We start from the raw sequence: 57,671 nt of genomic DNA, 5'->3' as shown, positions 1-57,671 counted from the left end.
ATAGGATAAAAGTTATATTTTTTTTGGAAAATTGCCACAATTTTTATGTGTATCAATAATTTAAAATTATATACTCTTTATATGTTTAATCAAATATAAGATTGTACATCTTTTAGGGAGGAAAAAATGGAGAATTTATTACTAGCAGTAATATCTTTAGTTATTCTAGTCCCTATTATTTATTTTTTGCCGCTCGGTCTTTCATCGAAAGGAAAAATACTCGTTATTATCATTTCCTTTTTTCTGGCAAATTTAGGGCTACTAGCTCAATTATCCTTTCCTTTATGGCAGACTAGTTTAATATTGCTGCTTCTAGTTTTTTTGTCATCAATTGTGATTGATTCAAGACTGAGAAAGATTATTTATCCACTTTCTATGAAAAAAATTTTTCATTCACATGACGAGATGACTCTAGATTTGATAGAACGTGAAGTAGATTTGGAGAATGAATTACCTGCTTTGCAAAATGCAATAGAGGTTTCCAGCAGGAAAACATCGAACCTTGTTAAAATAATAGCTTCTCTTTCTGAAATGAGAACAGATGATTATCGAGAAGATGTATTAATAGATGAAATTACACCTGAAGTAAAAATAGAATCTCTAAAAAAAGAAGTTTTTCAAAAGCAATTATCATTCGAAAAAGATAATTTACCAGAAGAAGTAAAGTTAATTGAAGATAGTGGCGAAGACTTTGAAGAGGATATCTCCTTCTTATTTAATAGAGAGGAGCTATTTAAAGAAAGTTTTAATGGGTATACCCATCAAACTCAAGTGAAGGAAGAAGATTTAGGGTATATGTCGGAGATTGAAAGAATGATAGCAGAAACCGATAGCAGTGGACAAACTGAAAATATTGAACTTAATCTATTAAATTATCAGCTCGAGGAAGTTGCAGCAACAAAAGAAATTAATAATGAAACTAGTAATATAACATCACTTGATAATGACGAAATCCAAGTGTTAAAGCTCGAAAAAATAGAACCAAGACTGGAGACAGCAGATTCTATAGAAGATGATGAACCGGTTATTTGGGAAGATGTAATTGAACCAATTAAGATATTTAAAATAAATAACAGCAATCAGGGAGGGTAGTTCATATGGGAAATAAGCAGACAGTTAGATTGTTTCTTGTTATGATCTTCTCTACCGCCTATATTTTCAGTTTCTCCCATTTTGGTGTCTCAGCTTACGATGCCATAATGAATAAAAGCAATTCATTTGATAATGGTACGTTTATTGGAACGGTAGATGTCTCAGGGAAAACAAAGTCTGAAGCGATGAGAATGGTTGATGAACAATTAACGAAGTGGCTAAATGGGACCACTATTTTTCTTCATTTTAAAGAAAAGATGATTGAGTTTAACGTTCACGATATCAGCTTTGATATTGAGAAAACTGTCAATAATGCTCAGCAAGGGAAAAAAAATAAGCTAATGGTTACTACCGATGAAGTAGGGGTATTATTAGAAGAACTTTCACCAACCATTACAGCTGATGAATATAATATTGAAAAAATTAATAGTGAAATTTTAAATATAGCTAGTTCATTACAAATAGAGCAATTTAATTTTAAAATAGAAGATTTTCTCTTGGATACAGCCTCTCAAAATAAACAAGTAATTAATCAGGTAACATTGGACTTGAATACGATTGATTTTGATGAGAAATTTATGGAGCAACTGAAAGATTTTGATATTGAACCATCTTCTCAATTTTCCCTTCTTTCTCAAATGGATGAATTAGGATTAGGCGATGCCTCAATTGAAACGATGAATATCTTAGCTTCAAGTATTTATGAACTGATATTGCCAACAAACTTCTTAGTTATTGAAAGACATATCAGTGAAAACCTGCCAGCATATGCAAAACTGGGATATGAAGCTAAGGTGAATCCTGAAATGGATATGGATTTCATTTTTATGAATGAGAATGCTGGACCCTATAAAGTCTATTTTGAAAAGACGAACTCAAATTTAGTTATTTCGTTAATAGGTCCTAGTTTTTTAAATCAGTATAAAATCTTTGAGAAGGATGAGAAAACCTTTAAGCCAAAAACGATTGTTCAATTTAATCCACAACTAAGCCCAATTGAAAAGAGTGTCAAAACCAAAGGGAAAGAGGGGCGTTTCGTACGGATATATCGCGAGACATATGATGAAAAGGGCGAAAGGTTAAAGGAAGAGAAGGTATCTGAAGATTTCTATCCGCCAGTCCATCAGGTTGAGGTTCGCGGATTAATAAAAGATGAGAATACTTCCAGTACCGATAACAGTGATACAAATGGTGAATTAGAAAACCAGACAAGTCAAGCAACGAATGATGATGCGGATTTAAATCAAACAAATAATGAGGAGGAATCTGCTCATCAAGGAACACAAGAAATAAATTCTAATGATGATAATGATCTTTGGGGAAAGCCTAATGAGACATTTAAATAATGATCGTCGAAAAGCGTGGTGATAGCATGCAGCAAACCCGAAAACGGCTTGGAGATTTACTTGTTGAATCCGGCCTGTTGACCGAAAATCAATTGCAAACAACATTAAAAGAAAAAAGCCAGGGACAAAAACTTGGAGATGCATTGTTACAAAGAGGCTATATTACAGAGCAGCAATTAATTGAGGTATTAGAGTTTCAGCTCGGTATCCCTCATATTAGCTTATATCGCTATCCGTTCGATACGAAACTTTTCAATCTGGTACCAAAGGAAATAGCAAAAAGAAATCAATTAATTCCATTAAAAAAAGAAGGGGACAAGCTTTTTGTTGCAATGGCTGACCCGATGGACTTTTTTGCTATTGATGATTTACGTCTTTCGACAGGATTTCAAATTGAGACAGCGATTGCCACAAAGGATGATATTTTAAGGGCAATCAATAAGTATTACGATATTGATGAGGGCTTTGAAGAATTAATGGGAACCCTTCCTGAAACAAGATCTACTCAGGAAGAAAAAATCAACGATCAGGACTCTCCGATTGTTCGTCTAGTCAATCAGCTTCTATCTAATGCTGTAGTATTGAAAGCAAGTGATGTGCATATTGATCCGCAGGAAACTAAAGTCGTCATTCGCTATCGTATTGATGGGATTCTTAGAACGGAAAGGGTATTGCCAAAGCATATGCAAAGTTTGCTTATTGCTAGAATAAAAATTATGTCCAATCTTGACATAACAGAGCACCGGATCCCACAGGATGGCAGAATTAAGGTTAATCTAGATTTCCACCCCATTGATCTCCGTGTATCTTCTTTACCGACTGTTTTCGGTGAAAAAATAGTTATGCGGATACTAGATTTAGGAAGCTCCTTAAATGATATAAACAAACTAGGATTTAATAAATTGAATTTAAATCGATTTATGAAAATGATCGAAAAACCAACAGGGATCGTCCTCATTACTGGTCCAACAGGGTCAGGGAAATCTTCTACCTTGTATGCTGCTTTAAATAAGCTTAATAGTGAAGAAGTAAATATTATTACTGTTGAAGATCCAGTCGAATACCAAGTAGAAGGGGTTAATCAAATCCAAGTAAGTCCTAATGTCGGGATGACATTTGCAACAGGGCTTCGCTCCATTCTCCGCCAAGACCCCAATATTATTATGGTCGGGGAAATTCGCGATAAAGAAACGGTGGAAGTAGCCATCCGCGCATCACTGACTGGGCATTTAGTGTTGAGTACAATTCATACAAACGACTCATTAAGTACAGTGACAAGACTCGTTGATATGGGAGTAGAACCATTCCTAGTTGCTTCCTCGTTAAGTGGGATTGTCGCACAGCGGTTAATACGGAGAGTGTGCAGAGACTGTGCTGAAGAACAGGTTCCTTCAAAGCGTGAGGTTGAAATATTTGCAAAACGTGGAATGAGAATTGATAAAATCATTCGTGGCAGAGGGTGTTCTTCCTGCAGTATGACTGGTTATAAAGGTCGAATTGCCATCCATGAGGTACTTGTCATTAATGATGAAATGAAACAAGTAATTATGAATGGAGAATCCTTTACGAAACTTCGAGAGTTAGCCATCAAAAATAAAATGATTTTTCTTATTGATGATGGTTTATTAAAGGTAAAACAAGGATTAACAACTACTGAAGAAGTATTAAGAGTGGCAATACCTGAATAGAGGTGCAAATGATGAAAGAAATGATTGACCATTTGCTTCATGCAGCCTTTGAGCTGAAAGCATCAGATATTCATTTAACGGTGGGGGTACCGCCGATTATGAGGATAAATGGGGATTTGAAGAAATATGGGAAGGAATCGCTGAAGCCGGAAGATACGGAAGGAATGGCAAGAGCGATCATTCCTGATCATATGTGGGAGCAATTTAAAGAAAAAGGTGAATTAGATTTTTCCTATGGGATTCCGAAAGTATCCAGATTTCGCGTGAATACGTATTTCCAGCGGTCATGTATTGCCCTGGCAATTAGAATCGTTCCGACAAGAATACCGACAATAGAGGAATTGGAATTGCCGAATGTATTAAAGCGAATTGCTGAAAAACCACAAGGGCTTGTGTTGGTAACAGGCCCAACCGGGAGCGGAAAATCAACAACCTTGGCATCTATGATTCAATATATGAACCATCATATGAGAAAGCATATTATTACGCTGGAAGATCCAATTGAGTATCTTCATAAACATGGAAATTCAATTATCGATCAGCGAGAAGTTGGTTTTGATACGAATAATTTTGCCAATGGACTTAGAGCATCCTTAAGACAAGATCCTGATGTCATACTTGTTGGGGAAATGAGAGATTTAGAGACGATCCAGACGGCGATCACTGCAGCCGAAACGGGGCATTTAGTTTTTGGAACCTTGCATACGTCAAGTGCGCCAGCAACAATCAACCGAATTATTGATGTTTTTCCGCCGTCTCAGCAGGCACAGGTTAGAATTCAATTGGCTTCTGTACTTGTATCCGTTATTTCGCAGCGCTTATTTCCAACGATTGATAAAAAAGGGCGGAGAGCTGCAACTGAGATTTTGATTAACAACTCGGCTGTTGCTAATTTGATTCGCAATGAAAAAATCTATCAGATTGTTAATATTATGCAGACTTCAAGGGCATCTGGCATGCATACGCTTGAAACAAGCATCAAAGAACTTGTTCAATTAGGAGTTATTTCAAAAGAAGCAGCAGAACCATTCATACAGGAGATGCTGAGTTAAAATGGCAAGATTTAAATATACTGGACGGGACAGGAAAGGAAAGCTACAAGGGGTAATAACAGCTTCTTCGAAGAGAGATGCCATGCAAAAGCTTGGGAAAAACGGGATTAAAGTATTGGAAATGGTTGAAGTTCAAGAGTCTATTTTGACAAAGGAAATTTCTATCGGTTCTCCAGTGAAGCTTGAGCATATGGTCATTTACTTGCGACAGTTTTCTACCCTTCTTAAAGCAGGTGTTTCTGTTGTTGATTCAACCAATATTCTTGCAGCACAAACGGAAAGTAAAGGCTTAAAGAAAGCACTTCTCGATATTGAGCTAGAATTACGTGAAGGGAAGCCGTTATCAGATTCTGCAGCCAAGCATAGAAAAATATTTTCTTCGATGTTTGTTAATATGGTACGTGCCGGTGAAGCGGGAGGAAGTATGGATGAAACACTTGAACGTTTAGCCATTCACTACGAAAAGCAGCATACGACAAGGTCGAAAATTAAATCGGCACTTGCCTATCCGATAGTAGTCGGGATAATCGCAATAGCCGTTGTTATTTTTCTTCTTGTATCGGTTGTTCCGACATTTGTGGACATGTTTGCTGATTTCGGCGGAGAGCTCCCAGCTATTACTCAATTTGTCTTAAATGCCAGCGAATTTATGCAGCGCTTTTGGTGGCTGGTCATACTCTTGGTTGGCGGCTTAATTGGAGGGATAATTTTTATTCAACAGAATAAAAAGACAAAATATTATCTCGATTATTTCGTCCTGCGAATTCCAATATTCGGGAAAATGATGCAAAAAGCAGTATTGGCTCGGATGACGAGAACATTAAGTTCGTTGTTTACAAGTTCTGTCCCCATCCTTCAAGCGATGTCCATAGTTGAAAATGTCGTCGGAAACGAAGTCATTTCCCGAGTAATCCGTGCGTCACGGGATTCATTGGAAAGAGGAGAGTCCTTAACAGATCCAATGAGAAAGCACTGGGCATTTCCTCCACTTGTTACACAAATGATAGCGATTGGAGAAGAAACAGGCTCCTTAGATGCCATGCTTGGAAAAGTAGCTGATTTCTATGAAAGAGAAGTAGACACGAGCACAGATCGGATAAAATCTCTAATAGAACCATTAATGATTGTTGTATTAGCTGGCGTGGTTGGTGTAATTGTCTTGGCGATCATGGTACCGATGTTTGAAATTTTCAATCAAGTAGGATAGTAGATTTAGTAAATGAAAAATGCCAAAAAAAAGTAATAATTTTACTGGGGATAATGTGATATTCTTCATAGAAATATGATACAGTAAAATTGAAATAGTAAAATATAACTAGTAAAAGGGAGAGGAAAGTATGTTAAAGAATCTGAAGAAACGTTTAAAAGATCAGCGTGGATTAACATTAGTAGAATTACTTGCAGTTATTGTTATTTTGGGGATTATTGCGGCAATTGCGGTGCCAAGTATTGGGAATATTATTGCTAAATCAAAATATGATGCAGCAAAGGCGGATGCAATTCAAGTTTTAAATGCCACTAATTTGTACATTGCTTCTAGTGGCGTTAAAACAGATACAATAAAATCAACAGATTCTGTTGACACTCATAAATTAGCTGATTATCTAGAGAACGTAACACCTGATGGTCTTGAATCTTATACCGTAACTATTACTAATGGAAAAGCAACCATATCAGCAATATCTAAACATCCTGCAAAGAAGGTAGATGCCCCTACATTTAACGGTGGAATTTCCGATATTAATAAGTTAACATATGATAGCCCAGGGACTACACCAGATCCTGATTCTAACCCAAGTTCATAATAGAATATAAGATTGAATTGGATTTACTTAATTGAGTAACTTATATATTTGGGAGTGTTAGACTTGAATATCTTATTAATATTAATCCTAATTTATGGTCTGGCACTCGGCTCCTTCTACAACGTAGTCGGCCTTCGAGTCCCTGTCAAAAAATCAATCGTCAAACCACGCTCATCCTGTCCAAACTGCAATCATCAGTTAACAGTAATTGAGCTCATCCCTGTGCTATCCTATATGATTCAAAGGGGAAAATGCCGCCAATGCAAGGCGCGCATTTCTCCTATTTATCCAATGATGGAACTGATAACAGGGCTACTATTTGTTTCAGCACCGCTCGTGATAGGCTGGACTGCAGAGCTAGTTGTGGCATGGACGCTCATTTCATTATTGATTATTATTTTTGTTACTGATATTACTTATATGTTGATCCCTGATAAAATTTTAGCAGTGTTTGCAGGGATTTTTTTAATAGAGAGACTGCTGATTCCTCTCTCCCCGTGGTGGGATTCCCTTTTAGGTGCAGCAATTGGTTTTACCCTGCTGCTTGTCATAGCCATCATTAGTAAAGGTGGCATGGGTGGAGGGGATATTAAACTATTTGCTCTTATTGGTTTTATTATCGGTACAAAGGCGATGTTGCTAACTTTTTTTCTTGCTACTTTATATGGTGCCCTTTTTGGAATTGTAGGGTTATTATTGAAGAAAGTAAAAAGAGGAAAGCCAATTCCTTTTGGCCCATTTATTGCTGCAGGTACTTTAACAGCTTATTACTATTACGATGCGATAATTGAAGCGTATCTGCAATATTTATCATCAGGATTTTAATGAGGGGTTTTACTATGTCTCCTAACTTCTTTTCTCCCAAAAAACGTGTTATAAATATCATCATTAACGATCATTCCATTCGTTTTTTAGAGCTAAAGCAAGCAAATCCCCCGATTCCTTCTAAATGGGGAGAACGCTACCTACCGGCTGGGATTATTAACAATGGGAAAATTAATGATTATGAAACTCTTTCCACGATTTTAGAAGAGTGTATAAATGATTGGAAGCTTCGGAATCGACAAGTCCGTTTTTTAATCCCTGAATCATTTGTTATCATTCGAAAAGTCACCATCCCTGCTGATGTGAAGGATGACGAAATCAAAGGCCATCTATATTTAGAGCTAGGTACGAGCATCCATCTTCCATTTGATGAGCCTGTTTTCGATGCAGTTGTTTTATCTGAGGACAAAGAGAAAAAGGAAATACTAATTTTTGCTGCTCAAGAGGAAAGTGTTAAAGAATATTCTAATCTACTATCAGACAACAAATTAAAGCCAATCGAAGCTGAAATTTCACCGCTTTCGATCTATCGTCTTTTCTATCATCTAAACCAAGCAAAGAAGAATGAAGATTTACTTGTTGTTCAATTTGATTTAAACAACGTCAATATTTCTATATTTGAAAATCAATTTCCAATTTTTATGCATCATATGCCAATTGAATTTAATGATTCAAAATGGGAAAAACAGCTGAATCGGAGCGGAACATATGAAATGACTTATAATGGTGAACCGGACGATTTGGTTTATCAATTTGATGATATCTACAAAGAAATTAGCCGTCTGATGGATTTTTACCGTTATTCCTTACACAAAGGACAAAAACAAGTTTCAAGGATTTTATTAAATGGGGATTATCCATTGCTAGCAAAGATAAAAATGGACTTGGAAAATCGTTTTGAAGTTCCATTAGAAACTTTTGCTTATGATGAACTTGTACCTTTGGAACAAAAACTGCCTCCAACACATTACCTAGCACTGGGGCTCGCATTAAAAGGGGTGTAAACATGTTAGTAGAAATTAACTTATTGCCTCAAAAAGAGGAGAAAAATAAATCCCTTTTACTGCTTGTTATTATTTCCGTCATCCTCCTCCTTATTGGCGGATTTTTTGCATACTGGGTCAATCGTTCCAATAACATCAAATTAAATACATTAGATCAGCAAATTGCTGCAAATGAAGAGTTAGTAGCATATGAACAGGAAAAGAGTAAGTCCGATGAGTCTTCTACCTCTTATACAAAGCTAGAAAATACTGTAAAATGGGCGGAGGAATATCCGGCCAAAACGGTTCCGGTGCTGCAAAAATTGACTGCACTTTTACCAGAACGAGGATTTATTCAAACTTTTAATTATGTAGAGACTGGGATCATTCAAGTAGGTATTCAATTTGAATCAAGCCGAGAAGCCGCATACTATTTAAATTCCTTACAGGAATCTAATTGGGTAGAGGATTCAAAACTCCTTTCAGTGGATGCAATTACTAGTTTCTATGATAAAAAGTTTGGTGAGTCTGAAGATGAAATCGATAAAAGTAAATTGAAAAATGAAACATACCTCCCGCGATATTTAAGTCAATTTGAAATTAGCTTGGACAGAGATGTAATGAAGAACGAAGCAAATAATCATTCCTCCAATGAATTAGGAGGAGATGAATAATGAATAGACCCTTGCAAAAAAATAATATTTTGTTGATTATCTTATCGATTTTTCTATTAACTGCTTTTTTTGTAGGTATATACTTTTTCTTACTTTATCCTAAAATGGAAAAAATCAAGCTGAAGGAAATGGAATTACAATCACAGGAACAGCTTTTAGCAACTCTCAAAAATAAAGGGGAAAATACGGAAAAACATCCTGTTGAAAGCACAATCCACCTGCAAGAGCAGGTTCCTGTTAAACCAATGGCACAGCAGTTGTTGCTGGATATAGAAAAAGCTGAAGTTGTTTCAGGAAGCTTTGTAGCCAATATGACCTTCCAAGATGGCGGAGTAATTGAATTGGATGACAATAAAAACGTGGACGCTGAGAATTCTGAGGAAGCTGAAACGGATGGGACAGCAGAAGAGGAAAGTTCAACTCCACTTCCGGAAGGCGTTGAAAAGACTACTGTGAATCTAACAATAGAATCACCAAGTTATTTTGACTTCGAATCCTTTTTGCAGATACTAGAAAACTTAAATCGGATAGTTGTAGTAGAAGCTATTGATTTTACTGCAAACGAGGAAATTATCGAAGAAAGTCAAGAGAATACACCTATAACCTATCAGGTGACACTTTCCGCTTTTTATATGCCAACATTATCAGATTTAATTGATCAACTGCCAAAGATTGAGACACCAAAGCCAGCAAATAAGAAAAATCCTTTTAGCAGCTTTGGAGAATATACAAATGAAAAAGTGCAAAACAATCAATCGAAATCAATAAACTCATCGAACAATTCAAATGTTGAAATTGAAAATGGAGAAGTAGAAATAACAGATTCAAATGGTGAAAACGATATTGTAAATGATCGCGAAAATACAACTAATCATGTTGTAAAGCCTGGAGACACAATTTATAAACTAGCAATAAAATATTATAATTCAAACAATGGGATAGAGATTATTAGAGAAGCGAATCATTTAAAGGATAATAAAATTATCACTGGCCAAGTTTTAATCATTCCTCTTGCCAAAAATGAATAACCCAATATCCTTAATCTCACTAGTAAAAAATTTGACGAAAATCCCAAGTAACAAGACGACAAAAGTCTTGTTATTTTTTTTTGCCATTATGATAGGATGGAACAAAATTAGCAATTGATAGGAAAGAGAGGAGGAGGAAATGGTGGACAGACGAGAGAAGGGAAAAACCATTACAATTAAAATAAATGGCAAAAACCATACGTTCCTTGAAACGGCGAGAAAAGAGAATGAAAGATTGAAAATGGAAGATAAAAGTGAGAGATTGATAGAAGAGACTATTCAAAACAACAAGTATGACTATTCCTCTGCGATTGAAGCGGCTGCCTCAAAAGAAGCAGCGGATGAAGAAAATTTTGACTGGATTTTGCCGGATGAATCATCGGATGTAGATATGGATGTGCAGGAATACAAAATTGCCAAACAGCCAAAAAAGCAAAATCAAAAAGGCATCGGGGCGATTAGTAAAAATTTCAAGAAGAATAATCGCAATGGTTTGCTTTCTTCTGTGTTTTTGACGGTGTTTTTTGCTATTCTCTTAGGGACAAGTTTTGGCTTGCTTTTGTTAAAGCTAGTGATTACTGAAAATGAAATTCCTGTTGATCAGCCAGTGATTGCCGAACCAACCCCAGAAAAAACGGAGGATACATCTGCTAGAGAGACAGGGTCAATCGCTCTTGACCCATTATCTACATTTATTGTACAAGGCGGTGTGTTCTCGAATAAAGAGGCAGCAGATCAAATGAAGGAAGGGGCCATTCAATTGGGAGCTCCTGCACAAGTAGTAGAAATGAACGGACAAGCTATTTTATATGTAAGTGCAGCAGACAGTATCGAACATGCGAAGGAAATCGGTGCACAGTTAAAAACCAAAGGAATAGAAGTATTTGCAAAACCAATTACTCTTGAGGGCAAAACGATTAAAGACCTTCAAAAAGAAGAGAAAAAGGTAATGGAGGCAGCTGGAGTAATTTATCAATCATTAGCTGCTGGTGCTTCAGAAGCTGCTGTAAGTCAAACGATTTCTGCATCAACAATTGAAGATATTGAAAAACAAGGTTCGATCCTGAAGGATATTACTGAAGATAAGCTTAAACATGAAGGGGTTATTGCAATAAAAGCAGAGCTTGATCAAGCAATTGAGCAGCTTAGCGCGTATAAACAAAAACCAGAACCATCTATCCAAACAAAGCTTCAACAGCATTTGCTTGGTTTTCTTGCTGTTTATCAATCTCTATAGATCATTTTTTCTATAAATGACAAATCCTTTCATTTTTCGAATATTTTCTGGGAAATAACACATGTTATTGAAGTCTGTTCGATGATTTTCGACAGGCTTCTTTTCGATTGGCTAACATATTAGGGTAAGGGGAACGTTAACCAAATGAGTATTCGATGATTGCAGGCATATTCTGGCAGTATGTAAGAACTTTTTCGCTATTTGTCGGTTTAAAAATTGTTTGTCCTGCTGAATTTTGGTACGATGATGATGTATCTCCCAAATCGATACAAAAATTAAGGTAAGGTGATGAAATGCAAAACCTCATTTTAGCCTCTTCTTCTCCACGACGAAAAGAACTTCTTGAAAACCTTCATTTAACATTTGAAGTTTCCAGCAGTGATGTTGATGAAAGCTTTAATCCCGAACTAGCACCGGGAGAGATTGTCATGGAGCTTAGCAGTAGAAAAGCAAAAGCGGTGAGCAAGAAATACCCAGGCTCATATGTAATTGGAGCCGATACCGTTGTAGTTTTAGATGGGACGATATTAGGCAAGCCGCAAGATAAAGCAGAAGCATTCTCAATGCTGAGAGCTTTAGCCGGAAGAACACATGCAGTTTATACAGGGGTATCAATTATCGCTCCTGGAAAGGATAATAATTTTTACGTGAAAACGGATGTGGTGTTTTGGGAGCTTACAGATGATGAAATCAATGCTTACATTAACACCGGTGAACCGTTTGACAAAGCAGGCGCATATGGCATTCAAGGCCAAGGCAGTGTACTCGTCAAAGAAATAACAGGAGATTATTTTTCTGTTGTTGGTCTGCCTGTTTCAAGAACTGTTCGAGAATTAAGGAATTTAGAGTTTGAGATTCCTATCTGATTTTTTCTTATCTTCAGATCCCTTACGCCCGGAATAGGGAGGAATACTCTTCATGCAAACTGAATCCTTGATGATTAAGAATTTTCCACAGGATGAGCGTCCAAGGGAACGCTTTATCCAAAATGGTCCACAAAGTTTATCCACTCATGAACTTGTGGCGATTCTGCTTAGGACAGGAACGAAGGATGAATCTGTGCTGCAATTATCTAACAGGCTTATCAATCATTTTGAAGGCCTTAGGTTATTAAAGGATGCATCCTTAGATGAAATAACAGCGATAAAAGGAATTGGGAAAGCTAAGGCTATTCAGCTACTTGCTGCAGTTGAAATTGGCAGAAGAATCTCGAATCTTTCTTTTGATGATCGCTATGTCATCCGCTCACCAGAGGATGGAGCGAAATATGTAATGAATGACATGAGATTTCTTTCGCAGGAGCATTTCGTATGCCTATATTTAAATACGAAAAACCAAGTCCTGCACAAACAGACCATTTTTATTGGCAGTCTAAATTCCTCCATTGTACATCCGAGAGAGGTATTCAAAGAGGCATTTAGACGCTCAGCAGCATCAATTATTTGCCTTCATAACCACCCGAGCGGAGACCCAACACCGAGCAGAGAGGATATTGACGTAACGAAACGACTTTCTGAGTGTGGGAAAATTATTGGAATTGAAGTGCTCGATCATCTGATTATCGGGGATAATAAATTTGTGAGCCTGAAGGAAAAAGGGTATTTATAACACTTTAGTTTTGTCCGCTGATAAGCTATAATATTATCTATGCTTTTTTACGTTTAATTAAATAAAGTTAGCGTTTTTAGCTTAAAAAAAAATGGCATTTTATCTTAATTTATTGCATTTCGTATCAGAAAGGGAGATACACTTATGTTTGGAACAAAGGACCTAGGAATCGATTTGGGGACTGCTAATACACTCGTTTATATTAAAGGAAAAGGTATCGTAGTAAGGGAACCATCAGTAGTTGCTTTACAAACAGATACGAAAAATATTGTTGCTGTCGGTAATGATGCCAAAAATATGATCGGCCGAACACCAGGGAATATTGTTGCGCTTCGTCCGATGAAAGATGGCGTTATCGCTGATTATGAAACAACAGCTGTGATGATGAAATATTATATTAATCAAGCGATAAAAAATAAAGGATTATTCTCTGGAAAGCCATATGTAATGGTTTGTGTTCCTTCGGGGATTACTGCTGTTGAGCAGCGTGCAGTTATCGATGCAACACGCCAAGCTGGGGCAAGAGATGCTTATCCGATTGAAGAGCCATTTGCTGCAGCAATTGGAGCGAACCTTCCTGTGTGGGAGCCAACTGGCAGTATGGTCGTTGATATTGGCGGCGGAACGACTGAGGTTGCCATTATTTCATTAGGAGGAATTGTAACAAGTCAATCTGTCAGAGTTGCAGGGAATGAAATGGATGACGCGATTATTAATTATATTAGAAAGCACTATAACCTTTTAATCGGGGATAGAACAGCAGAAATTATTAAAATGGAGATCGGTTCTGCTGGGGAGCCTGAAGGAATTGATAATTTCGAAATCCGCGGGCGTGACCTTTTAACTGGACTTCCGAAGACGATTGAAATCACGGCAGAAGAAATTTCTCGTGCCTTACATGATACAGTGTACTCCATTGTAGAGGCGGTTAAAGTAACACTTGAAAAAACACCGCCAGAATTAGCGGCAGACATTATGGATCGAGGAATTGTACTTACTGGCGGCGGTGCATTGCTCCGTAACTTAGATCGAGTGATCAGTGAAGAAACAAGTATGCCTGTTCTGATTGCAGAAAATCCGTTAGATTGTGTTGCGATCGGTACAGGAAAGGCGCTAGATCATATTGATTTATTTAAAAACAAAGCGAAAGACTCTCGTTAATTTAAAAAATACAAATGTATGAACAAGAAGAGTATGCTCGTCCACGCAGATTTTGTGGCGAGCGCCTTTCTTGTGAATTGATATACTTAAGAGAGAAAAAATATATCGAGGTGTAGGGAATGCCACAGTTCTTTTTGAATAAACGCCTGATTATTTTGCTTGTCAGTATCATTATTCTAGTGGCATTGATTGGGTTTTCTTTAAGTGGGCGTTCAAAATTAAGCTGGCCTGAACAATTTATTAAAGATACAACCGGCTGGGTTCAAACAGCCGTTTCACGCCCAACTCATTATGTTGCGAACTTTTTTGAAAATCTGAAAGACTTGCAAAATACATATACGGAAAATAAAGAATTGAAATCAAGGTTAGATGAGCTCGCGCGGCTTGAATCAGAGGTACAAAAATTAAAGAAAGACAATGCTGAGCTTCAAGAGATTCTAGATATAAAGGATTCATTAAGTGCTTTTGAGCCAAAACAAGCAACTGTTATTGGGAGAAATCCAGATAAATGGACGGAATTGCTTATTATTAATAAAGGAACAAATGACGGAATCGAGAAAAATATGCCTGTTATTACGGCGAATGGCTTAATTGGAAAAGTGAAAAGTAGCCAGTCCTTTACTTCAACTGTTCAGTTGCTTAGTTCAATGGACCCTACGAACCGGATATCTGCAGAAATTCAAGCGGGTGGAGAAAGTATTTTTGGGTTTATTGAGGGATATGACGATGAAAAAGGTCTTCTCATGATGAAACGAATCCCATCGGATGCAAAGGTTAAGAAGGGTCAGACTGTCATTAGTTCTGGTAAAGGAGGCGTATTCCCGAAAGGTCTTCTTATTGGGAAAGTAGTGGAGGTTGCGCCGGCAGAGTATGGCCTTACACAGACAGCCTACATTGAACCAGGTGCAAATTTCGATGATATCGAGCATGTCATGGTGGCAAAAAGAGGTTCGATACAGCCTGAATTAGAAGATATGATTGATGATAAGGAGGAGGAACTGTGAGAAAATTCCTTCTTCCTATTCTATTAATGGTTTTTTTCATTGTTGAAAGTATCTTTGTCGAGTTAATGCCTCCTAAGGTGTTTGGAAATGAGTATATCCTTGTTCCGCATTTTTTAATGATTGCGATTATTTTGCTTACAGTGTATGGGCCGAAAAACTATGGAGTTCTCTATGGTTTTCTTTTTGGATTATTGTTCGATATTGTCTACACAGAAATTATGGGTATTTATTTATGTCTGTTTCCATTAGTGGCGTATATATGTTACAAATTAATGAAAATCTTACAAACGAATATTGTAATGGTGACGTTCATTTCAATTGTAGGTGTCGCTCTATTAGAGCTTGGAGCATATGAAATGAATGTATTAATTAATCGTACAGATATGACCTTTGTTTCTTATAGTATGGATCGCTTAATACCAACACTTACCCTCAATTTAATTTTTATTATTCTTACTGTTTATCCGTTTAAAAGGCATTATGAGAAGTTAGCTTTGAGCTTGGATGCATAAAAATAGTTACTAAACATTGTATTAGAGTAAACTTGCAAAAGATTCATTGATTTTATTTACGATTGGCCAAATTTTTTTGTGCAAAAAAGGATTTTTTAACGTCCATGTCGAATTGTAGTAAAATAAAGTTTAGGAGCAAGGTTATATTTAGAAACGGCTCACTGCAGCTGATTTCTATAACGAACGTTAGCCTCCTCCTTCTGAAAAAACGCGCTGCGTTTTTTCTTAGTGTTTAGCTAAAGCGTCCCACTCCTTTAAATGGGTGGCAAGACGTTTACGCATTTGCTCTGAGGTGAACAGCTTGTTATGAAGAAATTCCAAAATGTAACGATTAAAGGGACAAAAGATGGGTTGACTCTTCATCTTGACGACTCCTGTTCCTATGTAGAATTAAAGGAAGAATTAGATCGAAAGCTTTCGGAAAGCTCTCAGTCTCGTGAGGACCGGTTAATCTCTGTCCATGTTCAGGTTGGTAATAGATATTTAACAGCTGAGCAGGAAGAGGAAGTAAAAGACTTAGTGCGGCAAAAGAAAAATCTTGTCGTCGATTCAATTAGCTCCAACGTAATGACGAAAGATGAAGCAGAGAAGATAAAGAGAGAAAATGAAATTGTACCTGTTGCTAGAATCGTTCGATCGGGACAGGTTCTTCAAGTGCCTGGTGATTTGCTCCTTGTTGGAGACGTGAATCCGGGAGGTACGGTTATTGCAGGCGGAAACATTTTTATAATGGGGGCATTAAAAGGAACTGCTCATGCAGGTTTTAACGGAGATAAGCAAGCGATTATCGCAGCATCCATTATGAAGCCTTCTCAAATCCGAATTAGTGATTGTATTACAAGAGCTCCTGACCATTATCAGGATGATGAAAAAAGAGAAATGGAATGTGCTTACATAAATGATTTGGATCAAATAACTGTTGATAGATTACAAGTTTTAATGCATATTAGACCGAATATTACTAGATTGGAAGGGGGATTCTAGAATGGGAGAAGCCATTGTGATTACATCCGGTAAGGGAGGGGTCGGTAAAACGACGACAAGTGCGAATGTAGGAACGGCCCTTGCTTTACAAGGGAAAAAAGTTTGCCTTGTAGATACAGATATCGGCCTTCGTAATTTAGATGTTGTCATGGGACTTGAAAATCGGATTATTTATGATCTTGTCGATGTTTTGGAAGGTCGATGCAAAATTCACCAGGCACTTGTAAAAGATAAGAGATTTGAAGATCTTTTATATCTATTGCCTGCCGCACAAACAAGTGATAAAACAGCCGTCACACCGGAGCAAATGAAGATACTAATCGATGAATTGAAGCAAGATTATGATTATGTCATCATTGATTGCCCTGCAGGGATTGAACACGGTTACAGAAATGCAGTGGCTGGTGCTGATAAAGCCATTGTTGTGACGACCCCAGAAGTTTCAGCTGTTAGAGATGCGGACCGTATTATTGGTTTGCTGGAAAAAGAGGAAAATGTAGAGTCGCCTAGACTCATAATCAACCGCATTCGTAACCAAATGATGAAAAATGGGGATATGCTTGACGTAGATGAAATTGCTACCCACTTATCGATAGATTTAATCGGTATCGTAGCTGATGATGATGAAGTCATTAGAGCTTCTAATCACGGCGAGCCAATAGCGTTAAATCCGAACAGCAAGGCATCCATTGCTTACCGAAATATTGCCCGCCGAATTTTAGGCGAGTCCATTCCCCTACAGTCGCTTGAAGAGGATAATCCAGGTGTCTTTTCAAAGCTGAAAAAGTTTTTTGGTGTGAAATAGAAAAATCAAAAAGTCAGGGATCCCCTGGCTTTTTTTCTATCCAGCCCGTCTTATGCTTGTCGGGGCTGAACAGTCGCCTCCGCTTTTCAGTGATGTCTAGCTGCAGCGGCTAGGGGCTCGAGGTCTTAAGCCATTCCGGCAAAAAGGTAAAGATCAACCTTTCTGCCGGCCTGTCTTAAGCTTGTCGCCCCTGTGCAAGCCACCTCCGCTTTTCTTTGTTGTCATACTCTTTTCGGACATGTCATAGACTTGTACAAAAGATAAGTAGGGGAATGGTGAGGGATGAGCAATAGAGCGGAGGATATTCGGAAACGGGTTGCACGAAGAAAACGTGAACGTGAAAGAATGACAAAAAATATTGATAATCGTGTTCTTTGGGCAGAAGATGAAGAACGCTATGGCTTTGATAAGCTATCTTCCTATGATGGAGGCAGTGGAGAAGGAAATCATCCTTTATTTCGAAAGGAATGGTTTTTATTTAAGCTGCTAGCTTCAGCCTGTTTATTTTTGATCGTAGCAATTATGTTTAAAAATAATGCCGTAACCTTTGATTCTGCTAGAAATTTTGTTAAAACATCGATGGAAAAGGACTTTCAGTTTGTTGCAGTTTCCAACTGGTATGAGGAGCAATTCGGAAAGCCGTTAGCTTTATTGCCTTTTAAAGAGCAAAAAAATGATGAAGGCAAAAAGAGTACCGCTTCAAATACAGAATATGCCTTACCAGCTTCTGCAAAAATTCTTGAGGAATTTAGTGTGAATGGTCAAAGAATAACGATTGAAACAGGAAAAGGCACTGCCGTTCAAGCGATGAGTGAAGGGCTAGTCAGTTTTGCTGGGAAAAAGGATGGCTTTGGAAAAACAGTGATCATCAAGCATGCGGATAATAGTGAATCATGGTATGGAAATTTGGAGGAAATAAGTGTGGAATTCATGGAATATATCGAAAGTGGAACGGAAGTAGGGATACCGACTGCAACCGAGGACGGCAACAAAGGGTCTTTTTACTTCGCGATCAAGCAGGGGGATGACTTCATCGACCCGATCCAGGTGATTCCATTTGATTAAATTGGCAGGATTGATAAAATATATTCATATTCATCCGCTCTTATGGGTAGTGATCGGTTTAGCGATTATGACTGCTCATTTTATTGAGCTATCGCTGTTTCTATTTATTATCCTTGTACATGAACTGGGACATGCAGGTGCAGCGTCTTTTTTTTCGTGGAGGATTAAAAGAATTGCTCTTTTGCCATTTGGTGGGGTTGCAGAAATGGAGGAGCATGGGAATCGGCCATTAAAAGAAGAAATGATTGTGATTTTGGCAGGGCCCTTTCAGCATCTTTGGATGATGGGGATGGGCTATATTCTATTTCAGTTTTCATTGCTGCCTGACATGATTTATCAGCATTTTATTCAATTCAACCTAATGGTACTATTATTTAATCTTCTTCCGATTTGGCCGCTTGATGGGGGGAAGCTTATATTCCTCTGGCTGTCGCTTTATCATCCATTCCCTGATGCCCATCGGAAATGTTTATTGTTTTCGGTTGGGAGCATAGCTGTTTTTATCATGATCACCTTGTTCATTTCCCCATTTAATTTAAATATATGGGTGGTTGTTTCATTTTTGCTGTTTGCTCTTTATCATGAATGGAAGCAGGGCAGATATGTGTTTATCCGCTTTCTCCTCGAACGGTACTATGGGAAGAACCGAGCTTTCCGTACATTAAAGCCGCTTGTTGTCAAAGAGGAGGAAATGGTGATTCATGTGCTCGAGAAGTTTCAGAGAGGGTATAAGCATCCAATTATTATTGAAAAAGACGGACAAGAAAAAGGATCCTTAGATGAAAATGAGCTATTGCATGCTTATTTTGCGGAAAAGATTGTGACCGCACGCATTGGGGATCTGCTATACGTGTATTAATCAAGAAGTGAGGAAGTATATTGAAGACAATAATTGTTAACCATCTTAATCGCGAAAAGCGTTACGCTGTTTTGAATGATCATGTAGTTGAAAAGCTAATTATTGATCAGCCAAAACAGCATTCTTCTGTAGGAAATATTTATTTAGGAATCGTAGAAAAGGTGCTTCCGGGAATGAATGCAGCATTTGTATCCATTGGGGAAGAAAAAAGCGGGTTTTTACATAGAGATAAGCTAGCTTCTTTTGTACAATCGGATGATGAAATGTCTGTAAAAGCTGCACGCAGCATCTCTGCCTTTGTTCATCAAGGAGAAAAAATTCTTGTTCAAGTTGAAAAGGATGCAGCTGGAACGAAGGGCCCAAGATTAACAGGCATTATTGAACTCCCTGGCAATCACCTCATCTATATGCCGCAAGGACGCTATGTGGCAGTGTCAAAGAAATTTGCAGATGAACGAATCAGAGAGGATTGGCGCAGATTTGGACAACGAATGAAAGAAGCTGAAGAAGGACTTGTTTTTCGTACATCCTGTGAAAAACAAACAGAAGAAGAACTAATAAATGAATTGCAGAATTTACGTCTTGAATACAAAGAATTGGTAACAAAGTCTGGGCAGCTAAAGAGAGCGGGGAAGGTGCTTGAACGCAACTCTTTTGCTGAAGAGATTATGGAAGAATTAAAGAAACTTGATTCAGGTGAAGTAATTATTGACGATCTAGAAATGAAGAAGCTGTTTCAAAGTAACAGCCATCTCTCAGTCAAACATTATATAGGCAAAGAAAATATTTTTTCAGCTTATCGGTTAGAACATGAAATTGAAAAAGCTTTGAAACGAATTGTTTGGCTTGATAATGGGGCTTATTTAATTATTGATGAAGCAGAAGCTTTAACAGTTATCGATGTAAATACAGGGAAATTTGCCGGAAAGACGGATCAGCGTGAAACCATTTTAAAGACAAATAAAGCGGCAGCTGAGGAAGCGGCAAGGCAAATTCGCCTCCGTGATATCGGCGGGATGATTTTGGTTGATTTTATTGACATGAAAGAAGATAGAGATAGAAGAGCTGTTTTGAATATAATGGAAGCTGCATTGAAAAAGGATGAGCGCCGGACCAATTTGATTGGTTTTTCGCCACTCGGCATTTTACAAATGACAAGAAAGAAAACGAAGCCGGCGATCTCTGAAGCTCTGACGGTGAAATGTCCTTCGTGTGAAGGGACGGGAAGGGTTTTAAGCTCAGAAACCATTGCTTTCCGTCTAGAAAGAGAGCTTTGGGAGCATCGTGGAGCCGATTATGAGGCTGTTCACATTTATACAACTGAAGAAGTGGAAAAGATTTTTTCAGGGGAACGGGAGATACATAAAAAGCGGATAGAGGAACTGCTAGGAATGAAAATTGTTTTTACCGTGATCAATAACGAAAAACCTTTTTATGAAATTGGTCAGTTGCAATAGTTGATAGGAAAAGTATATTGACATAACTGAATATCTTATGTTAGTATTTTCATGTTATGTTTGTAGCGCACCCGTGCTACAACCGCACAGAACAGGTAATAAGATTTTGCTCGAGGCCACGTGCATGCGAGTGAAGCGCCTGAGGATGGCGAGTCTTAGTCTAAGAGGAGGTGCAGTTCATGTACGCGATTATTGAAACTGGTGGTAAGCAAGTAAAGGTAGAAGAAGGTCAAACAATCTACATTGAAAAGCTAAACGCAGAAGCAGGCGAAACAGTTACTTTTGATAAAGTTCTTTTCGTTGGCGGAGATAGTGTGAAAGTAGGAAGCCCTGTTGTTGCAGGTGCTACTGTTACAGCTAAAGTTGAAAAGCAAGGTCGTCAAAAGAAGATCATTGTTTTCAAGTATAAAGCGAAGAAAAACTATCACAAAAAGCAAGGTCATCGTCAGCCTTACACTAAAGTTGTGATTGAAAAAATCAACGCTTAAGGCATCCGATGATTGATGTTACGGTTATTCGTAATAAATCCGATAAGATTCAATCATTTGTAATAAGCGGCCATGCCTTTTTTGCCAAGCGGGGCAAGGATATCGTCTGTGCAGGCGTATCTGCTGTATCGGTTGGCGCAATTAATGCGGTGCATGCCTTAACAGGGGTGACCCCTTTGATTGAGCAGAAGGATGATGGATTTCTCAGCTGTGAGATTCCGGGCAATCTTCCGGAAGATACAATGGAGAAGATTCAGCTTCTTCTAGAAGGAATGGTTGTCTCATTGCGGACAATTGAAGAAGAATACGGACAGCATATAAAAATTACCTTCAAAAAGCAGGAGGTGGAATAAATGTTACTAAAATTAGATCTTCAGTTATTTGCTTCTAAAAAAGGAGTAGGTTCTACAAAGAACGGTCGTGATTCAATCTCTAAGCGTCTTGGCGCTAAGCGTGCGGATGGACAATTCGTAACTGGCGGTTCTATCCTTTACCGTCAGCGTGGAACAAAAATCTACCCTGGAGTAAACGTAGGTAGAGGCGGCGACGATACACTTTTCGCAAAAGTTGACGGCGTTGTTAAATTTGAACGTCTTGGCCGTGACCGTAAGCAAGTGAGCGTATACCCTGCAGCTCAAGAAGCATAAGCAATTGATGGGAAAACTCTAGCCATTAAGGTTAGAGTTTTCTTTTTGGATTTAAATAGGGAGTGAAAGTTTTCAATATTTCCTAATAAATGCTTACGATTTCTCATCTTTTTGGTATACTTACAGCAGGCAGTCTTCACAAAAAAATCGTGTAGGAGTGCATGTATGAATAAGGACTGGAATATGATCGAGGTGCTGCGCTATGCACGCCACGACTGGCTAAATAAAATCCAATTAATAAAAGGCAATCTTGCGCTTAATAAAATTGATCGGGCAAAAGAAATTATCGACGAGATCGTCGCCTGCGCCCAACAGGAAGCAAAGCTTTCTAATTTGAAAATTCCTCAATTCGCCTCGCTGATTCTTACATATAATTGGGAAAATCATATGTTTCAATTGGAATACGATGTGTTGGATGGTTCGAAATGTGATTATTTGGATGATGAATGGCTTGTTAGCTGGACAGGATCATTTTTTGATTGTTTAAATTCATCCATTAAGCAGTATTATGACAACCATTTATCTGTGACAATTGAGCCTCAAATAGAAGGTACTCGTTTCTTTTTCGATTTTAGAGGAATAATAACAAATAAGGAACAGATTGAACGTTTCTTTGAAAGAACGGTTACTGCTCCAAAAATTAATTTTCATCTTTTAACAGAACAAGAACTCTCGCTTGAATTTTTTCTACATAAGTGAAAACAATCAGTTCTTGCTGTCTTTTAGGATAAAGACAGCCAAGACAGGAGGAATAATATGTTTGTCGATCAGGTCAAAATTTATATAAAGGGCGGAGATGGAGGCAATGGAATGGTTGCCTTCCGCCGTGAAAAATATGTTCCAAATGGCGGTCCTGCAGGTGGGGATGGCGGAAAAGGAGCAGATGTTGTTTTTGAAGTGAATGAAGGCTTAAGAACATTAATGGATTTCCGCTATCAGCGTCATTTCAAAGCCCCTCGTGGGGAGCATGGAATGTCCAAGAACATGCATGGCAAAAATTCTAAGGATATGATAGTTAAAGTTCCCCCTGGTACGGTGGTCACTGATGCAGAAACACATGAAGTGATTGCTGACCTTGTTGAGCATGGACAAAGAGCGGTCATTGCTAAGGGTGGTCGAGGCGGCAGAGGAAACACTCGATTTGCCACACCTGCGAATCCAGCACCAGAATTATCTGAGCATGGGGAGCCAGGGGTTGAACGGGAAGTTATTCTTGAACTGAAGCTATTGGCTGATGCCGGGCTAGTAGGTTTCCCGAGTGTTGGAAAATCAACGCTTTTATCTGTTGTCTCTTCAGCAAGACCGAAAATTGCGGAATATCATTTCACGACCATTGCTCCAAATTTAGGAATGGTGGAAACTGAAGATGGCCGTAGCTTTGTATTGGCGGACTTGCCAGGTTTAATTGAAGGTGCCCACTCAGGAGTAGGGTTAGGTCATCAGTTTTTAAGACATATTGAACGTACAAGAGTCATTGTTCATGTAATTGATATGGCAGCAATGGAAGGCAGAGATCCATACGAGGACTATCTAACGATTAATAAAGAATTGAAAGAGTATAACTTGCGACTGACAGAAAGACCGCAAGTCATTGTTGCGAATAAAATGGAAATGCCTGGTGCGGAAGAGAATCTGGAGAAATTTAAAGAGCAGCTGGTAGACGATCACCCTATTTTTCCAATATCAGCAGTTACGCGTCAAGGGTTAAGGGATTTATTGTTTGCCATAGCTAATAAAATTGAAGAAACTCCTGAATTCCCGCTCATCCAAGAGGAAGAGGAAACAGGTGTTCATCGTGTTCTTTATAAGCACGAAGCAGAACAAACAGAATTTGTCATTACTAGAGATTCCGCAGGAGACTTCATAGTTTCAGGAGATGCGATTGAAAAGCTCTTTAAGATGACAGATTTCTCAAGAGATGAATCGGTCAGACGTTTTGCAAGACAGCTTCGTGGGATGGGTGTTGATGATGCTCTTCGCCAAAAAGGGGCAAAAGACGGCGATATCGTCAAGCTGCTTGATTATGAATTCGAGTTTATTGAGTAACCACTAGGGGCAGGTGGAGTGGAGAAATGAGACATGAGAAACTGGATAAAAAATTTTTCTTAGTCCGAGAAGATGTTTTACCAGAAGCAATGAAAAAAACATTAGATGCGAAAGAAATGATTGAAAGAGGGAAAGCAGAATCTGTTTGGGATGCAGCTCAAAAGGTAGATTTAAGCCGCAGTGCTTTTTATAAATATAGAGATACGGTCTTTCCTTTTCATACGGTCGTAAAAGAACGGTTAATTACATTATTTTTTTATTTAGAAGATCGGTCAGGTACATTATCCCATTTATTAGGTGAAGTAGCATCGTCAGGCTGCAATGTGTTGACGATTCATCAAACAATTCCACTCATGGGAAGGGCAAACGTTACGCTTTCCTTAAATACAGCAGGAATGCAAATTGAAATTGAAGAATTATTAATTAGGCTAAGAAAATTAGAGTTTGTTGAAAGAGTTGAGGTGCTTGGTTCAGGTGCATGATTAATCGTGCACCTGTGCCTATCACCTTTTTTTATTTTTACTTATGCCATGTAAAGTGGTAAAGTGTTAGTAATCAATTATACATATCGTGCTTTTTAAGGGGAGAGAAGATACTGTGAAAATAGGTTTTTTAGGTCCGAAAGCAACTTTTACAGACATTGCCGTTCGTGAAATGTTTCCTAAAGAAGAATCTGTTCCATATGCAACAATTCCAGATTGTTTTGATGCATTAAGCGAGGATGAAATTGAACTAGCAGTTGTACCTTTAGAGAATGCACTTGAAGGGTCTGTAAATATTACACTTGATTATTTAGTTCACGAAGTAAATTTACCGATTATTGCAGAGCTTACTTCCCCCATTCGCCAGCATTTTATGGTGCATCCAGACAATAAAGACAGCTGGAAGGAGACTGAAAGGATTTATAGCCACTCCCATGCCATTGCACAATGCCACAAGTTTTTACATAAAGAATTGAAAGGAGTTCCTTATACGAATACAACCTCCACAGCAGCGGCAGCACAATTTATTAAGGAACATCCGGATATGAAAGCTGGAGCGATTGCCAATGAGCTGGCAGCAAAGGAATATGGCCTTTCGATTGTTCGGAAAGATGTGCATGATATCCATTATAATCATACTCGTTTTATCGTTCTTTCAAAAAATGAAATGCCGTTATGTGAGGATGGTTCTGCGTTTAAAGGATACAAAACAACGGTGATGATCACATTGCCATCCGATCGTGCAGGTGCACTTCACCAGGTTTTATCCGCATTTGCTTGGAGAAGATTGAATCTTTCTAAAATTGAATCCAGGCCGATGAAAACTGGCTTGGGTAATTATTTTTTTATCATTGATATTGATATGAAACAGGATGATGTATTAATTCCAGGAGTTGTTGCGGAGTTAGAGGCGCTTGATTGTAAAGTAAAGATCTTAGGGAGCTATCCTTATTATCAGCTAGGTTTAGAGACTTCTAAATCGAATACTTACCTGTAAACAGAAAAGGAGCACAAATGTGTGCTCTTTTTTCATTTGAAAGAAAATATATCATTTAATGTTATATATAATCTTTGTAATGAGGCTGTCTATGTCTAGCTCCATAAGTTGTTCTTTACTCAACTAAAAAATTTGCATCCTTTAATGCTTTTTCAGCTTCATCTAGCTTTTCCTTAGTTGCTGCTGAAATTGTATGAAGATGAATGCCGCCTGTAAGCTCAGATAAATAGGAGGCATTCGTTGATTTGATTTTTTTCATAAATTGACTGACTTCTTTTCGACTAGAAACCATAACAGATGCCGTTAAATCTCCATAGACAGGATGTTCAATGCGAACATCCTTTACCGTGACCCCATAATCAACAAGTAAATTAAGTTCTTCTTCTGTTCTTTCAGGTGTATGGTTGCTAGCAATGATACGCTCTACTATGGGGGCCTGACTGCCATTTTGAATTAGAAACATATAGCCTTGGCTTGTGGCTATAATTGGTTCACCCTTTGCTTTTAAAAGGGTAATGTCGCCGACAATGACTTGTCTGCTTACGTTTGTGATCGATGCAAGCTCACTGCCTGTTATCGGCTCTCCCTTATCCTTCAAAAGCTGGAGCAGCATCTCTCTTCTCTCTTCACCGAGCACCTTTCGTTGATTCTTCATTATATAAACTCCCTCACATCCCAATAATAACTAATTTTATCATAATTATGGGCTGAAATTAACTGAATTAGCTTTGGAATGATTTTAACAAAGTGTAAGAGTGCCTGATAAATCAAATTTTTATCACCAAGGGGATCAGAGATATGAATATATTTCAAACAGTCGATCGTAAATTAATTTAATCAGCAGCAAAGAATTTTATTCTTACCTAATCAGCATTTAGAAAGAATGCTAGCATATGTCTAAAACCGCCTTCATTATGGGAGGTTTTTTTCTTCTAAAAAAACCTTTGTAACTAGTTACTCAAACATATTTCTCATAATAAAAGCATAAGTTTTTATGTAAAGTAATAGCAATTTGCCCATTTTGTCATACACTATATGGACTTATGACTAGTAGGAGGGATCAGAGTGAAGATCCATATCGTACAAAAAGGGGATACTCTTTGGAAGATCGCCAAAAAGTACGGCGTGAATTTTGAAGAGCTGAAAAAGATGAATACACAGCTCAGCAACCCTGATATGATTATGCCCGGTATGAAAATAAAAGTTCCTGGAGCAGGAGGATCAGTGAAGAAGGAAGCTCCTATTGGAGGCATGCCGGACACAAAAATTAATATGGGTGCTAAAAAAGAAATGCCAAAAGCGGAACACCCTTTAGCAAAAGAGAAACCGAAGACAATGCCTGTTGTAGAAGCGCCTAAGGAAGTGCCAGTCGCACCTGCACCGCCTAAAAAAGAAGTACCGAAAGTAACGGCACCACAGGTTGAGATACCGAAAGAAGTCCCTAAGAAACCATTTATTCCGAAAATGCCAAAACCAATTATGCCGGAAATCGATATAAATAATTATTATATGATGAATATGGCTAATCTATCTGTTCAGCAGCCGGCACCGCAATTGCCGCCAAAGCCAGTCAATATACTCCCGGAAGTAAAGCCGATAGAAAAAAAACCAATCGAATCCAAACCGATTAAACCCGTTAAACCAATAGCTGAAAAAACACCAAAGCCAAAAGCAGTTGAAAGTGAGCTATTTGCAGAAACACAACAAGGAGGTTTCGAACAGCCGATGTATCCATATTATCCAAGTCATCTTTATCCTGTTTCTCCAGTCATGCCTGGACCTGGTTTTCAAGGGGGGTATCCTCAGCAAATGGGCTTTCCACAAGTTCAAGGAGCTGCGATGCCAATGCATCAAATGCCTCAAATGCCTCACCAAAATTATGGTTTAGCAGGAGTAGAAAGTCCAGGTCATTATGAGGAATCCTCTCCATTCATGCCGATGCATCAAATGCCGCATATGAATCCGGAATATACCATGCCATCTCATGCACAGAATCCTGCACCTGTGATGGGTGCCCAGGACATTGGGCAACAACAATTGCCGCTTCAGCCAACATACACAGCTCCGGTCATGCAGCCAAATTATGGCTATCCGTGCCCGCCAAATCCGTGTCCGCCGTATCCAACTCATTTAATCCCAGTGTCTCCAGTCATGCCTGGATCTGGCTTTTGTGGTCCCGTACCATACGGCCAAATGCCATTTGGATTTCCACAAATGACTCCACAGGTGCAAGGGGTCATGGAGGAAACACCTAATATGGCACAAATGCCATTAATGCCAGCGCAAAGTCAAATGCCAATAATGCCTCCACAAAGTCAAATGCCATTAATGCCGACTGAACATGTGAAAGAAGCAGATTGTGGATGTGGAGGAGGTGCGCCACAAATGTCTCCTTATGGATTCGGTCAAGGTTTTGTTCCAGGCGTACAGCCATACGGACAGCAAATGGGATTCGCACAGCCATTCCCAATGAACCCTTATGGGCAGGGGCAAATGGGTGGGCAAGCGTTTGGAATGCCGCGAAACTATGATGAGAGCAGTGAATTTGACGTTTAAAGGTGAAAGAGACGATTTATATCAAAATCGTCTCTTCTCCTATTTACAGAAACAACTCCATGTGCCAATTAAGGAAATATCGCAAATAAGGAAGCAAGTGTATAAAGTAAAAGCAGAAGAGTTAGATTTTATCCTAAAAGGCTTTTCTTCATATCATCAGTTCAATTTACAGAAGGATTTTTTAACAGCGTTAAAACAAGTGGGATTTCAAAAAACCTATTCATTTTACCCATTAGAGAAAGAACTCCCTCTATTATTTGAACAAACGTACTATGGATGCATTGAATGGATCGAGACATCTAAAACCGAATTTACCTTTTACAAGCAGCAAGATCGTTTAAAAGGCTTAAAGCTTCTCTCACATTTTCATGATAGGAATGAAAAATTAGTTGAACAATATACAGGGAGTATTTCAAGCTTTAACCAGGTTGAAAAATGGCAGGAAAGAACCGTTTCATTTTTGAAAAATCTCCCGGTTATCCGCTATTTTGTCCAGAAAGAAATAATTAATGAAATGCTTATTTGGGCGGATTGGTCATTAAAAGGAATAGAAAAAGAATCAGGTGTATTTGAAAACGGTAAGAAGGTTATTCTGCACGGAGATGTAGCTCATCATAATTTTTTACGAGCGAAGAATAAAGATATTTATTTAATTGACTTTGATTTAATAAGTATAGGCACCCCTCGTTCTGACTACCTGCAATATGCTAATCGCATTCTTCCATTTCTCCAATGGTCATTCCGAGATTTAGCAAATTATAAGGAAATCGCAGCTTATTTGAATGAAAAAGGATTTATATACGCCCTTGCATTTCCTACGGATATCTTCAGGGAGTGGAATCGGGCGATTCGTGAACAAACCTACTTACAGCCAATAAAAATCCAGCATTTAGTAGAAATGACTGTTGGACAATTTCACAAAAGACAAAACTTTATAAAAGAATTGAAACGGTTTCTTGTATTGTAAATTGGCGGTGCTGGTAATCATTTAAAGAATGAATCCCTTCCTTTTTTGGCAACCTACTGATGAGCATAATGCTCATTGGTTGATTAGCGAAGGAGGGTTTTCGCTTGGAAAAGAAATTACTTGTACTTCCGTTTACAGTATTGATGTCATTAGGGTTAACAGGCTGCGGTGCAAATGATGAATCTGCTGGTCAGCAGCGTTATAAGGATGGTGCTCAGCCAATTGGCTATTATTCAAATGAAAACCATCAGAATAAGGGTGGAAATGTTCAATTTCTTGATGGGGCCGATAATGATGGAGCACTAACTGAGATGATGGACCATACACTTGGTGGGGAAGGCCAAAATGGAAGAAACAATCTCCAAAACAGGAATGCAAATGAACCTGCACCCCAAAGGGTAAGTGATAATGGGGAACCCTACCTTTTTAGGCGTGATGATGCCAATTTCCATGGTCATTTGGGCTATGATAAAAGAGCAAGCAACTCCTATTATGAGGCCTATAATGGGGCTATGGTTGAAAGGATAAACCAAGCTGCAGCAGCTGTTACCAATGTAAATGATGTTCAATCAGTCGTAAATGGGAATTACGTCATCATAGCAGCGGACATTAATGATGCTGCACGAAAAAAAGCAACAATAGCAGACATTAAACAGGCCGTTCAGCCTTATTTAAATGGAAAAACAAGTAAGGTTGTTACAGATGAAAGTACATTCAACCGCTTGAAAGTGATTGATAATGATTTACGGGATGGAGGTCCAAGAGACCAGCTTTATTTAGATGTCAAAAATCTGTTCCGAAACATGACTGATTAAGTGTAAGTGAAAAGAGGCAGGGCATCAATGTCCTGTCTTTTTCTGTTCGATTAAAAACTTTAATAATTTATCCGGATAAGCTTGAAAAAAATGGTCACACTAGATACTGATATTAAACTTAGATGTCCCATTTATTTAAGAGGTGACCAAACATGAGAACCAATTGGTGGGCTTCTGGCCTCCTTTGTTTATCTGGCTTTTTATTTATTTTTTTTCAGAATAGTCTTTTATATAAAATGCACGCAGAAAATATAGTATACGCAAATAATGAGGTAACGAATCCGATCCAAAGGAATGTCGTACTGGAAAGAGTATATGTAGATGGAGAGATTAGTCAAGAATCAGTAAAAGAAACGATTGTGAATATGGAAGACTTTTGGGCTAAATATAGCGGATGGCAGCTTATTCACATGGATAATAGAAAAATTGTATTTCGAATGCAGATGGATGATATTTCGCCTTTGTTGAAAGCAAATGGATATTTTGGCATCACAGAAGAAGGGGTGCTGACCATTTTTAACGGCAGACCTCAAAAGACAAATATTATTCAATCCTTTTTTCAAATTGATTTAGGAAAACTTGAAAGCAAGACATGTGAGGAATTGAAAAAGGGGATTCCAATAAAGACGAAAGAAAACTTTGTTGAAGTGCTTGAAACGTTTAAAACTTATTCAAAAGGAGATAAAATGGAACTTCAATCAGCTAGGGTCTTACAGCCCGTTATCTATAATAAACAAGCAAAATAAAATCAAAAGCTCCAGCAACTAGAAAGAATAGGTTGCGGAGCTTTTGATTTTTTATTTTTCAATATTAGTAATTACGTATTGTCCATCCTTTAATTCCATTTGGTAAGTAACATTTTCAGTGGTTTTGAGTGTTGCCTTATTTTCGTCACCTTCAATCGTTACATCTTCTTGATTTATTTCAAGGAAGGATGGGGTGAAATAGGGTTCAGCATTGATAATCATTTGTCCTTCAGCTGTTTTTTCCTCTGAAGCATAGTGTGAATAAATGTCCTTTGCTAATTCCTTGCTATAGTATTTGGATAGGAATTCAACTGACTTCTCTTCATCTGCAAAATTAGCATTAATGACAGGTGTCGTTTCGTCAGCAGCAACTTCTTTATGGAATACTTCATTTACTTTCAATTCTGCGACTCTTACGGAATTATATATTTTTGATTTAACAGATTCTGTAAGCTCAGCAGTCTTTTTCTCTGATGTTTTTTCAGCTGGCTCTTCCGTTGATGATGAACAGCCTGCAACTGTAAAAAAGAGAGAGAAAATTGTGAATAAAGCTAATAGTTTTTTCATTAGTATGACCCCCGATGATATTTGGAAACATTTTCAATTATAATAATTCTTAGTCTCCTTTTGCAACCTTTTTTTCTACGAACGCAATTTAAAGTATGGTACAATGAGGTACAGAAAAACTCAAGGAGCGAGTATGTTGTTTGAATTCATTAAAGGTCGGGTCGAATATATCGGACCGGAATTTGTCGTGATTGAAAATAATGGGGTAGGCTTTCAAATTTCTACACCGAATCCGTTTAGTTTTAAACAAGATTATGGACAGGAAGTAAAGGTATTTACATACCATCATGTTAGGCAAGATTTCATGGCACTATACGGCTTTCACTCTCGCGAGGAAAAAACATTGTTTATAAAGCTATTAGATGTAACAGGAATCGGCCCAAAGGGAGCATTAGCCATTCTTGCGTCTGGAGAACCTGAGCAGGTCGTTCAAGCGATTGAGAATGAAGATGAAGCATTCCTTGTCAAATTCCCAGGAGTAGGAAAGAAAACAGCAAGACAAATTATTCTAGATTTAAAAGGAAAGCTGCAAAACATTGTACCAGATTTCTTTCCGGACTTATTCTCTGTTGATAAAATACAGCCTATGCAAAATGTTCATTCATCAGAGTTTGAAGAAGCAATGCTCGCATTGCAAGCGCTCGGTTATTCGGAAAAGGAAATTAAAAAGATTTCACCTGAGCTAAAAAAGGAACAGCTTACAACAGACCAATACATAAAAAAGGCGCTGCAGCGACTATTAAAATAATATAAATTGTTTGAATAAAAGGCGTGATAAACAAATGGAAGATCGGATTATTTCTGGCGAAGCAGATATTCAGGAACTATCCTTTGAGCAGAACTTACGGCCGCAGAACTTAAAGCAGTATATTGGTCAGGATAAAGTGAAGGAAAACTTGGAAATTTTCATTCAAGCTGCTAAACTTCGTCAGGAAACACTTGACCACGTATTGCTTTACGGTCCACCAGGTCTCGGAAAAACGACTCTTGCTGCAATTATTGCAAATGAAATGGGCGTAAACATTCGAACGACTGCTGGGCCCGCCATTGAAAGACCGGGTGATTTAGCAGCTATTCTTACTGCATTGGAGCCAGGGGATGTCCTGTTTATTGATGAAATTCACCGGCTTCCTCGAACAATTGAAGAAGTTCTATATCCTGCAATGGAAGACTTTTGCCTAGATATTGTCATTGGAAAAGGTCCAAGTGCCAGGTCTGTACGGCTTGACCTCCCTCCATTTACATTAGTAGGAGCGACAACAAGAGCAGGTTCTTTATCGGCACCACTAAGAGATCGGTTCGGTGTGCTTAGCAGGCTGGAATATTATAATGAGACACAGTTAACAGATATTGTTATTAGAACGGCAGAGGTATTAGATACGGAGATAGATAATCTTGCTGCGGTGGAAATAGCAAGAAGGTCTAGGGGAACCCCAAGAATTGCGAACCGGCTTTTAAGAAGAGTAAGAGACTTTGCACAAGTAAGAGGAAATGGGATCGTTGACGAACAGCTTGCGAAAGAAGCATTAGAGCTTTTGCAAGTAGACCGTTTAGGGCTGGATCATATTGACCATAAATTATTAAGAGGGATTATTGAAAAGTTCCGCGGCGGACCAGTAGGCCTAGAAACCATTTCAGCTACAATTGGTGAAGAGGCACATACAATTGAAGATGTTTACGAACCATATTTATTGCAGATTGGTTTTCTTCAGCGTACGCCAAGGGGCAGGATTGTTACAGATTTAGTGTACCGTCATTTTCAGATGGAGGTACCGAAAACAGAATAATAATAAAGTTGGTGCATCATGAAAGTAGATTTATTTGATTTCCATTTACCAGAAGAATTAATTGCCCAGACTCCTCTCATTGAGAGAACGAGCAGCAGATTAATGGTTTTGGATAAGGAGAAAGGAACGACCCGGCATACTGTTTTTAAACAGATTAAAGAACATTTGAAAGCAGGAGACTGTCTTGTTTTAAATGATACAAGGGTTCTTCCCGCTCGGCTTTTTGGGGAAAAAGAAGGAACTGGTGCTAAAATAGAAGTTCTTCTATTAAAACAGCTGGAAGGCGATTCGTGGGAGACACTCATTAAACCAGCTAAACGTGTAAAAGAAGGCACACGAATTGTATTTGGTGATGGGAAATTAAGTGCTGTGTGTACACAGACCTCTGAGCATGGCGGAAGAGTGCTTGAATTTCAATACGACGGGATTTTTTATGAGGTTCTCGAGCAATTAGGGGAAATGCCGCTGCCGCCATACATTAAAGAACAGCTGGATGATCAAGAACGTTATCAAACTGTTTTTGCCCGAGAACGCGGCTCAGCAGCTGCTCCGACTGCCGGTCTTCATTTTACAGAACAATTGCTTGAAGAAATTAAAGAATTAGGTGTCCATATTGCCTTTATTACGCTTCATGTTGGACTTGGAACATTTCGTCCTGTGAATGTCGAGGATTTAAATGAGCATGAAATGCATTCTGAATTCTATCAAATGACTGAGGGCACAGCTAGGCTATTGAACGAAGTGCGAGAGGATGGCGGAAGGATTATATCTGTTGGAACGACTTCAACAAGAACGCTTGAAACCATTGCTTCAGCCAATAATGGCCGTTTTGAAGAGGCAAGCGGCTGGACAGATATTTTTATTTATCCAGGCTATGAATTCAAGGCTATCGATGGGATGATCACTAATTTCCATTTGCCGAAATCAACGCTTATTATGCTTGTCAGTGCATTAGCGGGCAGAGAAAATGTTTTGAATGCCTATCGTGAAGCAGTTGAAGAGAAATACAGATTCTTTAGCTTTGGCGATGCAATGCTAATTATTTAAGCTGAAACAGACGAGTTGGAAGGAGAACAAATCAATTGACAGCTATTCGTTATGAATTAATTAAAACATGTAAACAAACAGGTGCAAGACTTGGCCGTGTCCATACGCCACATGGGTCTTTTGAAACCCCGGTATTTATGCCGGTTGGAACGCTTGCCACTGTGAAGACCATGTCTCCTGAAGAGCTTGTGGAGATGGGTGCAGGGATTATTTTAAGTAATACCTATCATCTATGGCTTCGTCCTGGACAGGAGATTGTAGAGGAAGCAGGCGGCCTGCATAAATTTATGAATTGGGATCGTGCGATATTAACTGATTCCGGCGGGTTTCAAGTGTTTAGTTTAAGTGAATTCCGTAAGATTGAGGAAGAAGGTGTCCATTTCCGCAATCATTTAAATGGAGACAAGCTATTTTTGTCACCAGAGAAAGCAATGGAAATTCAAAACTCGCTTGGCTCAGATATTATGATGGCATTTGATGAATGTCCACCGTATCCGGCAACCTATGAATATATGCAGAAATCAGTTGAACGAACTTCACGCTGGGCGGAGCGCTGTTTACAAGCACACAAACGTCCAAAAGATCAAGGCCTATTCGGGATTGTTCAAGGCGGTGAGTATGAAGAATTAAGAAAACAAAGTGCGAAAGATTTAGTTTCGCTTGATTTTCCAGGGTATGCTGTGGGAGGATTATCAGTAGGTGAGCCAAAGGATATTATGAATAGAGTGCTTGAATTTACAACGCCATTGCTACCTGCTAATAAACCAAGATACCTAATGGGCGTAGGATCACCAGACTCCTTAATCGATGGAGCAATACGCGGAATTGATATGTTCGATTGTGTGCTTCCGACGAGGATTGCCCGTAATGGAACATTGATGACAAGTGAAGGCCGCTTAGTCGTTAAAAATGCGAAGTTTGCAAGAGATTTTGGTCCGATTGATGAACATTGTGACTGCTATACTTGCCGTAATTATAGCCGGGCGTATATCCGCCATTTAATTCGCTGTGATGAGACATTCGGAATAAGACTTACAACTTATCATAATCTCTATTTTCTGTTAAAATTAATGGAACAGGTCAGACAAGCGATCAGAGAGGATCGTCTGGGGGACTTTAGAGAAGAATTTTTCGAAAGATATGGGTTTAATAAACCAAATGCGAAAAACTTCTAAAACATATGGATGTTCGATAATGGGACAAACCCACGATCTTTTGAACATTCGTTACTTGGTGAAAGGGGTGAAAATGATATGGAAATGATTAGTACATTAGGACCACTATTGTTAATGTTTGTTTTATTTTACTTTTTGTTAATTCGTCCGCAGCAGAAGCGCCAAAAGGCAGTTCAGCAAATGCAGAACGATTTGAAAAAGGGAGATAAAATCGTAACAATTGGAGGACTTCACGGCTTTGTCGATGCAATCGATGAGGGGAAAGTTGTCATCAAGTGTGGAGATGGAAGCCGTCTTACATACGATCGCGCAGCAATTCGCGAAGTAACAGAAGTAGCTGCTGGCGGAGATATGCTTGCTAAATCTTAATAGTGAAAGAAGCGGAATCCTTTTGGATTCCGTTTCTTTTTTTATAAGGTAGGATAATAACGTTATATCAGAGTGTTGTCTAGCTCCAGCGCCTATCGCCTATCAAACTTCAGGTCTCCTCCCTACGATAAGTCAACATCGGTTCGCTCACGCTTACCGTGTTTCCTTTATCTCAGTCATTAAAATGCGAGGCGACTGTCCAGCCCCGACAATCATAAGATGGACTGTGGCGTGGCGTAGTTTGCCACAGAGTAGTACAGCTTATGACCTCGAGGGGCTAGAAGCCGCAGCTAGATTGCGAAGCCCCTCCAGTTTGTACGGCGATGATCAAGGCGCTTGCGCTTTTCTTATGCTGCTCTTGATTTATTATTAGACATATTCACACCTAAAATTCCGCCCATCATCGCTGTAAGGATATAACAGACATGATAGATCGTCTGCTGCAGATTAAATAAACTATCCTGGCCTAAATACTGAAAGAGAAAAATAATGAGGGAATAGCTTAACCCGGTTAATCCTCCAATCATCCATCCTTTTTGTTTGCCTTTTCCTCCAGAGATAAATCCCCCAATGAAAAGTGAAACAAAGGAAATGGCTGTAACAACAAATTGTACGGAAGACTCCTGAAGAGATGTAAAAGTTAATAATAGAGAAATGATTAAGCTGCTAATTATGGCAAGAACAAAAACTACAATTAAGCCGAAAAGAATTCCCCCGCCTACATTTTTTGAATCTTCTATTTTGCTCCTCTCCCTTCTAAGTTAAAGGATCAATCAGTACAGCCTTCCAGACTGCCTGATTCCTTAGTACAAGCATATTCACTTAAAGAAAAAATAGAATATAAAACTTAAAACAAGATGAGTAAATGAAAAAGTATATAACATAATTTCTCTTATGTTGTTCAGAATAAAAAGGAATGTCATTAAAGGAGGAATGGTGTATGGGGGAATATTCCATGATTATTTTACGGACCATTTTTTTATACATCATTATCATGGTTATATTTCGAACGATGGGAAAAAAGGAACTTGGTCAGTTAAGTACCGTAGATCTTGTTGTATCGATCATGATTGCAGAGATGGCTGTATTGGCGATTGAAAAACCAGAAAGCCCATTGTTTACAAATATATTGCCTATGTTGATATTGATGCTTATCCAAATCATTTTTTCATTTGCTACACTAAAAAGTAAGCGAATCCGTGATCTAGTGGATGGAAAGCCAACAATTATTATTAATAAGGGGAAAATTGATGAAGAGGCGATGAAAAAACATCGCTATAATTTTGATGATCTCTTGTTGCAGCTTAGAGGAAAAGATATTCGTAATATTACAGACGTAGAGTTTGCCATCCTTGAAACAACTGGGGAATTATCTGTATTGAAAAAGGAAAAAAAGAAGAAGGGGAATATGACGATTCCACTTATTCTTGATGGGATTGTTCAAGAAGAAAATCTAGGAGTTATAAATGAAACGAATTTTTGGCTTCGGCAGCAGCTAAAAAAAAGAGGGTATAACGATATGAACAAAATCTCTTTTTGCAGCTATGAAAATGGCCATTTCTATATTGATTTAAAAAATGAAAAAAAATAAGAGACACCCAATCTAGGTAAATGGTGTCTCAACTATCCACGCTATTTAAAAGCAAACTTTGATAGGTGCTCTCCAATCCAAGGAATCCGTTTTAATTCATCCTGTTTTACTAAACCCAGCAGTAAAGAAAGAATGGAATAACTAACTGTTATAAGAATAGCAATAAGTAACACCTGGATGATGAGATGCATCTCGCCAGTTAAGTTTTTAAGAACGAAATAACCAATATATCCTGATAATCCCATAACGAGAAATGTTTTTATATAATCACGAACATAAAAAGTAAAAGAAATTTTCTTCAATATAGTTGCGAAGTGCAGTAATGTGACAAGGACAAAGCCAACGAGTATACCCATTGCAACACCAGTAATTCCAAACTCAGCTTGACGTGCTAATAAATAAATGACCGCTGTTTTTACAACGGCTCCAATCAAGCTATTAATCATCGCTGCTCTTGCAAGGTTCAAGGCTTGAAGTGCTGCCTGAAGTGGTCCTTGGAAATAATGGAATAAAAAGAATGGTGCCATTAACTTAATAAACTGCGTGCCACTTGATGAGTTATACATGACTTTCATTAGTTCATCAGATAGAACATATATAATGACCACGGCTAGTCCACCAGATAATAGACAGAAACGAAGTGCCTGCCGCAATCGATACTCAATTAATCGATCATTATTATTTGTGTTTGCTTCACTTATAGCGGGAACGAGAGCGGTTGAAAGAGAAAGGGTTACAAAGGAAGGCAGCATTAATAATGGCATGGCAAAACCAGTAAGCGCCCCATATTGTTTTGTAGCTTCAATTGCTGCTACGCCTGCAATAGCTAAACTATAGGATACGACGATTGGTTCAAAAAACCAGGCTAAGGAACCAATCATTCGGCTGCCTGTTGTCGGTAAGGCAATACTCATAAGTTCATTAAATGTATTTTTTCCTGTTTTAACATATTTGAAAAATTGTTTCCTTACCCGGAATTTCTTTTTAAGCTTAAAGGTTGCTAACAGATAGACTAGTGATGCTAATTCTCCTAAAACAGAAGCAAACATAGCACCTGCAGCAGCATATTCGATCCCGTATGGAAGAAATGCTTTCGTTAAGGCGGCAATTAAAGTGATTCTCACGATTTGCTCAAGCATTTGAGAAATCGCTGCTGGTTTCATATTTTGTCTGCCTTGAAAATAGCCCCGAATGACGGACGAAATCGCAATTATAGGTACGATCGGTGCAATAACAAGCAGCGGAAGTTTTATACGCGGATCCGTGAATAATGTTTCAGAAAGGATTGGCGCGAGCAAGATTAATGCGGGTGTAAAAATAGCTGAAAGTGTAATCGTGATGGCTAGTGAAACGACCAATATTTTCTTAACCTTTGCTGCGTCCCCTTGCGCTTCGGCTTCTGCTACATTTTTTGAGATGGCAACAGGCAGCCCAAGCTGTGTAATCGTAACAACAAGAATTAATGTTGGAAAGGCCATCATATAAAGCCCGACGCCTTCCTCTCCGGTAAATCGTGCAATAACTATTCTGTTTATAAATCCAAGCACCCTTGTGACAAGTCCGGCTGCCAGTAGGATCATTGTACCTTTTAAAAACTTAGACATTGCTTTCCCTGCCTTCTCAAAATAGGTGTTATCATATACAATTAACTATATGCAAGAACAAGGACAAAGCATGACAAGCAATCATTATTTTTTCAATGTAATTATTCATTGTAAGTGGATTGGGAAATGAAATATTTTCGTTAACAGTTAATCAAAGGGGGTTCTAATGTGAAGGCGAGCCATAAATATGATTCTTTTCGTTATCAAGTTCAGCCGGCAATCAAAAGTAAATTAGATGAGTTTTTTTTATTAGGGTACGGTCATGTGAAGGAACAGGAGCTTTGGGATTTTTTAACAACGAAGAAATGGCGGAAGACTGCCCAGGACAAACGAATTGCTGAGATTGTTGACGATATCCTCTCTGTAAAAGTAGGGGATTACTTTAATTTTGCAACAATCGAAGCTTTTAAAGAAGCAGAGTTTGCATTTGATAATGAAGATGAACTTCGAGAGTTATTGAAATAGGAAATTTACATCTTACAAATATCTAACCAATACTTCTGACATTAGACTTCTGCGAAAATTGACAGCTTTTATAAACTGTTTCATAATGAAAATATTGAAATTACCGGCCGACTTATCTATTTTAATGTTGGATGCTGTCATAGCGTTCAATACAGATGGCATTGCCGGTTTACGCTAAGGAGCCGTTGTAGGCTTGTATTTAAGGAGGACAATTACATAATGGTAAAGCGCGGTCGCATTGTTGCCTTCTTCCTGATTGTTTTATTAATAGGAAGCTTGATAGGAACAACAACAAATGGCATTACAAAAAACATTAAACTTGGGCTGGATCTACAAGGGGGCTTTGAGGTCCTATATAAAGTAACTACCTTAGACGGTAAAAAGGTTGACAAAGCTGCCTTAGCCAGTACAGCCAAAGCACTTGATAAGCGGATTAATGTTCTAGGTGTCAGTGAGCCTAGTATTCAAATTGAAGGGGAAGATAGAATTCGCGTACAGCTAGCTGGCGTCACGGATCAAAATAAAGCCCGTGAAATGTTATCAACACAAGCTAATCTATCCTTCAGAGATGTTAACGATGTGAAATTAATGGATGGTTCGGATCTTGCAGAAGGCGGAGCGAAACAAACCTTCGATGAAAATGGTAATCCGAGTGTTTCACTTAAGCTGACTAGTGCAAGTAAATTTAAAGATGTAACGCAAAAAATTGTTAATATGGGCGCACCAAATAATTTACTTGTTATTTGGCTAGATTTTGAAGAAGGGGACTCCTTTAAAGCGGAGGCAGCTAAAGAAAATCCGGCTTATTTATCTGCTCCACAGGTAAGTCAGGTGTTTAACCAGGACACTGTTTCGATTACCGGCAGTTTTACTATGGAAGAGGCAAATACTTTAGCTGACCTTTTAAATGCAGGTTCACTACCAGTAAAATTAGATGAAGTCTATTCAACATCAGTAGGAGCTCAGTTTGGAGAGCAAGCATTGCAAAAAACAGTTCTTGGAGGAATTGTTGGAATTGCAATCATTTACCTATTTATGCTTTTCTTCTACCGATTCCCTGGTTTAATTGCAACGATTACGTTATCTATTTATATTTTCCTCATTCTTCTCATATTTGATTGGATGAATGCCGTATTAACTCTGCCTGCTATTGCAGCACTTGTGCTTGGGGTGGGGATGGCTGTTGATGCTAATATTATCACCTATGAAAGAATAAAAGAAGAAATGAAGGTTGGAAGAACAGTTAAGTCAGCCTTCAAAGCGGGAAATCAAAACTCATTTGCATCTATTTTTGATGCCAATATTACAACTCTTCTTGCAGCAGGTGTCTTATTTGTATATGGTACAAGCTCGATAAAGGGCTTTGCAACAATGCTAATCATTAGTATTCTTGTCAGCTTTTTAACAGCTGTTTATGGTTCAAGGCTATTGCTTGGTCTATGGGTAAACAGTAATCTATTTAATAAAAAACCTAGTTGGTTTGGTGTGAAAAAAAGCGAAATTAGAAATATTTCTGAGAATGTAGATACACATGATTTACCGACCATATATGATAAAATCGATTTTGTGCATACCCGGAAAATATATTATATTATTTCTGGTGCTTTAATGGCTTTAGGGATTATTTTAGTGTCTGTCTTCGGTTTAAATCTAGGAATTGACTTCTCGAGCGGGACGCGAATTGATATTCAATCAACGCATGCCTTGACGAAGGAAGAAGTGAAATCAGAATTATTGAAGCTTGATATCGATACTGACAATATTGTTATTTCTGGAGACGAAAAAAATATTGGGGTTGCAAGGTTAAAAGGTGTTTTAACGAAGGAAGAGATCGCAACCTTAAAAACGGAATTCCATAAAACATATGGAGCGGACCCAACAGTTAGTACGGTTTCACCGACAGTTGGAAAAGAGCTAGCGAAAAATGGCATAAAGTCATTAATCATTGCCTCAATTGGAATCATTATTTATGTATCGATCCGTTTTGAAATGAAAATGGCAGTACCAGCTGTAGTCGCATTGTTACATGATGCATTCTTAATTGTTGTTTTCTTTAGTATCACGAGATTAGAGGTTGATATTACTTTTATCGCTGCGATCTTGACGGTTATTGGATATTCCATTAATGATACGATTGTAACGTTTGATAGAATGCGTGAAAATATGCAAAAGAAAAAGCGTTTAAAGACAAAAGAAGATATTGCTGATGTTGTAAATAGGGCATTACGCCAAGTGATGACGAGGTCAATCAACACTGTTTTAACGGTTATTATCGCTATTCTGGGATTACTCATCTTTGGTAGTGAGTCCATTCGAAACTTCTCTATTGCCTTACTTGTCGGTACGGTGATAGGAGTGTATTCTTCCATATTCCTAGCTGCACAATGGTGGTATGACTGGAAAGTGAAGGAACTAAAGCAAAAAGGTGTAATAAAAACGGTTAAAGAAAAGCGGAAAACAAGCGATGAACCTCAAGTATAAATAAGCGTTGGTATTAATAGAACGAAACCTCAGGAATCTCCTGAGGTTTTTACTTTCTCTAACGGTATTATTGCGGCAAATGGGTTAAACTAATAGTAAGATTATGGGAGGAAGGAAGTTTCTAGTGAGTAATCAAGATCGTTTTAAGAAAGCCGAATTTGCTGCTATGCTTGGGATCATTATAAATATTGTTCTTGCTATTGTTAAATGGGGAATTGGGGTTTATGCTGGAAGCCGTGCATTAGTAGCAGATGCGGTTCACTCTGCTTCAGACGTAGCTGGATCTTTTGCCGTTTATTTAGGTTTGAAGGCTGCGAAGCAACCACCTGATGAAGATCACCCATATGGCCATGGAAAAGCAGAGTCCATTGCTGCCATTATTGTTGCCGTTCTTTTATTATTAGTAGGGATTGAAATTGGAAAGTCATCCTTTGAAGCATTTTTTCAGCCGATTGAACCACCTAAAACAATTGCGATCGCTGCAGTGATCCTATCAATAATTGTAAAAGAAATCTTATTCCGCTATAAGTATAAATTAGGCCGTGAATTAAATAGCGATGCATTAATTGTGAATGCTTATGAGCACCGTTCGGATGTCTATTCATCCATTGCTGCTTTAGCAGGGATTGGCAGTGCCATTATTGGAGGCAAGCTTGGAATTGAATGGCTTGAGTATGCAGATCCAGTCGCAGGAATTATCGTATCATTGATGGTTCTTAAAATGGCCTGGTCACTTGGGAAAGAATCGATACATAATACACTTGACCATGTTCTACATGAAGAAGATACGGTTGAATTGCGGCGTGCAGTTGAAGAATTTGAAGAAGTGAAGCAAATTGATGAATTACATGCAAGAGAGCATGGCCATTATGTGATCATTGATTTAAAAATATCAGTAGATCCATATATGACCGTAGAAGAAGGTCATCGAGTTGGAAAAAAGGTAAAGAAAAGGTTACTAGAAATGGACAATGTCCAAAATGTCTTTGTTCATATTAACCCATTTAATGATGGGAAGCATGAGGTAGAGTAAAGATCTTTTTATCATCTAGCTTTGAAACGGCGTGCTTCACGCTGTTTTTATTGTTTTTATGACTTTATTTAAGATGAATGTATGTTAATTTTTATCTTCGTTGTTTGTAGAGGAGGCTCACAGCCCCCCCCGCGGAAAGCGAGTGCCTGCAGCGAAAATCAACAGCAATGATTAAACATTGCCTAAAAATAAATGATTTGGTACCTTTTTCTCTCATTGAATCAATAGGGTGCCTCCTGTATAATTAAACAGTTGAGGGGTGAACAGATGTTACATTCAAAAACACGATGGATTGTTCGGAATTCAGATGAAGAAAAGGAAAATCTGCTTGTACAAGAATTAAATATAACGCCTCTCGTGGCTTCGCTCCTTGTTAATCGTGGATTAGAAACTCCGGAATTAGCACGACATTTTTTATTTGATCAAAAGCATGAATTTCACGATCCTTTTTTATTAACAGATATGAATGCTGCGGTATCAAGAATAAAAGAGGGAATCGAGAATCAGGAAGCTATATTAATATTCGGTGATTATGACGCAGATGGTGTAACAAGTACGACTGTGATGATGAAGACTCTTCAAGAGCTTGGTGCGAATGTAGAATTTTACATACCAAACCGCTTTACAGAAGGGTATGGACCAAATATACCAGCTTTTCAGCATGCAGCAGAAGCAGGTATTAAACTGATTATTACCGTTGATACAGGCATAGCTGCTGTAAATGAGGCGAAGGCTGCCAAAGAGCTTGGGCTTGATCTTATTATTACTGACCATCATGAACCAGGTCCTGAGTTGCCTGAAGCATTGGCAATCATTCACCCGAAACTTGAAAATAGCGAATATCCTTTCCGTGATTTAGCTGGTGTAGGTGTAGCATTTAAATTAGCCCATGCTCTGTTAGGCAGGGTGCCTGAACATTTGCTTGAAATTGCTGCAATCGGAACAATTGCAGATCTTGTATCTCTAAAAGGAGAAAACCGCTTAATTGTTAAAAAAGGGATTAAAAAGCTTCAATTGACTTCAAATGTCGGTTTAAAAGCATTATTAAAATTAAATAAAGTAGAACCCAATTCAATAAATGAAGAAACAATTGGTTTTCTAATTGCTCCTCGCTTGAATGCGGCAGGAAGATTGGAAAGTGCTGACCCTGCAGTTGATTTGCTGTTAACGGAAGATAGTCTTGAAGCTGAAGCAATTGCAGAAGAAATTGAGCAATTAAATAAGGATCGAAAGTCTTTAGTCAATGAAATTACAGAGCAGGCCATTCGTGAAGTTGAAGAAAAATATCCATTGACTGATAATGCTGTTCTTGTCATTGGAAAAGAAGGCTGGAATGCTGGGGTAATTGGAATTGTCGCTTCAAAGCTCGTAGATAAATTCTATCGGCCTGCCATTGTACTAAGCTATGATGTAGAAAAGGGTCTTGCTAAAGGATCTGCTAGGAGTATAGCAGGTTTTGACCTTTTTAAAAATCTGTCAGATTGCAGAGAGATTTTGCCTCATTTTGGCGGACATCCGATGGCAGCAGGGATGACATTGAAACTTGATGATGTGAATGAGCTTCGGAGCAGACTCAATACTGCTGCAAAAGATCAGTTATCAGAGGAGGATTTTATTCCTGTAACCCAACTGGATGGGGAAATCGCATTACATGATATTCATTTGTCTTCTTTAGAAGAACTGCAAATGCTCTCTCCATATGGAATGGATAACCCAAAACCAAAAATAATGATTAAAAATGCCAATATATCTGCAATGCGTAAGATTGGTTCGGATCAGAATCATTTGAAAATGACGATTGAAAATGATGGTCACACATTAGATGGAGTCGGTTTTGGACTTGGTTCATTATTCGAACATATTTCTCCAAGTTCGCAAATTTCGGTTATCGGGGAATTATCGATTAATGAATGGAATAATATTCGCAAACCGCAAATGTTTCTCCAAGATATAGCTATTGATGCATGGCAGCTATTTGATGTTAGGGGAGTAAAGCGCCTTGAAAGTTTAGTCGAGCTCATCCCGAAGGATCGTTCGAAATGGATTGTATTTAATCAAGAGAATATGAGTAAATTTCAAAGATATACAAACGATCATTTAATAACGGTAAGTTCAGAGGAGGAAGCCTCTGCACTATTCATAGAGAAAGAAAATGTGATTTTGATCGATCTTCCTGACTCTAAGGAAATATTGGCTGCAGTATTTGCCGGAAAAAAGCCAGCTAGAGTGTATGCGCATTTTTATAATGAAAAGGATGCGTATTTTAGTACGATTCCAACTAGAGATCATTTCAAATGGTTCTATGCCTTATTAGTAAAGAAAGGACCTTTTGATCTTAGAAAATATGGAGATGACATTGCTAAATTTAAGGGCTGGAGCAGACAAACAATTGACTTCATGTCAAAGGTGTTTTTTGAACTCGATTTTGTTAAAATAGAAAATGGATTCATTTCAGTTAATAAAGCTACACAAAAACGTGATTTAACTGATTCATTAACATACCAGAAGGTGCTGGCACAGTATACACTTGAAAGGGATATGGTGTATTCTTCCTATCAGCAATTAAAAAGATGGTTTGACGAAGTGATCCAAGGTTCTGTGAAATATGAGGAGGAAATGAAAGAATGGACTTAAAACAATATATTACAATTGTCCAAGACTGGCCAAAACCAGGTATTCAATTCAAGGATATAACGACATTAATGGATAATGGCGATGCATATCGCTATGCAACAGACAAAATCGTGGAATATGCACGAGAAAAACATATTGACCTTGTAGTTGGTCCTGAAGCAAGAGGCTTTATTATCGGTTGTCCGGTTGCTTATTCACTTGGAGTAGGTTTTGCCCCTGTAAGAAAGGAAGGCAAGCTTCCCCGTGAAACAATTAAGGTTGATTACGGTCTTGAATATGGGAAAGCTGTTCTTACGATCCATAAAGATGCAATCAAACCTGGACAGCGTGTCTTAATTACTGATGATTTGCTGGCAACAGGGGGAACGATTGAAGCAACGATTCAATTAGTTGAAGAACTAGGCGGAATCGTAGCTGGAATTGCCTTCTTGATTGAATTATCGTATTTAAAAGGTCGCGATAAGCTTGAAAAATATGATATACTTACTTTAATGGAATTTTAATTTTCATGAGAGCGCTAAAAAGAGCGCTCTTTTTATATTTTGATTTAATCAAATAAAAGAATTTATATAGCAAACATACAAAATTCGACAGAATTTTTGTTTTTCCTTTAAAAATAACCTCCTAACCCTTTACATCTTCGTTTTTTTTTTCGATAATAGTAACAATCATAATTTTTTAAATAAATGTAAACGGAAATTTAGATAAAACTACTATTAGATAAAGGTGATCCCATGGCGAACGATCATGTTCTGACCGCTGAACAAGTCATCGACAGGACAAAAGTATATTTAAATGATGAGCATGCGGCACTAGTGAAGAAGGCATATGATTTTGCAAGGCATGCACATCGTGAACAATATCGAAAATCGGGTGAGCCTTATATCATCCACCCCATTCAAGTTGCGGGAATATTAGCTGATTTGGAGATGGATCCTTCCACAGTTGCAGCCGGTTTTCTTCATGATGTTGTAGAGGATACTGATGTCACACTTGCAGATATTAAAGAAGCCTTTAATGAGGAAGTGGCGATGCTCGTAGATGGCGTTACAAAGCTAGGAAAGATTAAATACAAATCGAAGGAAGAACAACAAGCCGAAAACCATCGGAAAATGTTCGTAGCAATGGCACAGGATATTCGGGTCATACTGATAAAACTAGCTGATAGACTTCACAATATGCGTACATTGAAGCATCTTCCTGCTGAAAAACAGCGTAGAATTTCAAATGAAACACTTGAAATATTCGCACCTCTTGCCCATCGACTAGGAATTTCAAAAATCAAATGGGAGCTTGAAGATACTGCTTTAAGATATTTAAATCCGCAGCAATACTATCGGATTGTCAACCTTATGAAAAAGAAGAGGGCTGAACGGGAGCAATATCTTGAAGATGTCATCGATGTGATGCGGACGAGGATGGAAGATGTATCGATTAAGTCCGAGATTTCAGGCCGCCCGAAGCATATTTACAGCATTTATCGGAAAATGGCTTTGCAAAATAAGCAATTTAGTGAAATATATGATTTGCTTGCAGTAAGAATTGTTGTTAATAGTATTAAAGATTGCTACGCAGTGCTAGGAATCATTCATACGTGCTGGAAGCCAATGCCAGGGCGTTTTAAGGATTATATTGCTATGCCGAAGCAAAACATGTATCAATCTCTTCATACGACTGTCATAGGTCCAAAGGGAGACCCGCTTGAGGTGCAGATTCGTACATTTGATATGCACCGAATCGCTGAGTTCGGGATTGCCGCTCACTGGGCTTATAAAGAAGGAAAAAAGGTCAATGAAGGAGCCCCCTCAATTGAAGACAAGCTGACATGGTTCCGTGAAATATTGGAGTTTCAGGATGATACGGTGAATGCAGAGGAATTCATGGAATCCCTGAAAATTGATCTGTTCTCTGATATGGTTTTTGTATTTACGCCTAAAGGAGATGTGATTGAGCTTCCTTCAGGTTCGGTTCCAATAGATTTCGCCTATCGGATTCACTCGGAAATCGGCAATAAAACAATTGGTTCAAAAGTAAATGGAAAAATGGTGACGTTGGATTATAAACTGAAAACGGGGGATATTATTGAAATATTAACGTCCAAGCATTCTTATGGACCAAGTAAGGACTGGCTAAAGCTTGCCCAAACCTCGCAGGCCAAAAATAAAATCCGGCAGTTCTTTAAAAAGCAAAGACGTGATGAGAATGTTGAGAAGGGCAAAGAATTAGTTGAAAAAGAAATCCGTAATATGGATTTTGATTTAAAAGAAATCTTAACGAATGAAAATGTTAAAAGAGTCATAGAAAAGTTTAATTTTACAAATGAAGAAGATATGTATGCGGCTGTGGGCTATAATGGTGTAACAGCTTTACAAGTTGCTAACAGGCTGACGGAAAAGTGGCGCAAAAAGCGCGATATGGAGCAAGCAGATATTATTACGAATGCAGTCTCTGAATTAAAATCATTCCCATCTACCAAAAAACGAGAGTCGGGCGTCCGGGTTGCAGGAATCGATAATTTACTTATTCGTCTGTCACGCTGCTGTAATCCAGTGCCAGGAGATGAAATTGTCGGTTTCATTACGAAGGGGCGTGGCGTCTCTGTCCATCGAGCCGATTGTACGAATATTGTCACAGAGGATGCGAAAGCTAGATTGATTCCCGTAGAATGGGAAACAGCCTTAAATGATCGGAAAGAATATAGTGTTGAGATTGAGATCACTGGATATGATAGACGTGGATTATTAAATGAGGTTCTTCAAGCGGTAAATGAGACAAAGACGAATATTTCTGCAGTAACAGGCCGTTCGGATCGCAATAAATCAGCAACGATTAATATGACAATAGCTATCCATAATGTCAGCCATTTACAAAAAGTTGTCGACCGGATTAAACAAATTCCGGATGTATATGCTGTTCGCAGGATTATGAATTAAGGAGTATTTGTTATGCGTGTTGTTGTACAGCGAAGCAAGGAAGCAAGTGTAACCGTTGACGGAGAAATTGTCGGAAGCATTACAAAGGGGTTTGTATTGCTTGTCGGTGTCACACATGAAGATACAATCGAAGATGCGCAGTTTTTAGCTGAGAAAATCGCCAATCTGCGTGTCTTCGAAGATGATACTGGAAAAATGAACCTTTCCATTCTAGACCAAGGCGGAGAGATTTTATCTGTTTCGCAATTTACTTTATACGGAGATTGTCGGAAAGGGCGCAGACCAAACTTTATGGAGGCAGCAAGACCAGAGCATGCAGTAAAAATATATGAAGCTTTAAATACTTGCCTTGAGGATAAAGGGATTAAGGTAGCGACCGGCATATTCGGAGCAATGATGGACGTTCAATTAATCAATGACGGACCGGTAACATTAATTGTTGAAAGTAAATAGAAAAAGGGCGAGATGATACTCACCCTTTTAAAATTGCCCTGTGTGGGATACGGGCAGAATGTTGATCCGTCCTTTGGATCACTTTCTGTACATGTACCACACAGTTTTTTATATTCTGTAAGCTGTTGCTTAATTAAAATGCTTTGCCAGCCCTTGATAAATACCAGTCGTCACCATCTCCTGGTATTGACCTGAAGTAACAATCATTTCTTCTGTTGGATTACTTAAGTAACCAAGCTCCAACAGAATCGCATTGCGTTTATTTTCCCTTAATACATAATAGTCGCCAAATCGATAGTCGCGATTTTTTAAACTAGAATTAGAGGCAACAGAAGAATGAACATCAGCCGCAAGTCCTTTTTGATAGGAGTGATAGTAGTATGTAGTCATTCCTCTTACACTGCGATCTGCAATACTATCATAATGGATGCTAATAAATGCATCTGCATTATGATATTGTGCTGTGTATACCCTTGAGGACAAGGGAATAAATGTATCGGTATTTCTCGTAAGAATCACATTGGCGCCAGCTGCTTTTAATTTATCATATAATAGCTTTGCGGTTTTTAATGTCACTGTCTTCTCTATTGTTCCACTAACACCGGTCGTTCCATTATCTCTGCCTCCGTGACCAGGATCAATAACAATCTTCTTATTTTTTAAACTTGTTGTAGATCCCGGTTTTTGAACAACAGGTGCTGGACCGTTTACAGATACAATCCAACCTGCTATAAACCCGCTTTTTCCATTGGCCAGACGTACTTCATACCAATCATTTTGTATACTTATGACATCATAGGTTGCCCCTTGATCTGCTCTTTCAACAATCGCGGAAGATGGATCGGCGCTTTTTCTAATATTTGAACCATTATGAAGGATCGTAATGGTACTTTCCTGAACAGTCTGTTTGCTAGGTTCAGTTCCTTTATGATCAGGTTTTTCCAAGTACCAGTTTGCAACCCATCCATAGGAACCTTTTTTAAATTCAATTTTTACCCAATTATTTGCTTCCTCTAAGATTGTAAAGGTTTGTCCCATCGAAACAGAACCAATCGCTTTCCCGTTAAGTGAGCCTTTGCTTCTTACAGTTAAGGTGGTTGCGGTAACTGTGCCTGTCCCAGGCTTACTTGATTTTGAAGATTCTTGCGGTGTTTGCTCTTTTATTTCCGCATTCCCTCCGTCCACTTCAACATACTGACTGCTGACCCAGGCATGGTTACCTGAATAGGAGATTTCTGTCCATCCATTTTTTTGAGATAAAATTTTTACTTTATCCCCTGCATTCAATTTTCCAATAATTGAACCATTCAGTGACGGTTCACTACGAATATTAAGTGAATTAGAGGTGATTTTCCCAATTATCGTTTTTGAGGGCGTGCTATTAACAGAATTACTTTTGAATTGGACAAATTCACTTGAAACCCAACCTGCTCCATTTGGTGTATCAAGCTGAATCCAATCTCCATCTGTTGCAAGAACCTGAAAATTTTTCCCTTTGTTAATTGTCCCGATTACTTGATAATTTGTGCCTGGACCTTTTCTAACTCTAAGTCCGTCAGCAATTATAGTTGCATGATTGTTCTTAGACTGTGAAACAGAAGTGCTGTTGATTTCACCGCTCTCCAATGTTACTAGCCAGTCAGCTGCCCAGCCCTTTTTTCCATCTTTTAATTGAATTTCAATCCAATCTTTCTTCTCGGAAAGATACGTGTAGCTTTCCCCTTTATTCACTTGCGCAACAACAGGATAGCTTAATCCGGGGCCCTCTCGAATATTTAAGCGATCAATCCCGATCTTGACGTTTTGTCCTGCAGCACTCGCAGGTGACAAATGTATAGGTGAAATTCCGATTAAAAGTATGAAACAAAAAAATAGGATTGCTTTTTTCTTTCTATGCATGTGCACACTCCTCTCCTTGATAGATTAACCGTTCCTCATCTTATTAGAAAAACAAAATTGCTTCAGTCAGTCAAGTCTTTCACGAGAATTGCCCTACTATAATTTCTCCTTTTGCTATCGATTTCCTTCTAAAAGTTTCATTCGACAAGCAATTAGATTAAAGAATAGTTTATTCACATTCATGGGAATACTAGAAAAGAATAAGTGAACGAGGGTGATAGAAATGAGATTTGGTGACAAGGGAATGTCTGTTCAATTAGGGGAAAATCAGCTTTTTGGCGTGGATTTTCATGATTTTATTCAGAAGGAGCAAGGTTCAAATATGGTTGAATTAGCTTCAGAATTTGGATTATCCGTTAAGGATGTCCGGAAATTGAAAAAACATTTAGAACGATCTTAACAAATCACTATTGACAATGCTCTTGATGATACGTATTATTATATAAATATTAAGAGAAGTTTCTCGCTGACAACGCGCACTTGGCGCAATAATACTACCGTTTGATGAAGAAGAGTAATTAAACCCCACATGAAAAGAGAAGAAATGTCATGGGCTGAAAGCATTTCTGCATGATGATTTAATGAATGAACACTTCGTAGGTTTCTCTCTGAAAGAAGCAATTGCTTTTAGTAGGAGTTGAACGTTAACAGGCGTTAACTGTAAAAGAGGAAGATCGTCAAGTTTGGCGGCTTCAACTAGGGTGGCACCACGGGAATCTCAGAAGCTCTCGTCCCTTGTATTTATATACAAGGAGGCGGGGGCTTTTTTATATTTAATAAACTTTTACACAATAATTTATTAGTAGGGGGAGACATACAATGTCTATTCGTTTACCAAGAGGAACTCAGGATATTCTCCCAGGTGAGATTGAAAAGTGGCACCTGATTGAAGAAAAGGCGAGAGAGCTTTGTGCAAAATTCCAGTATCGTGAAATTAGAACACCAATTTTTGAACATACAGAGCTGTTTCTCCGAAGTGTAGGGGATACAACGGATATTGTTCAAAAGGAAATGTATACTTTCGAGGATCGCGGTGAACGGAGCTTAACATTGCGACCAGAAGGCACGGCTGCTGTTGTTCGATCATTTGTTGAGCATAAAATGTTCGGTGATGCGAATCAGCCAGTCAAGCTTTATTATATGGGACCAATGTTCCGATATGAACGCCCGCAGGCTGGCCGCTACCGCCAATTTGTTCAATTTGGTGTGGAGGCAATTGGCAGTGCTGATCCGGCTATTGATGCGGAAGTGATTGCTGTAGCCATGTCACTTTACCAATCACTAGGCTTGAAAAAGCTGAAGCTAGTCATTAATAGTCTTGGAGATAAAGAAAGCAGAGCCGCACATCGAGATGCGTTAATCAATCACTTCAAACCGAGAATTGGTGAGTTTTGTAATGATTGTCAAAACCGTCTTGAAAAAAATCCGATGCGCATCCTTGATTGTAAGCAGGATAGGGATCATAAGCTAATGGCAACTGCTCCATCAATCATCGATTACTTAAACGAGGATTCGAAGCACTATTTTGAAAAAGTTCAACAATATTTAAGAGATCTTAATATTGCTTTCGAGGTTGACTCGAATCTTGTTCGCGGACTAGATTATTACAATCACACTGCCTTTGAAATCATGAGTGATGCAGAAGGCTTTGGAGCAATTACCACTCTTTGCGGGGGCGGCCGCTACAATGGGCTTACCGAGGAAATTGGCGGACCAGAGGCACCAGGAATCGGCTTTGCGATGAGCATTGAACGCTTTATTGCCGCATTAGAAGCTGAAAAAGTAGAGCTTCCAATTGATAAAGCAATTGATTGCTACCTTGTTTCATTAGGAGAGGAAGCGAAGGATTATACAGTCGGGCTGCTTCACAAGCTCCGTCTAGCAGGCTTTTCTGCTGAGAGAGACTATCTCGATCGAAAAATAAAAGCTCAATTTAAAGCAGCAGATCGTGCAAAGGCGAAGTATGTAGCTGTTCTTGGTGAGGATGAGCTGAAAGCTAATAAAATCAACCTGAAGTCAATGGATACAGGTGAACAAACAGAGTTTGACCTTGAAACCTTTGTAGAAAAATTTGCTGAATTACTATAAAAATAATGTATATTTGCGAAATCTAATATTATTTTGCGAAAATCTAGATTTAATTGCAAAATCCTAATTTTATATGCAAAATCAAAGATTTATTTGCAAAAAAACATTTATAATTGCAAATCCAATTATTACTCATAAAAATTACTGTCTAAATAATAGGAGGAATCATCATGTTTGGGAGATCGTATTACTGCGGAGAAATAACAGAGGCGGCAATTGGTGAAAAAGTAATTTTAAAAGGATGGGTGCAAAAAAGACGTGATCTAGGCGGATTGATTTTCATTGATCTGCGTGACCGAACGGGAATCGTGCAAGTTGTATTTAATCCGGAAACATCTCCTGAGGCTTTAGTTTCAGCGGAGCGAGTAAGAAATGAGTTTGTACTCGATATCGAAGGTGTCGTAGTTGCTAGGGAAGAAGGAACAGTAAACCCGAACTTAAAAACAGGTCATATCGAAATTAAAGCAGAAAAAATTACCATATTAAATGAAGCAAAAACACCGCCATTTATGCTGGATGACAAAACGGATGTTTCAGAGGATGTCCGCCTTAAATATCGTTATCTTGATTTAAGAAGACCAGTCATGTTTGAAACATTAAAAATGCGCCATCAAGTAACGAAGGCGATGAGAGAGTTTCTTGATGGGGAAGGCTTCCTTGACATTGAAACACCTATTCTAACAAAGAGTACTCCTGAAGGAGCACGTGACTACTTAGTTCCGAGCCGCGTTCATCCTGGTGAATTCTATGCACTCCCACAATCACCGCAAATTTTTAAACAGCTGTTAATGGTTGGCGGCTTCGAACGCTACTATCAAATTGCCCGCTGTTTCCGTGATGAGGATTTACGTGCTGACCGCCAGCCGGAATTTACACAAGTCGATATGGAAATGAGCTTCATGAGTCAAGCTGATATTATCCATTTAATGGAGAATATGATGAGCAAAATTATGAAAGAGGTCAAAGGAATTGACGTTCAAATCCCATTCCCGCAAATGACTTATCAAGAGGCAATGGACCGCTATGGTTCGGATAAGCCTGATACACGTTTTGAAATGGAATTAACGGACCTATCTGAAATTGTTAAGGACTCAAGCTTTAAGGTATTTGCGGGTGCTGTTTCTTCTGGAGGCCAAGTAAAGGCGATCAACGTGAAGAATGGAGCAGGCAAGTACTCTAGAAAAGATATTGATGCGTTAACAGAGTTTGTCTCCGTCTATGGAGCAAAGGGGCTCGCATGGTTAAAAGCGGAGGAAGATGGACTAAAAGGGCCGATTTCTAAATTTGTTACAGAAGAAGAGCAAAACGCAATTAAAACTGCGCTTTCTGTTGAAGCAGGTGACCTTCTCTTATTTGTAGCCGATAAGACAAGTGTTGTAGCGGATGCTTTAGGTGCACTTCGTATCAAGATAGGAAAAGAGCTTGAACTAATTGATCAAAGCAAGTTCAACTTCCTTTGGGTAACGGATTGGCCATTGCTTGAGTATGCTGAAGAGGAAGGCCGCTATTATGCAGCGCATCATCCATTTACCATGCCTGCGAGGGAAGACCTAGCTCTTCTTGATTCTGACCCATCGCAAGTAAGAGCTCAAGCCTATGACCTTGTATTAAATGGCTATGAGCTTGGAGGGGGATCTCTTCGAATTTTTGAAAGAGAAGTGCAGGAAAAAATGTTTAATGTCCTTGGCTTTTCAAAAGAGGAAGCGTATGAGCAGTTTGGCTTCTTAATGGATGCGTTTGAATATGGAACTCCTCCACATGGAGGGATTGCTTTAGGACTTGACAGACTTGTCATGATTTTGGCTGGAAGAACCAATCTTCGTGACACGATTGCCTTCCCGAAAACGGCTAGTGCAAGCTGTGTCTTAACAGAAGCACCTGGTGAAGTAAGTGAATCACAATTAGATGATTTACACTTAAAGTTAAATTTAAAAAAATGAGAATTGACCTATTTGTGAGTGCTTGAAAGAGCAAATTGGATATGATAAAATACAGGTAATCAAATAAAGAGTCCTGATGTGTTCGTTGTGTAACCTAAAATTTTGACCAACATTATTTCTTCGGGAGATCGGGTTTTCCAGCCGCGTAAATGCCTTATGGATGAGGACTTACAAAAGCGGAAACAGGTCACCCACCTGCTGAGTGCGGGTTCAAAACGAAGGCATCAAGGCGACGGCACGATTGGGACTCTTTACGTACATATGAATAATAAAATCCATGTCAATTGCGACATGGATTTATTTTTTGTTACCAGGCAGCTCTATACTCTGATGTAATTGTATTGATAATATCCCGTACTGACATGATTTTTTTAATTTCTGCTACTCTTGATCCGGCAAATACTAAGCCGTTTTCAACATCTCCTCCAACTGATTTCAGCAGAGAATCTAAAGTACAAAAGCGGTAAGAGCAATTTTTTAAACAATCATGACATTTTTCAATTTTTAATTTACCAGAGCCTGAAATTAATTCCGTAAATTTATTTTTTATCGCTCTCCCCTGTAGTCCAACGGTTGTTTTGACTAGAATGGTATCCTCTTCTTTGGCATGAACATATTTCTCTTTAAATACAAGTGGAGCATCGCATTCTTCACTGGCAACAAATCTAGTCCCCATTTGGACACCTGATGCCCCTAATCGAATAGCCTTAGCTAAATCCAGCCCTGTTAATATCCCTCCGGCTGCTATCACTGGAATTTTTACTGCTTCCACAACTTCAGGCAGAATCTCAAATAGCGGTCGGTCTGTTCCAAGATGTCCTCCAGCTTCATGTCCTTCCACGACAACGGCAGCTGCACCTAATCTTTCAGATAGCTTAGCAAGTTTTGCTGAGGATACGATCGATATAACAGGAACACAAAATTCCTTTCCCCAAGCGTACATATCGCGAGAAATTCCTGCACCAGAAATGATAAAATCTACCTTCTCTTCAAGCGCAGCCTTCATTTTTTCTGCAAAATCGTTCATAGCAAATAGAACATTCACACCGATATAGCCGGTATCATTTATAAGCTCCTTTGCCCTTCTTATGTGGAAACGCAATTCTTCTGTAGAGATCCCTGTACCTGAAATAATTCCGATCCCGCCTGCATTGGCAACAGCTGAAGCCAGCCCGCTGAGCGATATGCCAACTCCCATCCCTCCTTGAAGGATTGGAACTTTTGGCTCCATATGTCCAATTTTTAATTGCGGTAAGCTCATACGATTTCCCCATTTCTTCCCATATTTTTCATCCCCGCCTAAGCGTATCACCCGAAGAAAAAATATAATAGTGACAACTGTCATCTGGTCATAACAGTTAGTATAAAAATTTTTTGGTTAGTGTAGATGCTTATTTTTTTCAAAAAGTATGATATATTCATTATCGGGAAAAAAATAAGGGAGTATCATTTTAAAAGTTATGGAGTTGAGATAGATGTTGCATCAATTTTCACGAAATGAATTGGCTTTTGGCAAGGAAGGCCTTGAAATAATGAAAAATAGTACGGTAGCTGTTCTTGGTGTTGGCGGAGTAGGGACCTTTGCAGCTGAAGCATTAGCTCGTTCTGGGGTTGGCCGATTAGTTCTTGTTGATAAGGACGATGTAGATATTACGAATGTGAATCGGCAAATCATTGCCTTACTTTCAACCATTGGGCAGCCAAAGGTTGATTTAATGAAAGAAAGAATTAAAGATATTAATCCAGAATGTGAAGTTATTGCACTGAAAATGTTTTACACTGAAGAAACATATGAACAGTTTTTCGAGCATGGTCTCGATTTTGTCATTGATGCGTCAGATACAATATCCTATAAAATCCATTTAATGAAGGAATGCTTAAAGCGAAACATCCCAATTATTTCAAGTATGGGTGCTGCAAATAAAATAGATCCAACGCGATTCCAAATTGCGGATATTTCCAAAACGCATACAGATCCAATTGCAAAAGTTATTCGCACCCGCTTGAGAAAAGAAGGAATTAGAAAAGGCATTCCAGTTGTTTTCTCTGATGAAAGTCCGATTGTCATTCGGGAAGATGTTCGGAAGGTTGTAGGAAAGGAAGATGCAGAAATCCGCAAAGCCAAAATGCCGCCTGCATCTAACGCTTTCTGCCCGTCAACAGCAGGTTTGATTATGGCAAGCTATGTGACTAGAAAGCTGTTAAAGGATATTAAAATTTATCGTGTGAATGATTAATAATCGATTGAACGAGCCTGGCTAGTGAATAGTCAGGCTTTTTTGTCTTAAAAAGATAGTGCGATAATAAATAACTAAAAATGTAGAATTCTAATTGACGAATGATTATGTATCAGTGTACTATGTAACTAGAACACTAAAACACCGATACGGAGGTCGGAACATGTGGAATTTTTTAAAGGTCTGATCTATAAAGAATTAAAACTAACGAAAAATTGGTTTGTGGTCGGAATTGCTTTATTAATTTTGGGTGTAGTGGCCGGATTAGGCCTAACAAAATATTTCAATGAGCCGAATATTTTTGCTGTAGTAGCAGTCACGATCTTAGTAGGACATGGTTTTTATCTTCCAGCATACCTTCTTCATTCTCTTAATATAGAGGCCCAAACACAGCTTTGGCTTCATAATCCAAATAGCGGAGCCATTCTCTTTCTTGCTA

General features: G+C 38.5%; 56 protein-coding genes, 1 other RNA gene and 2 other annotated features (1 of these 59 only partly in view). Of the genes, 51 read left to right on the top strand and 6 right to left on the bottom strand.

The genetic code is table 11. The features are described 5' to 3' along the window. The first annotated feature begins 126 nt into the window (after positions 1-126). The 28 genes from AN957_RS20235 (at position 127) to pheA (ending at position 25,845) form a co-directional block, all read left to right on the top strand. Positions 127-1,092, top strand: coding sequence for a hypothetical protein (locus AN957_RS20235; RefSeq protein ID WP_056685880.1), 966 nt, complete (start codon positions 127-129; stop codon positions 1,090-1,092). 5 nt (positions 1,093-1,097) lie between these two features. Next, entirely contained in the window at positions 1,098-2,438 is a 1,341-nt protein-coding gene (locus AN957_RS20230; RefSeq protein WP_053477179.1) for a G5 domain-containing protein, read from the top strand. 26 nt (positions 2,439-2,464) lie between these two features. Beyond that, positions 2,465-4,126 (top strand): GspE/PulE family protein, encoded by a 1,662-nt coding sequence (locus tag AN957_RS20225; RefSeq protein ID WP_056687258.1) that lies wholly within the window; start codon positions 2,465-2,467, stop codon positions 4,124-4,126. Positions 4,127-4,137: 11 nt separating this feature from the next. Continuing rightward, positions 4,138-5,178, top strand: a complete 1,041-nt coding sequence (locus tag AN957_RS20220; protein ID WP_053477178.1) for a type IV pilus twitching motility protein PilT — start codon at positions 4,138-4,140, stop codon at positions 5,176-5,178. 1 nt (position 5,179) lies between these two features. Beyond that, positions 5,180-6,385 carry a type II secretion system F family protein gene (locus AN957_RS20215; RefSeq protein WP_053477177.1) on the top strand — a complete coding sequence of 402 codons (1,206 nt, stop codon included), beginning with the start codon at positions 5,180-5,182 and terminating at the stop codon, positions 6,383-6,385. Positions 6,386-6,515: 130 nt separating this feature from the next. After that, on the top strand, positions 6,516-6,983 hold the full coding sequence (locus tag AN957_RS20210; protein ID WP_053477176.1) for a type II secretion system protein: 468 nt from the start codon (positions 6,516-6,518) through the stop codon (positions 6,981-6,983). A 63-nt stretch (positions 6,984-7,046) separates the two neighbouring features. Beyond that, a complete protein-coding gene (locus tag AN957_RS20205; RefSeq protein ID WP_053477175.1) occupies positions 7,047-7,808 on the top strand; it encodes a prepilin peptidase in 762 nt (253 codons plus the stop codon). Between the two features lie 14 nt (positions 7,809-7,822). After that, positions 7,823-8,812, top strand: a complete 990-nt coding sequence (gene pilM / locus AN957_RS20200; protein ID WP_053477174.1) for a type IV pilus biogenesis protein PilM — start codon at positions 7,823-7,825, stop codon at positions 8,810-8,812. A gap of 2 nt (positions 8,813-8,814) precedes the next feature. Then, entirely contained in the window at positions 8,815-9,465 is a 651-nt protein-coding gene (locus AN957_RS20195; protein WP_053477173.1) for a PilN domain-containing protein, read from the top strand. Beyond that, the gene (locus AN957_RS20190) at positions 9,465-10,493 is read left to right on the top strand and encodes a LysM peptidoglycan-binding domain-containing protein (protein WP_053477172.1); all 1,029 of its coding nucleotides are present in this window, start codon (positions 9,465-9,467) and stop codon (positions 10,491-10,493) included. The genes AN957_RS20195 and AN957_RS20190 overlap by 1 nt, the downstream gene beginning before the upstream one ends. Before the next feature lie 139 nt (positions 10,494-10,632). Next, a complete protein-coding gene (locus tag AN957_RS20185) occupies positions 10,633-11,730 on the top strand; it encodes an SPOR domain-containing protein (protein ID WP_053477171.1) in 1,098 nt (365 codons plus the stop codon). Positions 11,731-12,023: 293 nt separating this feature from the next. Then, complete coding sequence (locus AN957_RS20180; RefSeq protein WP_053477170.1) at positions 12,024-12,596, top strand: Maf family protein; 573 nt, start codon at positions 12,024-12,026, stop codon at positions 12,594-12,596. Between the two features lie 52 nt (positions 12,597-12,648). Further along, positions 12,649-13,338, top strand: coding sequence for a RadC family protein (gene radC / locus AN957_RS20175; RefSeq protein WP_053477169.1), 690 nt, complete (start codon positions 12,649-12,651; stop codon positions 13,336-13,338). Positions 13,339-13,482: 144 nt separating this feature from the next. Next, positions 13,483-14,499 carry a rod shape-determining protein gene (locus tag AN957_RS20170; protein WP_053477168.1) on the top strand — a complete coding sequence of 339 codons (1,017 nt, stop codon included), beginning with the start codon at positions 13,483-13,485 and terminating at the stop codon, positions 14,497-14,499. A gap of 119 nt (positions 14,500-14,618) precedes the next feature. Then, a complete protein-coding gene (gene mreC, locus AN957_RS20165) occupies positions 14,619-15,503 on the top strand; it encodes a rod shape-determining protein MreC (protein WP_053477167.1) in 885 nt (294 codons plus the stop codon). Continuing rightward, positions 15,500-16,015 carry a rod shape-determining protein MreD gene (mreD, locus tag AN957_RS20160; protein WP_053477166.1) on the top strand — a complete coding sequence of 172 codons (516 nt, stop codon included), beginning with the start codon at positions 15,500-15,502 and terminating at the stop codon, positions 16,013-16,015. The genes mreC and mreD overlap by 4 nt, the downstream gene beginning before the upstream one ends. Positions 16,016-16,321: 306 nt before the next feature. After that, on the top strand, positions 16,322-16,999 hold the full coding sequence (gene minC, locus AN957_RS20155; RefSeq protein ID WP_053477165.1) for a septum site-determining protein MinC: 678 nt from the start codon (positions 16,322-16,324) through the stop codon (positions 16,997-16,999). A gap of 1 nt (position 17,000) precedes the next feature. Further along, positions 17,001-17,804: a septum site-determining protein MinD gene (gene minD, locus AN957_RS20150; RefSeq protein ID WP_053477164.1), complete on the top strand. Its 804-nt coding sequence runs from the start codon at positions 17,001-17,003 to the stop codon at positions 17,802-17,804. Positions 17,805-18,086: 282 nt separating this feature from the next. Next, positions 18,087-18,869: a M23 family metallopeptidase gene (locus AN957_RS20145; RefSeq protein ID WP_053477163.1), complete on the top strand. Its 783-nt coding sequence runs from the start codon at positions 18,087-18,089 to the stop codon at positions 18,867-18,869. Then, a complete protein-coding gene (locus AN957_RS20140; RefSeq protein ID WP_053477162.1) occupies positions 18,862-19,728 on the top strand; it encodes a M50 family metallopeptidase in 867 nt (288 codons plus the stop codon). The genes AN957_RS20145 and AN957_RS20140 overlap by 8 nt, the downstream gene beginning before the upstream one ends. Positions 19,729-19,748: 20 nt before the next feature. After that, positions 19,749-21,185 carry an Rne/Rng family ribonuclease gene (locus AN957_RS20135; RefSeq protein WP_053477161.1) on the top strand — a complete coding sequence of 479 codons (1,437 nt, stop codon included), beginning with the start codon at positions 19,749-19,751 and terminating at the stop codon, positions 21,183-21,185. Positions 21,186-21,255: 70 nt separating this feature from the next. Then, positions 21,256-21,351, top strand: a sequence feature (ribosomal protein L21 leader region). Between the two features lie 13 nt (positions 21,352-21,364). Next, positions 21,365-21,673 (top strand): 50S ribosomal protein L21, encoded by a 309-nt coding sequence (gene rplU, locus AN957_RS20130; RefSeq protein ID WP_053477160.1) that lies wholly within the window; start codon positions 21,365-21,367, stop codon positions 21,671-21,673. An 8-nt stretch (positions 21,674-21,681) separates the two neighbouring features. Continuing rightward, positions 21,682-22,026, top strand: coding sequence for a ribosomal-processing cysteine protease Prp (locus AN957_RS20125; protein WP_053477597.1), 345 nt, complete (start codon positions 21,682-21,684; stop codon positions 22,024-22,026). After that, positions 22,027-22,320 carry a 50S ribosomal protein L27 gene (gene rpmA, locus AN957_RS20120; RefSeq protein ID WP_053477159.1) on the top strand — a complete coding sequence of 98 codons (294 nt, stop codon included), beginning with the start codon at positions 22,027-22,029 and terminating at the stop codon, positions 22,318-22,320. 165 nt (positions 22,321-22,485) lie between these two features. Then, positions 22,486-23,019 (top strand): sporulation initiation phosphotransferase B, encoded by a 534-nt coding sequence (locus AN957_RS20115; protein WP_053477158.1) that lies wholly within the window; start codon positions 22,486-22,488, stop codon positions 23,017-23,019. Between the two features lie 57 nt (positions 23,020-23,076). Beyond that, positions 23,077-24,366, top strand: coding sequence for a GTPase ObgE (gene obgE, locus AN957_RS20110; protein ID WP_053477157.1), 1,290 nt, complete (start codon positions 23,077-23,079; stop codon positions 24,364-24,366). A 26-nt stretch (positions 24,367-24,392) separates the two neighbouring features. Continuing rightward, complete coding sequence (locus tag AN957_RS20105; protein WP_053477156.1) at positions 24,393-24,848, top strand: ACT domain-containing protein; 456 nt, start codon at positions 24,393-24,395, stop codon at positions 24,846-24,848. 115 nt (positions 24,849-24,963) lie between these two features. Then, positions 24,964-25,845: a prephenate dehydratase gene (gene pheA / locus AN957_RS20100; RefSeq protein WP_053477155.1), complete on the top strand. Its 882-nt coding sequence runs from the start codon at positions 24,964-24,966 to the stop codon at positions 25,843-25,845. Between the two features lie 115 nt (positions 25,846-25,960). Here the strand turns inward: pheA and AN957_RS20095 are convergent, their stop codons facing one another. After that, positions 25,961-26,500, bottom strand: a complete 540-nt coding sequence (locus AN957_RS20095; protein WP_053477154.1) for a transcription repressor NadR — start codon at positions 26,498-26,500, stop codon at positions 25,961-25,963. A gap of 410 nt (positions 26,501-26,910) precedes the next feature. Between AN957_RS20095 and safA the strand changes: the two genes are divergently transcribed. The 4 genes from safA (at position 26,911) to AN957_RS20075 (ending at position 30,929) form a co-directional block, all read left to right on the top strand. Continuing rightward, positions 26,911-28,401, top strand: a complete 1,491-nt coding sequence (safA, locus tag AN957_RS28915; RefSeq protein ID WP_053477153.1) for a SafA/ExsA family spore coat assembly protein — start codon at positions 26,911-26,913, stop codon at positions 28,399-28,401. Then, positions 28,355-29,368, top strand: coding sequence for a phosphotransferase (locus AN957_RS20085; RefSeq protein WP_245637801.1), 1,014 nt, complete (start codon positions 28,355-28,357; stop codon positions 29,366-29,368). Before safA ends, AN957_RS20085 begins: the two co-directional genes overlap by 47 nt. A gap of 104 nt (positions 29,369-29,472) precedes the next feature. Next, positions 29,473-30,183 carry a YhcN/YlaJ family sporulation lipoprotein gene (locus tag AN957_RS20080; protein WP_053477152.1) on the top strand — a complete coding sequence of 237 codons (711 nt, stop codon included), beginning with the start codon at positions 29,473-29,475 and terminating at the stop codon, positions 30,181-30,183. Positions 30,184-30,335: 152 nt separating this feature from the next. Next, positions 30,336-30,929: an intercompartmental signaling factor BofC gene (locus AN957_RS20075; RefSeq protein WP_053477151.1), complete on the top strand. Its 594-nt coding sequence runs from the start codon at positions 30,336-30,338 to the stop codon at positions 30,927-30,929. Positions 30,930-30,980: 51 nt separating this feature from the next. On the opposite strand, the gene AN957_RS20070 is transcribed toward AN957_RS20075, so the two are convergent. Then, a complete protein-coding gene (locus AN957_RS20070) occupies positions 30,981-31,496 on the bottom strand; it encodes a hypothetical protein (RefSeq protein ID WP_053477150.1) in 516 nt (171 codons plus the stop codon). 136 nt (positions 31,497-31,632) lie between these two features. On the opposite strand from AN957_RS20070, the gene ruvA reads away from it, so the two are divergent. The 5 genes from ruvA (at position 31,633) to yajC (ending at position 35,874) form a co-directional block, all read left to right on the top strand. Continuing rightward, a complete protein-coding gene (ruvA, locus tag AN957_RS20065) occupies positions 31,633-32,244 on the top strand; it encodes a Holliday junction branch migration protein RuvA (protein WP_053477149.1) in 612 nt (203 codons plus the stop codon). A 34-nt stretch (positions 32,245-32,278) separates the two neighbouring features. After that, the gene (gene ruvB / locus AN957_RS20060) at positions 32,279-33,283 is read left to right on the top strand and encodes a Holliday junction branch migration DNA helicase RuvB (RefSeq protein WP_053477148.1); all 1,005 of its coding nucleotides are present in this window, start codon (positions 32,279-32,281) and stop codon (positions 33,281-33,283) included. Positions 33,284-33,301: 18 nt separating this feature from the next. Further along, positions 33,302-34,330 carry a tRNA preQ1(34) S-adenosylmethionine ribosyltransferase-isomerase QueA gene (gene queA, locus AN957_RS20055; protein WP_053477147.1) on the top strand — a complete coding sequence of 343 codons (1,029 nt, stop codon included), beginning with the start codon at positions 33,302-33,304 and terminating at the stop codon, positions 34,328-34,330. 35 nt (positions 34,331-34,365) lie between these two features. Further along, positions 34,366-35,505: a tRNA guanosine(34) transglycosylase Tgt gene (gene tgt, locus AN957_RS20050; protein WP_053477146.1), complete on the top strand. Its 1,140-nt coding sequence runs from the start codon at positions 34,366-34,368 to the stop codon at positions 35,503-35,505. 78 nt (positions 35,506-35,583) lie between these two features. Next, entirely contained in the window at positions 35,584-35,874 is a 291-nt protein-coding gene (gene yajC / locus AN957_RS20045) for a preprotein translocase subunit YajC (RefSeq protein ID WP_053477145.1), read from the top strand. 347 nt (positions 35,875-36,221) lie between these two features. On the opposite strand, the gene AN957_RS20040 is transcribed toward yajC, so the two are convergent. Next, positions 36,222-36,614, bottom strand: a complete 393-nt coding sequence (locus AN957_RS20040; protein ID WP_053477144.1) for a TIGR04086 family membrane protein — start codon at positions 36,612-36,614, stop codon at positions 36,222-36,224. A gap of 200 nt (positions 36,615-36,814) precedes the next feature. Between AN957_RS20040 and AN957_RS20035 the strand changes: the two genes are divergently transcribed. Then, positions 36,815-37,465 (top strand): DUF421 domain-containing protein, encoded by a 651-nt coding sequence (locus AN957_RS20035; protein ID WP_053477143.1) that lies wholly within the window; start codon positions 36,815-36,817, stop codon positions 37,463-37,465. Positions 37,466-37,506: 41 nt separating this feature from the next. Here the strand turns inward: AN957_RS20035 and spoVB are convergent, their stop codons facing one another. Then, positions 37,507-39,069 (bottom strand): stage V sporulation protein B, encoded by a 1,563-nt coding sequence (spoVB, locus tag AN957_RS20030; protein ID WP_053477142.1) that lies wholly within the window; start codon positions 39,067-39,069, stop codon positions 37,507-37,509. Between the two features lie 168 nt (positions 39,070-39,237). Between spoVB and AN957_RS20025 the strand changes: the two genes are divergently transcribed. The 7 genes from AN957_RS20025 (at position 39,238) to dtd (ending at position 49,068) form a co-directional block, all read left to right on the top strand. Further along, positions 39,238-39,534 (top strand): post-transcriptional regulator, encoded by a 297-nt coding sequence (locus AN957_RS20025; protein WP_053477141.1) that lies wholly within the window; start codon positions 39,238-39,240, stop codon positions 39,532-39,534. Between the two features lie 219 nt (positions 39,535-39,753). After that, positions 39,754-42,015 carry a protein translocase subunit SecDF gene (gene secDF, locus AN957_RS20020; RefSeq protein WP_056685877.1) on the top strand — a complete coding sequence of 754 codons (2,262 nt, stop codon included), beginning with the start codon at positions 39,754-39,756 and terminating at the stop codon, positions 42,013-42,015. Between the two features lie 124 nt (positions 42,016-42,139). Beyond that, on the top strand, positions 42,140-43,048 hold the full coding sequence (locus AN957_RS20015; protein ID WP_056685873.1) for a cation diffusion facilitator family transporter: 909 nt from the start codon (positions 42,140-42,142) through the stop codon (positions 43,046-43,048). A 267-nt stretch (positions 43,049-43,315) separates the two neighbouring features. Continuing rightward, complete coding sequence (gene recJ / locus AN957_RS20010; protein ID WP_056685870.1) at positions 43,316-45,682, top strand: single-stranded-DNA-specific exonuclease RecJ; 2,367 nt, start codon at positions 43,316-43,318, stop codon at positions 45,680-45,682. Further along, positions 45,673-46,185 carry an adenine phosphoribosyltransferase gene (locus tag AN957_RS20005; RefSeq protein WP_053477137.1) on the top strand — a complete coding sequence of 171 codons (513 nt, stop codon included), beginning with the start codon at positions 45,673-45,675 and terminating at the stop codon, positions 46,183-46,185. The genes recJ and AN957_RS20005 overlap by 10 nt, the downstream gene beginning before the upstream one ends. A gap of 231 nt (positions 46,186-46,416) precedes the next feature. Next, on the top strand, positions 46,417-48,615 hold the full coding sequence (locus tag AN957_RS20000; protein WP_053477136.1) for a RelA/SpoT family protein: 2,199 nt from the start codon (positions 46,417-46,419) through the stop codon (positions 48,613-48,615). A gap of 12 nt (positions 48,616-48,627) precedes the next feature. After that, entirely contained in the window at positions 48,628-49,068 is a 441-nt protein-coding gene (gene dtd / locus AN957_RS19995) for a D-aminoacyl-tRNA deacylase (protein ID WP_053477135.1), read from the top strand. Positions 49,069-49,197: 129 nt separating this feature from the next. On the opposite strand, the gene AN957_RS19990 is transcribed toward dtd, so the two are convergent. Then, positions 49,198-50,967: an N-acetylmuramoyl-L-alanine amidase family protein gene (locus AN957_RS19990; RefSeq protein ID WP_053477134.1), complete on the bottom strand. Its 1,770-nt coding sequence runs from the start codon at positions 50,965-50,967 to the stop codon at positions 49,198-49,200. Between the two features lie 223 nt (positions 50,968-51,190). Between AN957_RS19990 and AN957_RS28165 the strand changes: the two genes are divergently transcribed. From AN957_RS28165 to ssrS, 4 genes are all read left to right on the top strand, one after another. Next, positions 51,191-51,367 (top strand): hypothetical protein, encoded by a 177-nt coding sequence (locus AN957_RS28165; protein WP_053477133.1) that lies wholly within the window; start codon positions 51,191-51,193, stop codon positions 51,365-51,367. A gap of 91 nt (positions 51,368-51,458) precedes the next feature. Then, positions 51,459-51,706 (top strand) — a binding site (T-box leader). Positions 51,707-51,786: 80 nt separating this feature from the next. Beyond that, a complete protein-coding gene (hisS, locus tag AN957_RS19980; RefSeq protein ID WP_056685867.1) occupies positions 51,787-53,055 on the top strand; it encodes a histidine--tRNA ligase in 1,269 nt (422 codons plus the stop codon). A gap of 170 nt (positions 53,056-53,225) precedes the next feature. Next, positions 53,226-54,995 (top strand): aspartate--tRNA ligase, encoded by a 1,770-nt coding sequence (aspS, locus tag AN957_RS19975; RefSeq protein ID WP_056685864.1) that lies wholly within the window; start codon positions 53,226-53,228, stop codon positions 54,993-54,995. 67 nt (positions 54,996-55,062) lie between these two features. Further along, positions 55,063-55,247: non-coding RNA, 6S RNA (gene ssrS, locus AN957_RS27085), on the top strand. A gap of 55 nt (positions 55,248-55,302) precedes the next feature. Here the strand turns inward: ssrS and AN957_RS19970 are convergent. After that, positions 55,303-56,256, bottom strand: a complete 954-nt coding sequence (locus AN957_RS19970; RefSeq protein ID WP_053477130.1) for an NAD(P)H-dependent flavin oxidoreductase — start codon at positions 56,254-56,256, stop codon at positions 55,303-55,305. 214 nt (positions 56,257-56,470) lie between these two features. On the opposite strand from AN957_RS19970, the gene AN957_RS19965 reads away from it, so the two are divergent. Beyond that, positions 56,471-57,232 (top strand): tRNA threonylcarbamoyladenosine dehydratase, encoded by a 762-nt coding sequence (locus AN957_RS19965; RefSeq protein ID WP_053477129.1) that lies wholly within the window; start codon positions 56,471-56,473, stop codon positions 57,230-57,232. Positions 57,233-57,397: 165 nt separating this feature from the next. Then, positions 57,398-57,671, top strand: partial view of a hypothetical protein gene (locus tag AN957_RS19960; RefSeq protein ID WP_056685861.1) — the 5' end (the start) only. 512 nt of this gene lie beyond the right edge of the window; the window shows 274 of its 786 coding nt (coding positions 1-274); the start codon lies at positions 57,398-57,400; its stop codon lies off the right edge, out of view.

It is taken from the genome of Cytobacillus solani (assembly GCF_001420595.1).
In the GTDB taxonomy this organism is placed as follows: domain Bacteria; phylum Bacillota; class Bacilli; order Bacillales; family Cytobacillaceae; genus Cytobacillus; species Cytobacillus solani.
The sequence above is the reverse complement of the archived record's forward strand: the minus strand, read 5'-3'. Positions and strand labels throughout refer to the sequence as shown.

What these genes read in the sequence shown, in the direction of transcription:
- AN957_RS20235 (WP_056685880.1), top strand. Translation starts at nt 127, where the DNA reads ATGGAGAATTTATTACTAGCAGTAATATCTTTAGTTATTCTAGTCCCT.
- AN957_RS20230 (WP_053477179.1), top strand. Translation starts at nt 1,098, where the DNA reads ATGGGAAATAAGCAGACAGTTAGATTGTTTCTTGTTATGATCTTCTCT.
- AN957_RS20225 (WP_056687258.1), top strand. Translation starts at nt 2,465, where the DNA reads ATGCAGCAAACCCGAAAACGGCTTGGAGATTTACTTGTTGAATCCGGC.
- AN957_RS20220 (WP_053477178.1), top strand. Translation starts at nt 4,138, where the DNA reads ATGAAAGAAATGATTGACCATTTGCTTCATGCAGCCTTTGAGCTGAAA.
- AN957_RS20215 (WP_053477177.1), top strand. Translation starts at nt 5,180, where the DNA reads ATGGCAAGATTTAAATATACTGGACGGGACAGGAAAGGAAAGCTACAA.
- AN957_RS20210 (WP_053477176.1), top strand. Translation starts at nt 6,516, where the DNA reads ATGTTAAAGAATCTGAAGAAACGTTTAAAAGATCAGCGTGGATTAACA.
- pilM (WP_053477174.1), top strand. Translation starts at nt 7,823, where the DNA reads ATGTCTCCTAACTTCTTTTCTCCCAAAAAACGTGTTATAAATATCATC.
- AN957_RS20195 (WP_053477173.1), top strand. Translation starts at nt 8,815, where the DNA reads ATGTTAGTAGAAATTAACTTATTGCCTCAAAAAGAGGAGAAAAATAAA.
- AN957_RS20190 (WP_053477172.1), top strand. Translation starts at nt 9,465, where the DNA reads ATGAATAGACCCTTGCAAAAAAATAATATTTTGTTGATTATCTTATCG.
- AN957_RS20185 (WP_053477171.1), top strand. Translation starts at nt 10,633, where the DNA reads ATGGTGGACAGACGAGAGAAGGGAAAAACCATTACAATTAAAATAAAT.
- AN957_RS20180 (WP_053477170.1), top strand. Translation starts at nt 12,024, where the DNA reads ATGCAAAACCTCATTTTAGCCTCTTCTTCTCCACGACGAAAAGAACTT.
- radC (WP_053477169.1), top strand. Translation starts at nt 12,649, where the DNA reads ATGCAAACTGAATCCTTGATGATTAAGAATTTTCCACAGGATGAGCGT.
- AN957_RS20170 (WP_053477168.1), top strand. Translation starts at nt 13,483, where the DNA reads ATGTTTGGAACAAAGGACCTAGGAATCGATTTGGGGACTGCTAATACA.
- mreC (WP_053477167.1), top strand. Translation starts at nt 14,619, where the DNA reads ATGCCACAGTTCTTTTTGAATAAACGCCTGATTATTTTGCTTGTCAGT.
- minC (WP_053477165.1), top strand. Translation starts at nt 16,322, where the DNA reads ATGAAGAAATTCCAAAATGTAACGATTAAAGGGACAAAAGATGGGTTG.
- minD (WP_053477164.1), top strand. Translation starts at nt 17,001, where the DNA reads ATGGGAGAAGCCATTGTGATTACATCCGGTAAGGGAGGGGTCGGTAAA.
- AN957_RS20145 (WP_053477163.1), top strand. Translation starts at nt 18,087, where the DNA reads ATGAGCAATAGAGCGGAGGATATTCGGAAACGGGTTGCACGAAGAAAA.
- rplU (WP_053477160.1), top strand. Translation starts at nt 21,365, where the DNA reads ATGTACGCGATTATTGAAACTGGTGGTAAGCAAGTAAAGGTAGAAGAA.
- AN957_RS20125 (WP_053477597.1), top strand. Translation starts at nt 21,682, where the DNA reads ATGATTGATGTTACGGTTATTCGTAATAAATCCGATAAGATTCAATCA.
- rpmA (WP_053477159.1), top strand. Translation starts at nt 22,027, where the DNA reads ATGTTACTAAAATTAGATCTTCAGTTATTTGCTTCTAAAAAAGGAGTA.
- AN957_RS20115 (WP_053477158.1), top strand. Translation starts at nt 22,486, where the DNA reads ATGAATAAGGACTGGAATATGATCGAGGTGCTGCGCTATGCACGCCAC.
- obgE (WP_053477157.1), top strand. Translation starts at nt 23,077, where the DNA reads ATGTTTGTCGATCAGGTCAAAATTTATATAAAGGGCGGAGATGGAGGC.
- AN957_RS20105 (WP_053477156.1), top strand. Translation starts at nt 24,393, where the DNA reads ATGAGACATGAGAAACTGGATAAAAAATTTTTCTTAGTCCGAGAAGAT.
- AN957_RS20095 (WP_053477154.1), bottom strand. Translation starts at nt 26,500, where the DNA reads ATGAAGAATCAACGAAAGGTGCTCGGTGAAGAGAGAAGAGAGATGCTG.
- AN957_RS20075 (WP_053477151.1), top strand. Translation starts at nt 30,336, where the DNA reads ATGAGAACCAATTGGTGGGCTTCTGGCCTCCTTTGTTTATCTGGCTTT.
- AN957_RS20070 (WP_053477150.1), bottom strand. Translation starts at nt 31,496, where the DNA reads ATGAAAAAACTATTAGCTTTATTCACAATTTTCTCTCTCTTTTTTACA.
- ruvB (WP_053477148.1), top strand. Translation starts at nt 32,279, where the DNA reads ATGGAAGATCGGATTATTTCTGGCGAAGCAGATATTCAGGAACTATCC.
- queA (WP_053477147.1), top strand. Translation starts at nt 33,302, where the DNA reads ATGAAAGTAGATTTATTTGATTTCCATTTACCAGAAGAATTAATTGCC.
- yajC (WP_053477145.1), top strand. Translation starts at nt 35,584, where the DNA reads ATGGAAATGATTAGTACATTAGGACCACTATTGTTAATGTTTGTTTTA.
- AN957_RS20035 (WP_053477143.1), top strand. Translation starts at nt 36,815, where the DNA reads ATGGGGGAATATTCCATGATTATTTTACGGACCATTTTTTTATACATC.
- spoVB (WP_053477142.1), bottom strand. Translation starts at nt 39,069, where the DNA reads ATGTCTAAGTTTTTAAAAGGTACAATGATCCTACTGGCAGCCGGACTT.
- secDF (WP_056685877.1), top strand. Translation starts at nt 39,754, where the DNA reads ATGGTAAAGCGCGGTCGCATTGTTGCCTTCTTCCTGATTGTTTTATTA.
- recJ (WP_056685870.1), top strand. Translation starts at nt 43,316, where the DNA reads ATGTTACATTCAAAAACACGATGGATTGTTCGGAATTCAGATGAAGAA.
- AN957_RS20005 (WP_053477137.1), top strand. Translation starts at nt 45,673, where the DNA reads ATGGACTTAAAACAATATATTACAATTGTCCAAGACTGGCCAAAACCA.
- AN957_RS20000 (WP_053477136.1), top strand. Translation starts at nt 46,417, where the DNA reads ATGGCGAACGATCATGTTCTGACCGCTGAACAAGTCATCGACAGGACA.
- dtd (WP_053477135.1), top strand. Translation starts at nt 48,628, where the DNA reads ATGCGTGTTGTTGTACAGCGAAGCAAGGAAGCAAGTGTAACCGTTGAC.
- AN957_RS19990 (WP_053477134.1), bottom strand. Translation starts at nt 50,967, where the DNA reads ATGCATAGAAAGAAAAAAGCAATCCTATTTTTTTGTTTCATACTTTTA.
- AN957_RS28165 (WP_053477133.1), top strand. Translation starts at nt 51,191, where the DNA reads ATGAGATTTGGTGACAAGGGAATGTCTGTTCAATTAGGGGAAAATCAG.
- hisS (WP_056685867.1), top strand. Translation starts at nt 51,787, where the DNA reads ATGTCTATTCGTTTACCAAGAGGAACTCAGGATATTCTCCCAGGTGAG.
- aspS (WP_056685864.1), top strand. Translation starts at nt 53,226, where the DNA reads ATGTTTGGGAGATCGTATTACTGCGGAGAAATAACAGAGGCGGCAATT.
- AN957_RS19970 (WP_053477130.1), bottom strand. Translation starts at nt 56,256, where the DNA reads ATGAGCTTACCGCAATTAAAAATTGGACATATGGAGCCAAAAGTTCCA.
- AN957_RS19965 (WP_053477129.1), top strand. Translation starts at nt 56,471, where the DNA reads ATGTTGCATCAATTTTCACGAAATGAATTGGCTTTTGGCAAGGAAGGC.